We start from the raw sequence: 55,696 nt of genomic DNA, 5'->3' as shown, positions 1-55,696 counted from the left end.
GCTGGGCAAGAACATGCGGTTCGGCTCCGTGCACATGGAGTGCGACACCGACAAGACCCTGCGCGAGGGCGGGTATCACGAGTTCCCGTGCATGGTGCCGCGCTGGTCGCGCCTGCCGAACTCGGCCTATGCCCTGGGTCCGATGTCTGATGCATTGCCGGACGTGCGCACCCTGAACGAGGTGACGAAGTGGACTCTGATGGGTGCAGAGACCACCCTGGCCCCGCCCATGCTGGCCATCGACGACGGTGTGCTCAACCCGCGCAACATCAAGATGGGGCCGCGCAAGATCATCGTGGCCAACTCCGCCGACAGCCTCACGCCCCTGATCACCGGCGCGAAAGTCGAGTTCGGGATGATGACGCGCGAGAACCTGCAGGCAGGTATCCGCAAGATCCTGATGGCCGACCAGTTGCCCCCTGTGGAGGGGCAGGCTAAGACCGCCTACGAGTGGAGCGTGCGCGTGGCGATGCTGCGCCAGATGCTCGGCCCCATGTTCGGCCGCTTCCAGGCCGAGTTCCTGCAGCCCCTGGTCGAGCGCACCTTTGGCATTGCCTGGCGCGCCAACATCGCCAGCAACTTCGACCTGCTCGGCAAGCCGCCCGAGTCCCTGCTGGACCGCAATTTCACGGTGCGCTACCTCTCGCCCCTGGCCCGTGCACAGCGCGAGGAAGAGGTGGCGAGCATGGATCGCTTCGAAATGGACCTGGGCATGACCGTGCAGAACACCGGCAAGCCCGACCTCATGGACCTGTACGACTGGGAAGAGGGCAAGCGCATGAAGTCCCGCATGCTGGGCGTGCCGCAGAAGCTCATCCGCGATGCCAAGCAGTTGCAGGCCATCCGCGATCAGAAGGCCGAGGCGCAGAAAGCCGCCACCCAGCAGGCCCTTGCGGTTGAAGGTCAGGCTGAAATGCAGGGCGCCATGGCTCAGCGCATGGCGAAAGCAGCGTGAGAACTCCCGACGAACTGGCGGCGATCGCCGAGCAGCGGCGTGTCGATGCGCTGTTCCGCGACATCTTCGAGACCGACAAGCGCGGCGCGGAGATCTTCGAAATCCTGTACCGACGATTCGCAGCCAAGGCCAAGGTGCACACGGCCGGCGGTATCGACGCGGTGCTCAAAACCTACCAAGACGCCGCGCACCGTGAGGTGATCGAGTTCATCGTGGCAGCGTGCAACCGTGCCAACGGCGTCGACGATTCCCCCAACCCACCAGGAGAGAACGATGACGACTGACACCGCGACCGCCCCCGCCGCTGCACCTGCCGAGGCACCAGCACCAGCACCATCCCCCGCTGCTCCCGCGCCTGCACCGGCCGCAGAAGCGCCAGCCCCCGCGCCAGCTGCAGCCAAGGAAACGCTGTTCAGCAAGCCCACCGACCCGCCAGCCCCAGCGGCTGAGAAGACCGAGGGCGCCGCACCCGAGTGGTTGCCCGAGAAATTCCGCGTGCTCACCGATGGCAAGTTCGATGCCGATGCATCGTCGAAAAAGCTGGCCGAGTCCTACGCCAACCTGGAGAAGCACAAGGGTCAGCCCGCACCTGCCAAGGTCGAGGACTACACCGACAGCCCGGTACCCGAAGAGTTCAAGGACGTACCACTCGATCCCGTCCTGACGCGCTCTTTTCGTGAAGGCGCACACAAGGCCGGCCTCTCTCAGCCCCAACTCGATTTCGTCATGGGCGAGTACTTCAAGCTGGTGCCCTCGCTGCTCAACGCTCAGGCCGCCGCAACTGCCGACGAAGCACGCGCAGAACTGTCCAAAGTGTGGAGCACACCGGCCGAGCTGCAAAGCAACATGACCGCCGCCGAGCGCGCCGTAGCTGCAGTGCCCGCCGAACTGCAGGAACAGATCCGCACGGAGTTCGGCACGAACGCGCTGTTCTGGCAGTTCGCCGCCCAGTTCGGCAAGGAAGTCGGCGAGGACCGCCCAGCAGCCCCTGCTGGCGGATCGCAAGGCGTCACCGATGTGGAAGCCCTGATGCGCTCGGAGGCCTACCGCAACGCAAAGCACCCCGACCACGCGAAGGTCAGCGCCCAGGTGTCGCAGGCGTTCAGCAAGCGCGTGGGCGATGCCGAGGTGATGGGCTGACATCACTCCGTCGGGAAACCGAACACTTTGCGGAATGACACTGCGGCCCATCCCAGGGGCCTGCAGTGGCATGCAGATAACCCAAGCGCCCGCACAGCAGACATAGCCGGTCACCGCTGACGTACTTGCAGGCCCGAGCAGTCGGACAACCTGAACCAAAGGCTGAACCCATCTTCAACCTCGGAGTTCAGAAATGCCGAAGATCACTCAAGCATTCGTCACCGCCTGGGACACGGCCATTCGTGTCGAAGCGGCACAGCGCGAATCCCGCCTCGCCTCCGCTGTTCACGACCGTGGCAGCATCACCGGCGAGTCCTTCACCATCAACTTCCTTGGCGACGACGGTTCGCTGCTGGATGCCAACACCGTGCGCCACGGTGACACCGAATGGTCCCTCGCGGATCACTCGACGCCCATCGTGAACATGGCCGACTTCTACAAGGCCTTCCCGCTGGACCGCAACGACATCCCCAAGATGATCGTGAACCCGGTGACCGGCGGCGACTACATGGGCCTGCTGATGGCGGCCAAGAATCGCCGCATCGACGACATCATCTACAAGGCTGCGCGCGGCTCGCAACTCAAGAAGGACGGCACGTCCGAAGCGCTGCCCAGCGGCCAGAAGATCGCCCACGGCTCGACTGGCTTCACCAAGGCCAAGATCATCGAGGCCAAGAAGATCTTCCGCAGCAACGAAGCCGACGAGTTCGCCGGTGAAGAGCTGTACATCACCTACGACAGCCTGATGCTGGAAGACGTGCTGACCGACACCACGCTGACCAGCGCCGATTTCATGGCCGTGAAGATGCTCCAGAACGGGGACATCAGCGGCAAGTGGATGGGCTTCAAGTGGATTCCCTACAACGGCATCGAGCGTGCCGGTGGCGTGAGCTACCCCATCGCCTGGGCCAAGTCCGGCATCCACTTCGGCAAGGGCTACGAAGAAGGCAACGTGGGCCAGCGGCGCGACAAGAAAGACGCCTGGCAGGTGTCCATGGGTGCCAGCTACGGAGCCGGCCGCCAGGACAAAAAGAAGGTCGTTGAGATCGCCTTCCAGTAACCCACCAGGAGCACACACATGCCTGAAATCAACTCCCGCCAAAAGACGGCCATCGCGGCCGGTCAGAAGGTGCTCAACAGCGTGAACGGCACTCCCAAGTGCCTTGTGTTCACGTCCCCCGCGGCTGCTGCCTGGGCTCAGAACGACACGCTCGCTGCGGGTCAGAAGATCCCGGCCGGCTCGCGCATCTTGAGCAACTGCGCGGTTTCGTGCGGCGCTCTGGGTGCGTCGGTCACCTTCGACCTGGGCCTGCGCCACTTCGTGACCGGTGCCGAGGTGGACCTGGACGGCATCGCCTCCAACGTCGCCTCCGCCACCGCTGGCACCTACGCGGCCAACAACGGCGTGCTGGTGGCTGGCGGTGTGGACAGCGTGACCACCGTGGACACCGAGCCCGTGCTGACGCTGGAAGCAGCGAACCCGACCGACGACATCCAGATCCGGGTGGAAATCTGGTATCTGCCGCCGGGCTGATCCAGGCCCGCCCTGGGTGCAACCGAACCGGGGGGCCATCGTGCCCCCCGTTTTTCTTGAGAGGAACGCATGGCAACCGATGTCGAGATCTGCAGCAGTGCGCTGCTCCTGCTGGGTGACAAGCCCATCGCGTCCTTTGCCGACGGCACGCCACGGGCGAGCATCTGCGCCAACACCTACTCGCTGGCCAAGGCCGACATCCTTCGCAAGCACAACTGGAACTGCGCCACGAAGCGCGTGATCCTGTCGCCTGAGTCCACGCCGCCCGCCTTCGACTGGAAGTACCAGTTTGCCCGCCCCAATGGCTGGCTGCGCACCATCCAGGTGGGCTACCAAGGTCAGATGCTGGACTACGCCATCGAGGGCATCCGCATCATGGCCAACACCAACGTGCTGCCGCTGGTCTACGTGGCCAACGTGCCCGAAGGTGAGTGGGATTCGCTGCTCACCATGGTCATGGTCAAACGCATGGAGATGGACCTGGCGTACCCCATCACGAAGAGCACCAGCCTGCGCGACTCGCTCAAGCAGGAGTTCTACGCCAACGGCGTCGGCGTGCTGGCCCAGGCCAAGACCATCGACGGCCAGGAGAACCCGCCCGAGGACTGGGGCGACTCGCCTTTCCTGCAGGTGAGAGGCTGAGATGCCCAAGGTCCAGACGATCACCACGAACTTCTCCGCCGGGGAGCAGTCGCCCCGCCTGCGCGGCCGGGTGGACATCGAGAAGTACAACGCCAGCGCCAAAGAGCTGCGCAACTGCGTGGTGTTCAAGCAGGGTGGCGCCACCATCCGCCCGCCAACCCGGTTCATCGGTGAGGTGAAGACCTCCACCGAAGAGGCCCGAATCGTCCCCTTCGTGTTCTCGCGCACCGATGCCTACCTGCTGGAGCTGGGCAATCAGTACATGCGCGTCTGGAAGAACGGGCTGGCTGTGGAGTCGTCGCCCGGCACGCCCTACGAAATCTCCACGCCATGGGCGTTCAATGAGCTGGTGGACCTGGACTACAGCCAGGGCGCTGACACCATGCTGGCATGCCACGGTGACCACGCGGTGCAGTCCATCCGCCGCTTCGGGGACGCGCGGTGGGTGCTGGCAGACGCTGCATTCCTGCCCGGCGCCGTGGCGGAGGTAGGCGACCGAGGCACCATGACCATGACCATCAGCAACGTGGCCGTGGGTGCAGGTCGCACGCTCACCGCCGGGGCGAGCTTCTTCCTGGCCGCAGATGTAGGCCGGCGCATCACCTGGGGCGGAGGGGTCGCGCTGATCACCGCCGTGGGCTCTGGCACCAGTGCCACCGCCACGGTAGAAACGGCATTCGGCCAGACTGTGGCGAACGGCTCGACTATTCCCGCCAGTGCTGCACCGGTGTGGGTGCTCGAAGGATCGCCGCAGGCCACAAACACCCCCAGTGCTGCCAGTCCGCTGGGTGCAACCATCACCCTTACCCTGGGCGCGGCCGGGTGGAGGACGGATGTCGTCAATTCGGTGGTGGACATCAATGGCGGGCTGGTTCGGGTCACCAGCTACTCGAGCAACACGGTGATCAGCGGCGTGATCGTCAAGGTGCTGAGCGGCACCACCGGTGCACCTGCAGATGCGTGGGCACTGCGCAAACCCGCGTGGAACCCGCACGACGGCTACCCCAAGGCCGTGACCTTCTACCAGCAACGCACCTGGCTGGCGAATACGCGGCGTTACCCGCAGACGCAATGGGGCTCCATGTCGGGCCTGTTCTTCGACTTCACCCCGGGTGTGGAAGACGACTCTGCGGTCTACAAGACCCTGGACTCCGACGAGGTGAACCCGATCGAGTTCATGAGCAGCGGCAACAACCTCGTGTCGCTGACGCTGGGCGGTGAGTGGGAAACCCGGGGCGGGATCGAGAAGCCTGTGACCCAGACCAACGCCAACATCAAAGAGCGCACCGGCTGGGGTTGTGACCGTGTGCGGCCCGAGAAGATCGGCTCCGAGCTCATGTTCGTGGAAGAGGGCGGCAACGTGATGCGCGCCATTTCCCCCAGCGAGGTGGACGGCTTCACCTCCCGCGACGTGTCGGTTTTCTCCGAACACCTGTTCCGCCTGGGCGTGAAGTCCATGGCATTCGAGCAGGCGCCTGAATCTGTGCTGTGGATCGCCACCATGGACGGCAAGCTCATTGCGATGACCTACAACGCCGAGCAGAACCAGGTGTCGCCGTGCTCTGGTGACGTGGGCGGGAAGGTTGAGTGGGTGGCCAACCTCCCCGGCGGCACCTACCTGCTGGTCAAGCGCACCATCGACGGGCAGACGAAGCGCTACATCGAGCTGCTGGACTGGGGCGCCTGGCGTTCCACGCAGGAGGTGCGCAACGCCCACGATTGCCGCAAGGAAGTCACCGGGCCAGCATCTGACACCTGGGCCGGCTTCGATCACCTCGAAGGCGAGACGGTCAGCGTCCTGGCCGACGACATCTACATGGGCACGCAGGTGGTGACGGGCGGAGAGATCACGCTACCGCGCACCGCCACCAAGGTCTCGGCCGGCCTGCCTTACCTCGGCCGCATCGTGCAGGAATCGCCCGAGGTGGGCACAGGAACCGGCACATCGCAGGGCCAGGCCATTTCCGTGCACAACACCAAGGTGCGATTCCACAAGACCATCGGCGCGCGGCTCAACGGGACCGAAATCCAGTTCCGCCAGTTCGACACGCCCATGACGCTGGACCAGCCGCTGGAAGCCTTCACCGGGCTCAAGGACATGTCAGACCTTGGGTGGGAGCAGGGCGAGAGCGAGATGGTGCTGGAGCAGCCGTATCCCTACCCGTGGACGGTGCTGGCCATCATCCGCAACATCACGGTGAACGTCGGATGATCCGCCCGGCGAACGCCCTTGATCTGCCGGTCCTGCTGGACCTGGGCGAGCGCATGCACGCAGAGAGCCCGCGCTTCTCGCGCCTGACCTTCTCACGTGCCAGGCTGCACGACACGCTGCGCGGCCTGCTCGACAGCCCTGCCGGCTTCCTGTGGGTGGCGGAGCACGCGCAGGTGATCGGTGGCATGGCCGGGATCATCGGCCCGCACTGGGCCAGCGATGACCTCGTGGCCACCGACCTTGCCCTGTTCATCGACGAGCGCCAGCGCGGTGGCATGTCCACGGTGCGGCTGGTCGCCCAGTACCGGCAGTGGGCACGCGAGCGCGGCGCGCGCATCGTGCAGGTGGGTGTGACCACCGGCGTACAGACCGAACAAACCGCCCGGCTCTATGAGCGCCTGGGCCTTGCCCGCTGTGGGCTGATCCTGGAGGCTTGAATGTGCACTGGCGCTGAAATGTTGATGATGGGCGGCACCGCCATGGGTGGCTTCGCCAGCAGTGAGCAGGGCAAGACGCAGAACGCCCTTGCGCAGGTCGATGCGGCCTACGAGCGGGACGCTGCCACCCAGCAGGCCGATCGCATCCTGCGGGCAGCACGCACCCAGAAGGGCGCGGCACGCGCAGCGACGGCGGCCAGCGGCGCCCGGCTGGACGAGTTCTCCCTGGGTGCTGAGCACGAGATCGACACGCTGGCCAACCAGGATGCGGCCATGACGATCCTGACCGGTGGGCGACGTGCCGGCACCATGGAGCGCTCGGGCCGCATGGCAAAGAAGGCCGGGGACAACAAGCTCAACGCCTCCCTGTTCCGCACCGGCGCGCAGGGCTACAGCAATTGGAAGGGCGCAAAAAAGGCCGCCACCACGCAGCCCTTCTACGACGGCACCACGGGTGACTTTTCCGGATGGGAGGGCTGACCCATGGCGAAGATCCCACGCGGTGAGGGTTTCGGCGAAGTCACGGCCCGCTCGGGCAATCTGACCATGAGCGGCGCCGCCGGGTCGGAGGCGGCCTATGGTGGTGCGCTCGCGCAGTCTGTTGAGGGGGTGGGTGCCCAGATGGTCGATCAGGAGCGGCGCGAGGCTGCAATCCTTGAGCGCCAGGCCAAGGCCACCCGAGAAGCTGCGAACCGCACGAAGGCGGCGGTGGAACTCCAGAACATGGAGACCGACCTGGACATCATTGGCGACGAGGTGGCCGCCGGCATCCAGGATGGCACGATCGACAAGACCGCAGCCAACGACGAATTCAAGCGCCGCACGCAGGAGCGCATCGCGGCGGGCATGCCCAACATCCCCCCCGAGCACGCCACGCTGGCGCAATCCTCTGCCACCAACCGCGCCGCGCGCCTGGGCCGCAGTGTCGGCAAGGCGGTGCTGCAGCGCGATCAGCAGGACGTGCGCTCCGGCCTCCAGTCCCAGCTCGAATACGCCCAGCGCCTGTACGTGAAAGACCCGGCTGCGGCCGACCAGATGGTGAGCGAGACCATCGAGGCCCTGGGCCCGTTCAGCGGTCTCAATGCCGCCGAGCTGCAGAAGGCTCACCAGGGCTGGCGCGAGAGCACCCGCCTGAACAAGGCGCAGACGCTGGTGAACGAGGCCAAGCGCGACAACAAGGCGCTCGACAAGGTAGCCGCGTCCCTGAATTCGGATGAGTTCGCCGACATCGACCCGCAGCGCAAGACCACCCTGCTCGGGCAGATCGAGGGCTTCCAGGTGTCCAACATCCAGCGTGCGGAAGCCGAAGCGCGCCGCCGTCAGGCTGAGCAGGAGCGCTACCTACGCAAGGCCGAAGCCGAGTTCAACGCTGCACAGTCGCTGGTGACGCAGGGCAAAGTTCTGTCCCCCGAGTACATCGACCGCGTGACCAAGGCGGTGCAGGGCACGCCCTACGCGGCGGCGCTCAAGGAATCCATGCGTCAGGGCCCGGAGAACACCGCGTTCGGCGTGCAGCCGCTCAATGTGCAGCAGGCCACCCTGGACGCCGCGCGGGCCGATCTGCTGCGGACTGGCACGAATCCCAAGGCCGAGGAAAAGCTGGGCGCCCTGCAGAAGGTGCATGACGCCGCGGTGCGCGACTACAAGGAAGAGCCGCTGCGCGCGGCGCTGGAGCGCGGGGTGATTCAGCAGATCGAGCCCGTGGACACCAGCAGCGTGCAGAACCTCGTGGCGACCATGGCCCGCCGGGTGGATCAGGCGTCCATGACCCGCCAGCAGGTGGGCACGCCGGTCTCGCCCCTCCTGAACCAAGAGGCCGAGAAGGTCGGGCAGATGATCAACAACCTGCCGGTGGAGCAGCGCGCCACGGCGATTGCCCAATTGGCGCAGGTGGCAGGGCCTGAACAGGCCGGCGCGCTTGCACGGCAGATCGCGCCGAAGGACAAGGCGCTGGGCATCGCCCTGGGCATGGCCGGCTCCATGACCACGCAGGGGCGACATACCTCGGAGATAGTTTTGCGCGGGGCACAGGCCATGAAGGACAAGGCCGTGAAGGCCGACAACGCGGCCGTGACCGGCATCCGCGCACGTGTCGCGCAGGTGATCGGTGACGCCTACCCGTCCGAAGAGGTGCGTGAAGCCATGATCGATGCGGCGGTGTTCGCTGAATACGGCCTGCAGTCCGAAGGCTCGGGCGACCTGTCGCGCGCGGTGCGCCTGGTCACCGGTGGCGGGATCGTGGAGCGTGGTGGGCGAAAGGTTCCGCTGCCGCAGGGCATGACCTCCAGCCAGTTCGACGAGCGCCTGCGCACCCTGACGCCGAAGGATCTGCGCAGCGATACCGTGGTGGTGGGCGGTCAGACCATCCCCGCCAAGGACTTCATCAGCAAGATTCCCGACGCACCCCTGATCGTGCGCGGCAATGGTCGGTACGCGGTGCAAGCAGGCAACGGGCTGGTGATGCGTCCCGACGGGAAGCCCCTGATCGTGGAGGTGCGCTGATGCTGCTCGACGCATTCGACGCTGCCCTGGAACAGTCGGTCAACGACATTGCCAAGCGCCCCCGGGCTCCGAAGCCGCAGGAGCCGTCATTCAGCATGTGGGGCGCGGTGCGCGGTGGTGGGCGCGGAACGCTGGCGGGCGTGGCTGAAGGCATGGCCTCCACCGCCGAGGTGCTGGGAGCCTTCGGTCAGGTGAGTGCAGCCACGGGCGCTCGCTCAGGCGGCATGTTCTCCATGCAGACCGAGGCCGAGAAAGCCGAGACCGAGAAGCAGGCCAGGGCCATTCAGGAGCAGGGCGTTGACTACCGGTCGGGCGCTGGCATCAGTTTCCGCAACGTGGCCGAGGGCTACATGCCCGATCCGGTGACCGCGCATGGTGCCGAGCAGGCGGTGGCGGAGTTCGGGCGGTTGGGCGCCAAGGCGATCCTGGCCGGGGTGACCATGGGCCCGCTGGCCGGCGCTGCGGTGGCTGGTGCCGAGGAAGGCTTCACCGAGGCCGAGAAGCTGGCCCGCCAGGGCGTGGACGCGGAGACCCGGACCAAGGCCGGCGCGGTCACTGGTGCGATCACTGCGCTGGGCTTCGGACTGCCCGTGGCGGGAAAGACCGTTGCGGGCACCGTGGGCCTGGCCGTGGCCGGTGGGCCTGCCTCATTCATGGGACAGCAGGCCGCCACGCGCGCGATTCTGGAGAACGCCGGCTACGACAAGCTGGCCGACCAGTACGACCCCTTCGACCCCGCAGGTTTGGCCCTGTCCACCCTGGTGCCGCTGGGCTTCGGTGCACTTGCTATGCGCTCCGCTGCTCGAGCAAAGGGCCATGCCCCCAGCGAGCGCACGCCGGTGGCCCAGGCCGTGGACGAGGCGACCGTGGACGCTGCCCGCGTTGAGTTGCTGCGAGAGCACGTAGAGGCCAACCGTGCCACGCCACCCGATGACCTGGTGGCGAGCGCCGCGCACGACAAGGCCATGTCCCGGGCCATTGATCAGATGGCAGGAGGTGAGCGTGTAGAGGTGGCCGATGTGCTGCCCGAAGCCGCAGCCGCCCGGATCGTGGATGAGATGGAGACCCGAACCGCCGGGCTGCGCGAGGAAATGGACGCGGCGCAGGCGCGGGGTGAATTGCCAGAGGTGGCGCGCGCGGAGCCGCAGCGCTACGACATCGCACGCCTGGCCGACGAAGCGCGCGGGCTGCTGGACGACGGTCGGCCAGTCGGTGAGGTGGTGGGCCGCATGAAGGCCTCGGGCATGGATGTGTCCCCGGAACTGCAAAACATGCTGATCGGGGTGTCCGAGTTCGCCGGGCGCATGCCTGAGCTGATGGACTCGTTCCGTGCACTGGAGACGCGCAAGGCTGGCGCGCCGGTGCAAGACCTGATCGCTGATGCGGTGGATGGCATGCGCCAGGGCGGGGAAGCCAAGGCCAAGCCCAACCCCCTGCAGGAGCGGATCGACGCCCTGATCGTCGGGAAACCGAACGCGCTCGAAGAGAAGATGCCCATCACTTTCGACGAGCAGGGCCGCGCCACCGAACAGGTGAGCATGCGCGAGTACCTGGAATCCGTCACTCGTGAGTCTCAGCAGGAAGCCGCCGAAGCTGAACTCATCCAGGTTGCGGCGAACTGCTTTCTTGGGGGCCTCTGATGCAATACGCCGTATCCATTCGTGACGCGCAGAACAACGCGGTCGAAACCGACATTGGCACCTCGCCCATCTTTCGCGTGTACAACGGCACAGCCCCTGCGAACGTGGCCGCCGCCCTCTCGGGCAACACGCTGTTGGCAGAAGGCACCCTCCCCAGCGACTTCATGGGCGCGTCGAGCGCTGGCGTCAAGGCCAAGGCGGGCACCTGGACCTTGACCGGCCAATCTGGTGCAGGGTCTGGCACGGCAGGCACGTTCTTCCGCATCTACGCGTCCGACGGCACCACCGCAAAGGTTCAGGGCACCTTCGGTGTGGGTCAGGAAGCCGTGCCCGACAACAACAACATCGCCAACGGGCAGTCCGTCAACGTCGCCACGTTCAGCATCACGCGCGGCAACGGCTGATGCAGGCTTGACGGCCTGAGAGGACCGCCATGCCCATCATCGACGAAGGCGCCAGTACAGGCGCCGTATTCAGCGATGTCGGCGGGGACAGGCTCGCCAGTTGGCTGACGCCTGGCACCTATTTACTGGTCGTCACGACCGGCGGGACTGGTAGGTACACGCTTGTCGCGGCTGGCGGTTCTGGTGGTCGAGGTGACTATCAGGGTGCTACGGGTGGCGATGGCGGCCAGGTCCTGACCGGGACATTCACACTCGCCCCCGGGACCTACACGGTCGTCGTTGGCGCTGGGGGTATCGCACTCATTGCTCCAGCCAACACGACGGGCAATGCAGGCGGAAATTCCAGTATCGCTGGCACCAACGCGCCGGGGGCAGCCGTTGGCGGTCTAGGCGGAATTGTTGGCCCCGGAGATGATGGTGATGGTGGAGACGGTGCTGGCGGCGCTGGCACGGCGGCCAACGGCACCAAGGCGGGCGACGGTGGTCCTGGCGTCACCGATGACATTACCGGCGCTTCGCTGGGATACGGCGGCGGCGGCGGCGGTGCTCCCGCTTTCTGGTCAGGTGCCACGCGGGGCTTTGGCACGGATGGTGGCGGTGAAGGTGGTGACAATGGACCCGCGCCTCCGAATCCGGCCCAAAGCGGCAAGCCTGGCGTGCGTGGTGGCGGCGGTGGTGCCGCGCTCGGTGAAGCGGCGGCCAACGGGCAAACGAGCGGCGCGGGTGGTGATGGCGAAGCTCACCTACGCTGGACACCAGAGAGTTCCGGTGTCACCGTAGACCTGAGCGTCACCGACGCGGCCGACACCCTGGCAGGCACTGCAGGCGTGCTGGTGGCGGTGGCTCTGGCAGCGACCGATGCAGCCGACTCCCTGAGTGCCACCGCCACACTGCCAGTCGCGGTGAATCTCTCCGCCACCGATGCCAGCGACACCCTGTCAGCTACGTCCACGGTTCAGGTGGTTGTAAACCTCTCGGTCACGGATGAAGCCGACACGCTTGAATCCACTGTCACGGTGGGCGAGGCTGGCATCGAGGTGAACCTGGGGGTGACGGACACAGCCGACACATTGAGTGCATCGGCGACCCTGACCGTGGGCGTGGCCCTGTCGGTCACGGATGCATCGGACTCCCTGGCAGCAACCAGCACGATGCCGGTTACCGTGAACGCTGGCGTGACCGATACGGCGGACACCTTGACCGCGACGTTGGGGGCGGTGGTGGCGGTTGCCCTATCAGTGACCGACGAGGCGGACACGCTGGAGGCCACCGCCATCGTTCAGCAGGAGGGCGTCATCTCCGTCACGCTGGACGTGGTGGATGAGCATGACACCCTTGACGCCACCGCGATCCTCGGCCCCGCTCCCCAGCCTAGCGGCAGCGGTGGCAGGAACTGGCTTATCGACGTGCCGGTGGATCGCCGCGATGTGGTGCTGCGCGTCACCGACGAGGACGACACCCTGCAGGCCACCGCGACGGTGAAGTGGAGCACGGCCAAGGTGCGCAAGCTGATGGCCAAGCACGCCAAGCAACTGGCTCCGCGCGGGCGCTCGGTTCAGGTGGAGATCGTGGATGAGGACGACACGCTGGCGTGCATGGCTACGGTGCGCTGGTCGCCCGTGAAGCTCGTTCGCTCGGTGCCGCTCACCAGGGCATGGACGCGATGAGCGCGACCACCACCACGGGCACGACGAGCCACCCCATGGCAATGAGGAACTGCTTGAGCGCGTGCAAGCCGTGCGAGAAGCGGCCAGACCCCGCCCACACCGCCAGCGGGATGATGGCGACCATGCAGGCGATGACGGCGGCGGCTTTCAGGAAGGTGATCACATGGCTATGAAACCCGAATGCCGGCAGGCTGTCAACCAGGCAGCAGGCCGCCCCCTCTCGGATGCTGAAATCCGGGGCATCGAGGACCGCATCAGCGGCGGCATGCGCCGGCTGGCCCAGGCCGACCCCCAGGCGTGGATCGCCAAACCCATGGCCGACCGGGTGAAGGAAGCCGCCACGGTAGCCATGCAGGACATGCAGGCCGAAGCAGCTCGCAAGGTGGAGAACGCCCAGCGGCAGGTGCTGGCGACCGTAGCCACGGGGCAGCGGATTGCAGACCTCAAGCAGAACCTGGATTCGGGCCAGAGCCGGGCGCTGGTCGAGGACATCAACAACACCCAGCTCTACGTCGAGGGCGTCAAGCGCGACAGCTTGAAGGGCCTGATGGATCTGATCGAGGCGGCCACGAGTTCCCAGGGTGCCGGCGCAGGGCGGCGCGCGCTGATGTTCCTGTTCGACGCCTCCAACCCGCAGATGACCATGGACCTCGTGAACGAGGTGTTCGCCATGGGCAAGGGCGGCACCGGCAACAAGCTGGCGCAGCAAGGGGCGAAGGCGTGGCTGGAGACCATCGAGGGCATGCGCCAGCGCTTCAACACCGCAGGTGGCGACGTGGGCCGCCTGGAGTACGGCTACCTGCCACAGCCACACGACGACGCACGCGTGCGCGCCGCTGGCGCGGAGAAGTGGGCCACGCAGCTTCTGCCGAAACTCGACCGCGCGCGCTACGTGCGGGAGGACGGTTCCCGCATGGGCGATGCGGAGGTGCTGGACTTCCTGCGCGCGGCTTACGACACCATCGCCACGGACGGCCTGAACAAGCGCACGCCCGGCCAGATCACCGGCAGCGGCGCCCGATCGAACCGTGGCAGCGAGAGCCGGCAGATCCATTTCAAAGACGGCGAGAGCTACACGGCCTACCTGTCCGAATATGGCCGTGGCTCGATGTACGACGCCATGGTGGGCCACGTGGGCGGCATGGCCAGGGACATCGGGGTGGTGGAGCGGTACGGCCCGAACCCGGAAGCCCAGTTCCGACTCCAGCAGGATCTTGCTGAGCGTGCAGACCAGGGCATCAAACGGGTGTTCGGCAACAAGCCAGAGGCCTACTGGGACATCCTCACCGGCACCAGCGGCGCACCGGAGAGCGCGCGCCTGGCCCAGATCGGGCAGGACATCCGCAACATCCAGACCTTCGGCAAGCTGGCCGGGGCCCTGCTGTCCAGCATCACCGACGTGGGCACGCTGATGGTGACCACGGGCTACAACAGGCTGGGCTACTGGAACACCTTGAAGAACGTGGGCAAGCAGGCCAGCCCGGAGGTGCGAGAGTTCCTGACCACCCACGGCCTGATCGCCGATTCCATGATCAACGACCTGAACCGCTGGCAGGGCGAGAACATCAAAAACAACTGGTCGGGCCGACTCGCGAACAGCACCATGAAGCTTTCGCTCATGAACGCCTGGACGGACAGCCTTCGTCGGGGCTTCAGCATGACGATGATGCAGGGCCTGGCCAAGCTCTCGCAGACGAAGTGGGCGGACCTCACGGAGTGGGACCGCTCGCACCTGGCGCGCAAGGGCATCACCGAAGCCGATTGGGATGTGGTGACGCAAGCCCAGCTCACCGACTTTCAGGGCACAAAGTTCCTGACGCCTGAGTCCATCGCGGCCAGTGGCGCCCCACGCTCGAGTGAGGTGGTGGCCAAGATCCTGGGCTTCATCACCGACGAGAGCGAATACGCGGTGATCAACCCCGACATGGCGACCCGCGCGCTGCAGACCTGGGGTGGAAAGCAGTCCGGCACCTTCGATGGCGAACTGGCGCGGCTCACCATGCAGTTCAAGAGCTTCCCCATTGCCATGATCTCGCGCCACTGGCGGCGCATGCTCGAAGGCGATCGAGGACTGGACGGTGCCCCCATGCTGGCGAACAAGGCCGCGTACACCGCTGCGCTGTTCCTGACCACCACCGCGCTGGGTGCAATCGCTTTCCAGACGAAGCAGATGGTGCAGGGCAAGGACCCGGTGGACATGACCAGCCCGAAGTTTTGGGCACGTGCTGCTGCTCAAGGCGGTGGTGCTGGGTTCTTGGGTGACATCGTGCTGGGCGACACCACCGATGACCGCAGCCCGCTGGACTCGCTGGGGCGCATGCTGCTGGGCCCGTCGTTCGGCAGCGCAGCGGAAATCTGGGAGCTGACCAAGGGCAACATCGACGAGCTGCGCGCCGGCAAGGACACGCACGCGGGCGCGGAGGCGGTGCGCTTCGGACGCTCACACCTGCCGTACATCAACCTCTGGTACGGCAAGGCCGCCCTGGACCACATGCTGCTGCACGGCCTGCAGGAGAACATGAGCCCGGGCTACCTGCAGCGCCAGCGCGCGCGGCATCAGAAGGAATGGGGCGGCTCTTACTGGTGGGAGCCGGGGGCGTACTTTGACGAAATGCGCGCGCCGGACATGGGCGCGGCGGTGGGGAATTGACATGAGGCAGGATCAGTTTGAAAGCCTGCAGAAGCGCGCCGAGCAACTGGTGGACCTGTTCATCCACGAGAGCGACCCCGACAAGTGGCCAGGCGCTGGCATCGAGCCGGCCAACATGGAGAAGGGCACCCGGGGTGATCGGTACTGGTGCAAGAAAGACGCGGTTGCCACGCTGGCGTGCGCGCAGCGGATTGTGTCTCTGGTGGACGCGGTGCGCGCCAAGACATCAGGTGGCGAAGTGACACCGGGAGCGGTGGTCGATGATGACGGCGATCTGGAAGCTGACGTCCAGGCAGCAGAAAAAGAAGCCGCGCGCATGATCGAAACGGCCAAAAAGAAAGCCGTACCGCATGGCAAGCCGTGAAATTTCCTTTGCGGCCTTCTACCTGCTGTGGGCCAAACACCTTGGATGGAAGGTACCGCCGGTGCACGTGCGTGCCTGCCACTGGCTGCAGCACCGAGGCGTGCTGGCCGTGCTCCGTGCCCATCGCGGATTCAGCAAGTCCACTCTGCTGGCCGTGTACAACGCATGGCGCTACTACATTGAACCAACGTTCCGCATCCTGCACCAGGGTGAGGCCGACAAGACCGCCTACAAGACCAGCCGGGACACGCAGCACGTCCTGCGCAATCATCCGCTCACGCGAGGCATGTTCCGTGCCGGCGGTGTTGAATCGTGGTGGGTGGAGGGTGCTACCGACCCGCGCAATCCCAGCATGTACGCCCGTGGCATTCTGTCCAACGTCACCAGCGCGCGCGCCGACGAGTGCCAGAACGACGACGTGGAGGTGCCGCGCAACATCCAGACCCCCGAGGCGCGCGAGAAGCTGCGCTACCGCCTGGGCGAGCAGGTGCACATCCTGGTGCCCGGTGGGCGTCGGCTGTACGTGGGGACCCCTCACACCCACGACAGCCTCTACGACGAGCAGGAAGCCATGGGCGCAGACTGCCTGACCATCCGCATGTTCGCGGAAGAGCACCGCATCGAGGACGCCAAGCGCGCGGCCTACGAACTGCCCTTCGTGCCCGAGTTCGTCTTCACCGGCATCGGCAAGCTTTCCCGGCTGATGGTGGAGGGCGTGGACTACCGGCTGCATGGCAAGCGCATGGTGTTCGCCTCGGCGCCCGGCGGGCTGATCGACTGCTACGCCGGTGTGGCCTGGCCCGAGCGCTTCGACCGCAAGGAACTCGAGAAGCGCCGCCGCGAGACGCGCACGATCAACGAATGGGACAGCCAGTACCAGCTCCACAGCAAGCCGGTGCACGAGATCCGGCTGGACCCGGCCCGGATCATCGCCTACGACGCAGAGCCTCGATTCATCACCAGCAACAAAGTGCTCACCTGCTGGCTGGGCGCGGTCCAGATCGTGGGCATGTCCCTGCGTTGGGACCCGTCCAGTGGGAAGGCGGGGAGCGACGTGTCCGCGGCGGTGCTGGATATGCAGGACGCCCAGGGCCGGCACTACTGGCACCGCGCGGCCGCGCTCACCGGGGACGTGGCGGAAACCGACGCCAACGGCGTGCCCAACGGCGGGCAGGTATGGCAACTTTGCGACCTGATCGAGAAATTCCGCGTGCCGCGCGTGACGGTGGAAACGAACGGGATAGGGCACTTCGCCCCGGCCTTCCTCAAGGCGGCGCTCAAGCGGCGAAAGCTGCGGTGCGGGGTGAAGGAAGTTGATGCCATGGCCAACAAGAACAAGCGGATCCTGGAGGCTCTGGAACCCCTGATTCAGTCCGGGCACCTGTGGGCACACGTGGACGTGCTCAACGGCGACCTGTGGGACCAGATGAAAGACTGGAACCCGGCCATCCCAGAGCAGCCCGACGACCTCATGGACGCAGGGGCGGGAGCGGTCACGGATCAGCCCGCGCGCATCGGTCAGTTCGTCGGGAATCCGAACGAGGGTCCGGCGGACGATTGGCGCCCAGCAGCCCAAGAGCACACCTACGCGCTCGACGAATAGACCTTGTGTGGGCGCACTCCGAAAGAGGCCCCCATGACGGTTGTCGTCCAGACCCCCTACAACGCACACATCGCCAACGGCGTCACGACGCTGTTCGGCTTCACCTTTCAGTTGCTCCAGGAGGGTGACCTGCAGGTGTCCCTTGATGGCGTGGTGCAGATGAGCGGATACACCGTGGCCGGTGTGGGCGTTCAGGCCGGCGGCTCCATCACATTCTCCGTGGCGCCCGGCAACAACGTGCTGGTCGAGATCCAGCGCGACATCCCGCTGGCGCGAAGCACCGACTACCAGGAGAATGGCGACCTGCCATCGAAGACGCTGGACGAAGACATCGACCGCGTGTGGCAGGCCATGCAGGACGCGGCCTACTTCGCAGCGCTCAGCGTCAGCCTTCCACCTGGCGACACGGCCGCCCCGATGGTTTTGCCATCGGTCGGGGGGCGATCGGGAAAGTTTCTCGCCTTCGATGGATCGGGCAACGCCATCGCCGCCGACACGCTGGGCGCTGGTGTTGTGGTCACTCCATTCATGGAGACGCTGCTTGACGACACGAACGCCGCCGGAGCGCGTTCAACGCTTGGCGCGCAGGCGGCGGGCAGCTATGCGAATTCTGGCTCGGTAGCCGCCAGCGGCTTGACCATGAGCACGGCCCGCATGCTGGCTCGCACCACCGCATCCACGGGACCGATTGAGGAACTGACCAGCGCGCAAGGTCGTGCCTTCGTTGCCGCTGTTGGCCTCGCCGGCAACGAAACCGTTGCGGGGGTGAAGACACTGAGTTCGGCACCTGTGCTGCAAGCCGGCGCGGCGTTCGGCAGTGCCACCATGGCGAACCTTGCCACCGCTGCGCCAATCTTCGGTGCCCGGGCTTTTGGAATTTTCGACGGCCGCACCACCGGCACCTTCGCACCGAACAACGCGGGCAACGTCACCAGCATTACCCGCACCACCACCGGCACCTATACGGTGAATCTGGCTGCTGCGCTTGGCTCCACTGACTACGTGGTCGTTTGCGACTGTCGCAACACCTCATTGGCCACCTACGCCATCGTGAACAACGAGAGCAACACCACATCCTCATTCGTCATCACGACAAAGCAAGAGGGCGGTTCGCTGGTTGACTGCGCCTACGTCTCTTTCGTGGTGTACCGGACATGAAGCAAGAAATCAAAGACCTCGTCGTCCAGGCGATCGTCTCCACGCCCACCACGAGCTATGCCATCGCCACGCGCCTGTCGGTGGCGGAGTGGATCGCCATCGCCATGTTCATCCTGCAAGCCCTGTACCTGCTGCGCAAGTGGTGGCGGGAGGAAACCGAGTGGGGCATGCGCCTCAAGCGGTGGGCCAAAGGCGATTTCACCAAACCCGGAGATCTGCAATGAGTGGCTACAAGCTCGGAAAACGCTCCATAGAGCGACTGGCTGGCGTGCACGGCGATCTTGTGCGGGTGGTCCAGCGGGCCATTGAACTGTCGGACGTGGACTTCACAGTTTTGGAGGGGGTGCGTACCAAGGCCCGGCAGTCCGAGTTGTACAAGGCAGGCGCCAGCACAACGATGAACAGTCGGCACCTGACGGGCCACGCTGTCGACCTGGGCGCATGGGTGGCTGGTGAGGTGCGGTGGGACTGGCCCCTCTACTACAAGATCGCCGAGGCGATGAAGAGCGCGGCCGGCGAACTGAACGTCCCGATCGTGTGGGGGGGTGACTGGATCACGTTCAAGGACGGCCCGCACTTCGAACTTAACCGCAAAACCTACCCGGGGGGTTAACCATGGACTGGCTCAAGACCATCGCGCCGATGATCGGCACCGCACTGGGTGGCCCTCTCGGCGGTGCTGCTGCTGCGTTCCTGGCCGACAAGCTCGGCATCGAGGACAAGACCGTGGAGGCGGTTTCCGAGGTGCTGAATTCGGGGCGTATGACACCCGACCAGATCGCCAACGTGAAGCTGGCCGAGATCGACTTCCAGAAATTCCTCAAGGAAAACGAGATCAAGATCGAGGAAGTGCACGCGCTCGACCGCGACAGCGCCCGCAAGATGCAAACCCAGACACAGAGTCCTGTGCCTGCTCTCCTGTCGATCGGCGTCACCGTGGGCTATTTCGGCGTGCTGTTGGGCATGATGACCGACACCCTCACGGTCAGCGAATCGCCGGCCTTGCTCATCATGCTGGGCTCACTCGGCACCGCCTGGGGCATGGTGATGAGTTTCTGGTTCGGCACCACGAAGTCGAGCAGCCAGAAGGACCAGATCATCGCGCAGGCCCAGAAATGACCGAGATGGTGGTCAGCCTCGGGGTGATCTGGGGCCTGGCCATCGCGGTGCTGATCTGGGCGCGGTACTTCTGATCAGCGATTCCTGAACGGCCGCCGGCCATCACCGTGCACGGCAAGGCCAGGGGTAGGCCCAGGGTCTGGAGGCTCCACCCAGCCCGGCGGCTGCGGCGTCCAGTCGCAACACCCGTGGTAGGACAGGGAATTGCAGTACAGGTTCTTGAGGCACCAGGCCGCCCCGTGCACACTCTCAGGCCAGCCACCGAAGTGTGCGCAGTGCTCGCAAGCTCGGGCGGTGCGTGAGGTGTCGGGTCCGCAGATGGGCATGGAGCCATTGTGCAGCCTGTGTAATTCCGGTGTAATTTGCTGGCGATCTGGCCTCGGAATGGCTTGTCAGCAGGTTTCGCCATAGAGGGAGAGGGGGCTACGCGCTGGCCATCCCTTGGCTTCACACGGCAGGGGTCGCAGGTTCGAACCCTGCACCGCCCACCAGACCCAGAAAGCCTGCAGATTCCTGAACTTGCAGGCTTTTCTGCTTCTTATCGGCGCTTATCCGGGGCTGGAAGGCGCTTAGATTGTCGGGATGTACAAGCCCTTGCCCCTGGAAGTGATCGCACTGCACCAGCCGGTCCCCGTCAATGTGTGGGACCCGAAGGGCGTTTTGTTGCTGCGCAAGGGTGAGCCCATCACCTCCGAGCAGCACCGGGGCCATCTCATGCTGCATGCGCCCATGGTGCGCGAGAGCGACTGGCAGGCCTGGTCTTACAGCTACACGGCCGAGCTCGACCGCATGGTGCGCAGCAACGAATCGCTCAGCCGCATTGCCGGGCTGACCCGCATGGTGGAGGTGCGTGCGGCGCAGGCGTGGGACGAGCGCAGCGCGCATCAGGTCTGGCCCGACCTGCACGCCTCATTGGCCACTTTGCTCCACCAGGGCGAGGGTGCCGGGCAGTTTCTGGAGCGCATTGAACGCGTTGCGCAGCGAGCAGAAGGGTGCTGGCTTGAGAGCCCGGACGAAAGTCTGCTGGTGCTGGTTCAGATGTTGTTCGACGTGCGTGTGGGTTACAGCACCACGCATGCGCTCCTGTCGGCAGGCCTTTGTGCCTTGTTGTCTCCCGCCGCCGGTCTGTCGCCCAAGGAGCAGGCCTCCCTCTTTCGCGCGGCCTTGTGCATGAACATCGGCATGACGCGCACGCACGATGCTTTGGCTCGCCAGGATTTGCTGTCCGAGGTGCAGCGCCAGGCGGTGCGAGAGCATCCCGCGCAGGGCGCGGCCGCGTTGAGGCGGCTGGGCGTCGCAGATGAATTGTGGTTGCAACTGGTGGAAGACCACCATGAGCGGCCCGATGGCAGTGGCTACCCCACAGGAAAGCAGGTCACGGGGACGGCGCATCGGCTGCTGCAGATGGCGGATGCCTATGTGGCCATGCTCAGCCCGCGCCAGGGCCGGGGGGGCCTGCTGGCGCAACAGGTGGCGCGCGAGCTTTATCTGGGAGCGGATCAACAGCCCGATCCGCTCGGCGCGCTGCTCATCAAGCACGTGGGCCTCTACCCGCCGGGGAGCTATGTGCGCCTGGCCAGTGGTGAACTGGCCGTGGTGGTGAAGCGCGGCGCCAGGGCCCACGCGCCGCTGGTGTTTGCCATCGTCGGGCGCCAGGGTCTTCCCTTGGGCGAGCCTGCCCTGCGCGACACGCAAGACCCCACCTACGAAGTGCGGGAGAGTCTGCCGCCGGGCGAGGTTCGGGTGGTGGTCAACGTGCCACGCTTGCTCGCCCGTCTCTAGACCACGGCCTCAATCGGTTTTCGGCGTGGTGGCTGCCGCCGCCGCGCGGAGCTTGTCCTTCTTGCTGGGCCGCAGCCCCTTGATGCCGCCATGGCCTGTCGATGGCGGTGGCGCTGCCTCGGTCGGTTCAAAGCCGGGCAGCGCTTCCAGGGGAAGGCTCATCCCCTGGCGCTTTTCGATCAGGCGCCAGTGCGCCAGCGTGCCCGGGCTGACGAAACTCACCGCGACACCGCCGGCACCAGCGCGGCCGGTGCGTCCGATGCGGTGAATGTGGTCGACAGCTGATCGCGGCAGGTCGAAGTTCACCACCACGGGCAGCGATTCGATGTCGATGCCGCGTGCGGCCAGGTCGGTGGTGACCACCACGTCCCAGCGCTTTTCCTTGAATTCGGCCAATGCCTGCTGGCGTGCACCCTGGCTCAAGCCACCATGGAACGAGGTGGCGTACAGGTCGCCCCGGTGCAGCTTGGCTGCCAGGCGCTCGGCCGCGTGTTGGGTGGCCACGAACACCAGCACGCGTTGCCATGCGTGTTCCTGGATGAGATGGCGCAGCAACGTGGCGCGCCGCGTGCTGTCGACCAGAATGGCCCTTTGCAGAACCACGGCGTCCGCAGTCGCCGTGGTGGCGGGCAGGTCGATGCGCCGGGGTTTGACCAGCAATCCATCGGCCAGGGCCTGCACCGTGGCTGGAAAGGTGGCCGAGAAAAACAGGTTCTGACGCCGGGCCGGCAGCAGTGCGAGCACCTTCGCCAGTTCATCGGCAAAGCCCAGGTCCAGCAGGCGGTCGGCTTCATCGAGCACCAGCATGTCTACCTGGTGCAGCTTCAGCGCGTTGTGCTCCACCAGGTCGAGCAGGCGCCCGGGCGTGGCCACCACCAGGTCGGCTCCGCCGCGCAACGCCATCATCTGGGGGTTGATGGAAACACCACCGAACGCCACGGCCACCTTGGGCCGCACAGGCAGGTGCTGCGCCAGGCTGCGCGCCACTTCGCCGGCCTGTGCCGCGAGTTCTCGCGTGGGAACCAGCACCAGCGCCCGCACAGGTCGGGGGCCCTTGGGTGGCGAGCGGTCGGCGAGCCGCTGCAGCAGCGGAAGAATGTAGGCGGCGGTCTTGCCGGAACCGGTCTGTGCCGTTGCCAGCAGGTCGGTACCTGCCAGTATGGCCGGGATCGCTTCAACTTGAATGGCGGTGGGCGTGGAGAAGCCGAGTTCAGCGGCGGCGCGGGCGAGGGCGGGCGCAAGGCCCAGGGCGATGAATGGCATGGATCGGGGCAGTGTAGCGCCCGGTACCATCCACGGCCATGAAGAACAAGCTCTCAGCCGGTGGGCTGGTGTATTCCACAGAAGCCGGTCGCATGTGTCCGGCCTGCCGCCAGCCGGTGGCGCAATGCCGTTGCAAGCAAGCCGCCCCGGCGCCTGCGGGCGACGGCGTGGTGCGTGTATCCCGTGAAACGAAGGGTCGGGGCGGCAAGGCCGTCACCCTGGTCAAGGGCCTGGCGCTTGACGCCGCAGCGTTGACCGCGCTGGGCAAACAGCTCAAAGCTGCTTGCGGTTCAGGTGGCACCGTGAAGGAAGGCGTGATCGAAGTTCAGGGCGATCACGTGGAGCGCGTTGTGACGGCACTGCAGGCCGCCGGGTACCGCGTCAAGCGCGCAGGCGGTTGAACCGCTCCCGCGCGCCCGTGCTCGGCCAAAGGAGTTATTTCTTGGGCTCGACCTGATTGCCGATGATGCCGCCTACCGCGGCACCGCCCAGCGTGCCGAGGGTGCTGCCACCCGTGAGCACCGAACCACCCACGGCGCCGACGCCTGCGCCAATGGCGGTGTTCTGTTGCTGGCGTGTCATGCCGCCGCAGGCGGCAAGAGAGGTGGCCACCGTGAGCGTAGCGGCCAGGGCGATCCATCGGTAAGAAGTGCGAGAGGTGGTGTTCATGGAGGTCTCCTTGTTGAAGGTGAACCCACTTTCCGCCTCAAGCAGACATCGGTCTGTGCGGCGTCACACAGAAAATGGAGGCGGTCAGCGCAGGATTTCCAGCAGCCGATTGAGCCCGCCCTCGTGAATCGCCACCATGGCCTGGGCGCGCACCGCAGGCTTGGCGTGGTAGGCCACCGAGAGCCCGGCCACCGCCATCATGGGGAGGTCGTTGGCGCCGTCGCCCATGGCGATGCATTCCGATGCTTCAATGCCCAGGAGGGAGGCCACTTCCAGCAGCGTGCGCCGCTTTTCCGCGCCATCGCAGATGTCGCCCCATGGCTGATCGACCATGCGCCCGGTGAGCTGGCCACAGTTGGGGCCGCTCTCAACCTCCAGCACGTTTGCTCGGGTGAAGTCGATGCCCAGTGTCTGCCGCACGCGCTCGCTGAAAAATGTGAAACCACCTGAAACCAGCAGCACTTTCAGGCCAGCGGCCTTGCAGGCGCTGATGAGTTCGGCGGCGCCAGGGTTGATGCGCAGGCGTTCGGTATAGACGCGTTCCATGTCGGCGATGGTGACGCCGCGCAGCAGCTTCACGCGCTGGCGCAGGCTGTCCTTGTAGTCGGTGATCTCGCCGCGCATGGCGGCTTCGGTGATCGCGGCGACCTCGGCCTTCTTGCCCACCGCATCGGCAATCTCGTCCACACACTCGATGCTGATGAGCGTGGAGTCCATGTCGAAGGCGATGAGCTTGTAGTCGCTCAGTTTGAGGGGCGGCGTGAAGCCACGAACGGTGAGGCCGGGCGCGAATTCGGTGGTGGTGGTCATGCGGGTTCTGATTGCTTCAAGGGTTGACCGAGCGAGCGCAGCACGTCTCGCACCATCTGCACCCGATCTTTCACCTCGGGCAGGGCTCGTTCGATGCGCAGCTTTTCATTGCCGGCCAGTTTGATGTGGCGGTTCTTCTGAATGAGTTCGATGATGCGCATCGAGTCGAACGGCGGGTTGGAGCGGAAGGTGATCTGGATCACGCCGGGCGCAGCGTCGACCTTGACCACACCATAGGGCGCACTGATGCAGCGCAGGCGGTGCACGTCGATCAGCGTCTGGGCCTGGGGAGGCAGTTTGCCGAAACGGTCCACGATCTCTTCGAGCAGGGCATCCACCTGGTCGGTGTTCTTCGCGGTGGCGAGCTTCTTGTAGAACGACAGGCGAAGGTGCACGTCGCCGCAATAGTCGCTCGGCAGCAGGGCGGGCGCGTGCAGGTTGATGTCGGTGGTGACGGAGAGCGGCGAGAGCAGGTCGGGCTCGCGGCCGGCCTTGAGCGATCGCACGGCTTCGCTCAGCATCTCGTTGTACAGCTGGAAGCCCACCTCCAGCATGTTGCCGCTCTGGTTCTCGCCCAGCACCTCGCCCGCGCCGCGAATCTCCAGGTCGTGCATGGCCAGGTAGAAGCCGCTGCCGAGCTCTTCCATCTGCTGGATGGCATCCAGCCGCTGCGAGGCCTGCTTGGTCAGGCCCTCGGTGTCGGGCACCATGAGGTAGGCATAGGCCTGGTGGTGGCTGCGGCCCACGCGCCCACGCAACTGGTGCAACTGCGCCAGCCCGAACTTGTCGGCGCGGCTCATCACGATGGTGTTGGCGGTGGGCACGTCAATGCCGGTTTCAATGATGGTGGAGCACAGCAGCAGGTTGTAGCGCTGCGCCACGAAATCGCGCATCACGCGCTCCAGCTCGCGTTCCGGCATCTGGCCATGCGCGATGGCGATGCGCGCCTCGGGCAGGATTTCTACCAGCTTCTGCCGGCGGTTCTCGATCGTCTCCACCTCGTTGTGCAGAAAGTAGACCTGGCCGCCGCGCTTGAGCTCGCGCAGCACGGCTTCACGGATCACGCCGTTGCCTTCATTGCGCACAAAGGTCTTGATGGCCAGGCGGCGCTGCGGCGCGGTGGCGATCACCGACAGATCGCGCAGGCCTTCGAGCGCCATGCCCAGCGTGCGAGGGATCGGCGTTGCGGTCAGGGTGAGCACGTCCACCTCGGCGCGCAGGGCTTTCATCTGCTCCTTGTGACGCACACCGAAGCGGTGCTCCTCGTCGATGATGAGCAACCCCAGGTCCTTGAACTTCACGCTCTCGCTGAGCAGCTTGTGCGTGCCGACCACGATGTCGACCGAGCCATCGGCCAGGCCCTTGGCGGCGGCGTTGATTTCCTTGGTGGATCGGAAGCGGCTCATCTCGGCCACCTTCACGGGCCACTTCGAGAAGCGGTCGGAGAGGGTCTGGAAATGCTGCTCGGCGAGCAGTGTGGTGGGCGCGAGAAAAGCCACTTGCCGCCCGCCCGTCACGGCGACGAAGGCCGCGCGCAGCGCGACCTCGGTCTTGCCGAAGCCGACATCGCCGCAGACCAGCCGGTCCATCGGGCGTGGGCTGATCATGTCCTGGATCACGGCGTGGATGGCCGCGCGCTGGTCGGCGGTTTCTTCGAAGCCGAAGTCGTTCGCGAACACCTCGTAGTCTTGCGCCGAGTAGCGGAATGCGTGGCCCTGGCGTGCGGCGCGGCGGGCGTAGATGTTGAGCAGTTCGGCGGCTGCATCGCGCACCTGCTCGGCGGCCTTTCGTTTGGCCTTTTCCCATTGGCCGCTGCCCAAGCGGTGGAGTGGGGCCTCGTCGGCGCTCACGCCGGTGTAACGGCCGATCAGTTGCAACTGGCTCACCGGCACGTAGAGCACCGCCTTGTCGGCGTACTCGAGGTGCAGGAATTCCATCAAGGCGGGCGAACCGTCGGGGTTCTTCTCGCCCATGTCCATGTGGACCAGGCCGCGATAGCGTCCAATGCCATGCGCGTTGTGCACCACCGGGTCGCCCACATTGAGTTCGGAGAGGTCCTTGATCAGCGCATCGACGTCGCTGACCTGTTCCTGCTTCTTGCGCCGGCGCGTGGTGGGGCCGGCGGCGAAGAGTTCCGTTTCGGTGACGAAATCGATGCCTTCATCGAGCCACGAGAAGCCCACCGTGAGCGCGGCGGTGGCCATGCCGGTCTTCTCGTCGCTGGCCTGGAATTCCACCAGAGAGTCGACCACCGGTGGGTTGAGGCCGCTGGCTCGCAGGAAATCGAGCAGGCTCTCACGCCGGCCGTCGCTCTCGGCGAGCAGCAGAACGCGGTGCGTGGTGTTGCGAAGGTGGGCTTGCAGCCGCGCCAGAGGGTCGTCGGCGCCGCGCAGCACCGACAAGTCGCCCAACGGCTGAACGTGGGCACCGTGTTCCATGCCCTGCTGCACCGGTCGCAGCACGAGTTGCGCATGCTGGTTCGCACGGATGTGGAACTGCTCGGCATCGAGGAACAGCGCTTCCGGCGGCAGCACCGGCCGTTCCGGGTCACCCCGCAGCAGGCGGTGCCGGTCCTTCGTGTCCTGCCAGAAGCGCTGGAAGGCGGGTTCGAGCTCGCCGTGCAGCACCACGGTGGCGTCGGCGCCCAGGTAGTCGAACACGGTGGCGGTGTCGTCGAAGAACAGCGGCAGGTAGTACTCGATGCCGGCGGTGGCCACGCCGTTGCCGATGTCCTTGTAGATGCGGCTCTTGGTCGGATCGCCCTCGAGCAGTTCGCGCCAGCGGCTGCGAAAACGCGCCCGCGCCGCGTCGTCCATGGGGAACTCGCGCCCGGGCAGCAACCGGACTTCGGTCACCGGGTACAGGCTGCGCTGGCTGTCCGGGTCGAAGGTGCGGATGCTGTCGATCTCGTCGTCGAAGAGGTCCACGCGGTAGGGCACCAGGCTGCCCATGGGAAAGAGGTCGATCAGGCCGCCACGCACCGCGTACTCGCCCGGGCTCACCACCTGCGTCACATGCTGGTAGCCCGCCAGCGTGAGCTGGCCCTTGAGCTTGGCTTCATCGAGCTTCTGCTTGACCTTGAAATGAAAGGTGTAGCCGGCCAGGAAGGCCGGTGGCGCGAGCCGGTACAGCGCGGTGGTGGCGGGCACGAGCACCACGTCTGCGCCGGTGTCCTTGTCGCGTTGCGAAATGCGCCAGAGCGTGGCCAGTCGTTCGCTGATCAGATCCTGATGCGGCGAAAACGTGTCGTAGGGCAGGGTTTCCCAATCAGGAAACAGCGCACAGCGCAACTCGGGCGCGAAGAACGCCATTTCGTCGATCAGGCGCTGTGCATCGTTGGCGTCTGCCGTGACGATGGCGGTGAGCCGGCCAGCGGCCTTCTCGCGCGCGGCCAGCCGGGCGAGCAGCAGGGCATCGGCCGAGCCGCCGGGCAGGGGCAAGGTGTGGCGTTTGCCGGGAGAGAGTTTGGGCAAGTCCATGGGGGACGAAGTGACAGGCAGGTTGGACTTGAGCTTGCAGGAGGCCAATGCGGCCATGACGAACACCCCCGGCGGGTTGGGCCGGGGGTGCGATGGCTGATTCTAGAATGCAGGCACACCATGCCCGATGCGCCGACCGAATTGACCTCCCACCCCACTCCCCGTTGCCATGCCCTGCTGCCCTGTGCGGGCACGGGTTCCCGGGCTGGCACCGAACTTCCCAAGCAATACCAGCCCATCGCCGGCCAGCCCATGGTGATGCACACGCTGGCTGCGCTGCGTGGCGTGGCGCGGATCGAACTTTGCGTGGTCGTCATTGCGCCGGAAGATGCCTGGTGGGCATCACAGCCCGTCGGGGCTGTTCTCGCGCGATGTGGTGGAGCGACCCGCGCAGAGAGTGTCTTCAACGGCTTGCAGGCCCTGATGGAACAGGGCGCGCATGCGGACGACTGGGTGCTGGTGCACGATGCGGCACGCTGCCTTGTCACCCCGGCGCAGGTGGACGCGCTGATCGACGCCTGCTGGAACGATGCCGTGGGTGGTCTGCTGGCATTGCCCTTGCCGGACACACTCAAGGCCGAGACAAAAGGTCGAGTGGCTACCACCGTCGAACGTGCCCACAAATGGCTGGCGCAGACGCCGCAGATGTTCCGCCTGGGTGCGCTGCGCGCTGCACTGGCCGCGACCGAAGGCAGTGGCTTCGCCGGGATCACCGATGAGGCCAGTGCCATGGAACTGGCGGGGCATCATCCCTTGCTGGTGCGCGGCAGCGCACAGAACTTCAAGATCACCTACCCCGAAGATTTCGCGCTCGCCGAAGCCGTGATCAGGAGCCGCCCATGACGATCAGCCTGCCCACCTTTCGAATCGGTGAGGGCTGGGACGTGCACGCACTCGTGCCGGACCGGCCCCTGATCATCGGTGGCGTGAAGGTTCCGCACACCCATGGTCTGCTCGGACACTCCGATGCCGACGTGCTGCTGCATGCCATCACCGACGCCTTGCTCGGTGCGGCCGCGCTGGGTGACATCGGCCGCCACTTTCCGGACACCGATGCTCGTTTCAAGGGCGCCGATTCCAGTGTGTTGCTGGCCGAGGCGGCGCGTCGCGTGCGCGAAGCGGGTTTCGAGATCGGGAATGTGGACAGCACCGTGATCGCGCAGGCCCCAAAGCTGGCGCCGCACATCGACGCCATGTGCGGGCGCATCGCCAGTGCCCTTGGCTTGGCGCGGGATCAGGTCAACGTGAAGGCCAAGACCGCCGAGAAGATTGGTCCGGTAGGGCAAGGCCTCAGCATGGAGGCTCGTGCCATCGTGCTGTTGATCAGGAAGACGCCCTGACCAGTTTCATGTGAGCCGCCAGGCCACCGGTGCTGCTGTTGGCCAGCGCGAAGCGCCCACCCATGCGTGCAATGGCTCGGTCCACGATGGCCAGGCCCAGACCAGTACCGGTGGCCGCGGTGCGTGACACGTCGCCCCGAAAGAACGGCTGGGTGAGTTGCTCGATCTGATCGGGATTGACGCCCTGGCCGTAGTCGCGCAGCTTGATCAGCACGAAGTCGTCCTTGGCCTTGGCCGCGATCTCCACCCGCGTCACACCGGTGTCAGGGTCCTTGCCATAGCGCATGGCGTTCTCCAGCAGGTTGGCGAAAACGCGCTGGAGTTCCACCGCATCGCCCATCACGATGGTGTGCAGCGGAATGTTGGTGCTGACGACGGTGTTCGGATCCTGGCCCACGGAGTAGATGGCCGCGTCCACCACCTGGTTGAGGTTCACGCGCTCGGGCTTGATGTGGTCGGGCCGTGCGTAGTCCAGGAATTTGTCGATGATGGCGTTGACCTGTTCGATGTCGGCCGACATGTGCTCGCGCGCCTGCGGGTCGTCCACGCTCATTTCGGTTTCCAGGCGCAGGCGCGCCAGCGGCGTGCGCAGGTCGTGCGAGATGCCGGCGAGCATGAGTGCGCGGTCCTGCTCGATCTTGGAGAGGCGCTGCGCCATTCGGTTGAAGCCGATGTTGACCTCCCGGATCTCGCTGGTGGCCACGGATTCGTTGAGCTGGCTGGCGTTGAAATCGCCTTCGCGCACGCGGCTGGCGGCAAACGACAGCTTCTTGAGCGGGCGGTTGATCAGTCGCGCGATCAGCGCCGCGCCGGTGAGCGAGAGCAGGGCGGCCGTGCCCAGCCAGATCAGCCAGGTGGTGCCGGCCACCGGCCCGATGCGGGACGGGTCGGTCAGCAGCCAGTACGGGTCGTCATCGATGGTGAAGCCGATCCACAGGCCCGGTGTGCCATTCACCTCGCGCGCCACCAGCGTGTCGGGCCCGAGGCGGCCACTGAGCCGTTCGGCCACGTTGCGGCTCAACGCATCGGTGTTGTAGAGGCGAAAGGTGTCGGTGGGTTCACGCGGCGCGATGCGCAGGCCTTCCTCGCTGGCGAGGGTCTTGATCAGCGAAACGCGGGCAATGGCGTCCGAGTGGATCAGCGCCGCCCGGCTGAGGTTGACCAGCGAGGCGAGCTGGTTGGCGCTCTGGAGTGCGCGCGGTTCGTACTCAAGCGCCCGGAAGGTCTGCAGCCAGGCGACGATGCAGCCCACAAGCAGCAGCGCCAGGAACAGAAACGTGCGCCAGAACAGGCTCACGCCCCGGTTGGGACGCATTTCCAACGGCGCAGGCGCTGTTTCCAGCGAGGCCGGCTGGGTCTCGAACGGAACGCGTGACTCGTCGGACATCAGGCATTGCCGTCCGGCACGAAGACGTAGCCCACGCCCCAGACCGTCTGCAGGTAGCGGGGTGAGGCGGCGTCCTCTTCAATGAGCTTGCGAAGGCGCGAGACCTGAACGTCCAGGCTGCGGTCGAAGGGTTCGAACTCGCGGCCGCGCGCCAGCTGGGCCAGCTTCTCGCGCGAGAGCGGCTGGCGCGGATGGCGAACCAGGGCCTTGAGCATGGCGAACTCACCGGTGGTCAGCGGCAGGTCCACGCCGTCCTTGCGCAGGGTGCGCAAGCTGAGGTCGAACTCGAACGGGCCGAACTTCACAACCTCCTGATCTTGCGACGGGGCGCCAGGTACCTCGGTGGGGGGGCGGCGGCGCAGCACGGCATGGATTCGAGCCAGCAGTTCGCGCGGATTGAAAGGCTTGCCAAGGTAGTCGTCGGCACCGACCTCCAGGCCGACGATGCGATCCACGTCTTCGCTTTTCGCGGTGAGCATGATGATGGGTGTGCGGTCGCCATTGGCGCGCAAGCGGCGGCAGATGGAGAGCCCATCCTCGCCGGGCATCATCAGATCGAGCACGATAAGGTCGACCGAATCCCGCTGCAGCACGCGGTTGAGGGCCTTGCCGTCCTCGGCCAGCATGACCTCGAAGCCTTCCTGCATCAGATAGCGGCGCAGCAGGTCGCGGATGCGCACGTCGTCGTCGACGACAAGAACCTTGTTGGGGCGGACACTGTTTTGTGGCATGGGAGCAACTTCCGAAATATGTAACAAACTCGATTGTGGCAGCGCCAAGTGGTTGTCAGCACTCAATTTTTATTTTCCTGACACGCTGTTACAGATGTTGCCCGCGCTGGCAGCGACTTCACGGAGGCCACATCACACAATCGGCCAGATGTTCATACTTGAGCGCACCATGAAATCCTTTCTGACAAGCGCGTTCCTGTTGTCCGTCATCAGTCCACTGGTGGCGGCTCAAGACGTTCAGCGCGTGCATCCGGTACCTTCGGATGTGCCGCCGACGGTCTTGCCCATCTCGATGGGCGACACCAGCGAGGTGCGCGGGCCGATGCGCCTGCGCGATGCGCTTCGCCAGCCTTTCGACGACATGGACGACACCAGCAAGCCCTACCGCCTATCGGTGGAAGAGCGCCAGCGCTTGCGCGAGCAGCTGCGTGAACAGCCTCCTTATGAATCCCGCTTCAAGCCATGACCCTTCCTTCGATCCGACCGCTCAAGCTCTCTTCCAAGCCCTCTTTTTCCTTCCCACGCGTCCTCCTTCCGGCCGTCATGGCCCTGGGATTTCTGGCCGTCGCTCCCGCTCACGCGCAGGGCGTCGCGCCCGTACCGGCCAACGTGGTGAACATCTCCGCAAGTGGTTTCATGGAAGTGCCGCAGGACTGGTTGAGCATGAGTCTGAACACCACCCGTGAAGGGCCCGACGCTGTCACCGTGCAGAACCAGCTCAAGCAGGCGCTCGACGCGGCGCTGACCGTCGCACGTGCCAGCGCGAAGCCGCAGCAGCTGGAAGTGCGGACTGGGCAGTTCAGCCTGCATCCCCGCTATGGCAGCAACGGCAAGATCAATGGCTGGATGGGCAGCACCGAACTGGTGCTCGAAGGCCGTGATTTCGCGCTCATCAGCGCCACGGCCGGCAAGATTCAGACGCTCACCATGGGCAACATGGGCTTCTCGCTGTCGCGCGAAGCGCGTCAGAAGCTCGAAGCCGATGTGCAGGCGCTGGCCATCGAGCGCTTCAAGCAGCGCGCGAACGACGTCGCCAAGGGCTTCGGCTTTGCCGGCTACAGCCTGCGCGAAGTGGCCGTGAGCTCGGCCGACCAGGAGGGCCGCCCCATCCAGCCGCGCATGATGGCCATGGAGGCCAAGGCCGCGATGTCGGATGCGGCGGTGCCGGTGGAAGCCGGCAAGTCCACCGTCAACGTGACGGTGTCCGGCTCGGTGCAACTGCGCTGACGCTCACTGCGCGGCCCAGCCGCCGTCCATGTTCCAGGCGACGCCACGCACATTGTTGGCGGCGGGTGAGCAGAAAAATACCGCGAGTTCACCCAGCTCTTCAGGCGTGGTGAACTGCATTGAGGGTTCCTTCTCGCCCAGCAATTGCTTCTTGGCATCTTCGTTGGACAGACCCTGTGCTGCGGCCTTGGCGTCCACCTGCTTCTGCACCAGCGGCGTGAGCACCCAACCGGGGCAGATGGCGTTGCACGTCACGCCCGAAGTGGCGTTCTCCAGTGCCGTGACCTTGGTCAGACCCAGGATGCCATGTTTGGCTGCCACGTAGGCCGACTTCTCGGCCGAGCCCACCAGGCCGTGCACCGAAGCCACGTTGATGATGCGGCCCCAGTCGGCCTTCTGCATGGCGGGCAGTGCGAGTCGGCTGGCCAGAAAGGCGCTTGTCAGGTTGATCGCGATGATCGCGTCCCAGCGCTCGACGGGGAAGTTTTCCACGCGCGCCACGTGCTGGATGCCGGCGTTGTTGACCAGGATGTCGACCTGGCCGAAGGTGGCCGCGGCGAACGCCATCATGGCTTCGATCTCGGCAGGTTTGCTCATGTCCGCGCCGTGGTAGGCCACCTTCGCTCCCAGCGCGCCAATCTCGGCCTTGGGGCCTTCGGCATCACCAAATCCGTTCAAAACGATGTTGGCGCCCTGGCGCGCCAGGGCCTTGGCGATGCCCAGCCCGATGCCGCTGGTGGAGCCGGTGACGAGGGCGGTCTTGTTGGCAAGCATGGGGGTACTCCAGTTCCATTACGATTGGTTGAAAAGCGCTTGAAAGCATTATCACGGAGGCCTTCGGCCCCCTTTCCCCCATGCAAGAACCATCCCTGCAATATCTAGATGTCGGCGCCCCCGCCGGCCAGAAAGGCGCACCGCGCCGTCTGGCTTACTGGGACTGGCCGTGCACGTCCGGCGACACCGGGCACGTGGTGGTCTGTGTGCATGGCCTGGCGCGCCAGGGCCGTGATTTCGACACCCTGGCCCGAGCGCTCACGGAACGTGCCCGGGTGATCGCGGTGGATGTCGCCGGGCGCGGGCAGAGCGACTGGTTGGCCGATCCCATGGCCTACCAGGTGCCCACGTATGCGGCCGATCTGGCGGCGCTTTTGATGACGCTGCGCGCGGGCCGGCCAGACTTCGTCGTCGACTGGGTCGGCACCAGCATGGGAGGGCTGATCGGCATGGCCGTGGCTGCTCAGCCGGCGTTGGCCATTCGCCGATTGGTGCTCAACGATGTGGGACCGGTGGTGCAGTGGGAAGCCTTGCAGCGCATCGGCACCTATCTGGGGCGGAACCCGTCCTTCGACAGTGAACAGGCCGCCATCGACTACCTGGTCTCGATCTCCGCCACATTTGGCCCGCACAGCGCCGAGCAATGGCGTGCGCTGTCGCTTCCCCTGTTGCGGGAGCGCGAAGGCCGTTGGTGGCTGCACTACGACCCGGCGCTGGCCTTGCCCGTGAAAGCCCTGATCGACATGCCCGATCAGGTGCAGGCGCATCAGATCGTGCGCGATGGCGAGGCCACACTCTGGGCCCTGTACGACGCCATCACGGCGCGCACCTTGCTGTTGCGTGGCCAGCAATCCGATCTGCTGACTGAGGCCACGGCCCATGAGATGGCGCAGCGTGGCCCAAAGGCCCGGTGCGTCGCATTCGACGGGGTGGGGCATGCGCCCACGCTGGTGGCCTCCGACCAGGTGGAAACCGTCCGGTCGTTCCTGTGGGCCGAATGAAAGTGGCGCAGGGAAAGTCATGAAGCGATCCGCGGGTTCCACCTTGGGCGAAGTGCAGGAGACACACGCGGCGCCGGTCGTACCGTCGGCCATCGTGGCGGCGACATCCGACAGCCTGCCCAGACAGGCGCAGGCACTGACACGTGCGCGCGCCTTTGCCGAACCCTTGATCGCCAGCGAGCATCTCGATACGGGCGAGAACATCCTGGCGCACGCCGACGCGGTGGCTGGCGTTCTGAGCGACATCGGAGGCTCCGAGGCGATGCAGGCCGCAGCCTACCTTGTATATGCCTGCCAGCACCTGAACCGACCGCAGGAGGTGATCTCCAAGGCGTTTGGCGAGAACTTCGCGGCGTTGGCGGTGGAGACCACCAAGTTGGTGCAGTTGCAGCGCCAGGCTCGACTCAAGCACGCCGAGGTACAGGCCAAAAAGGAAGTGGAACGTCTGGCAGCCCAGGAGCAGGACTTGCCCGTCACCGCCGCTGGCAAGACATTCGTCTCCGAGCTGGCGGCAAGCCAGACGGAGAACGTTCGCAAGATGCTCCTGGCGTTCTCGCGCGATCTGCGCGTGGTCATGCTGCGGCTCGCTTCGCGCTTGCAGACCCTGCGCTATTTCGCCGCCTGCAAGACCGAGCCGGGCGATGCCCTGGCCAGCGAGTCGCTGCACGTGTTCGCCCCGCTGGCCAATCGCCTGGGCATCTGGCAGATCAAATGGGAGATGGAGGATCTGGCGTTCCGCTTCCTGGAACCTCAGACTTACAAGGACGTCGCGCGCCTGCTCGACGAAAAGCGCGCCGAGCGCGAGGCCCATGTGGAGCAGGTGCGGCAGCAACTGGAAGAGGAGCTGCACCTGCAAGGGGTGCATGCCTCTGTGCAGGGTCGACCCAAGCATATCTACAGCATCGTCAAGAAGATGCGCGGGAAGTCGCTGGACTTCGAGCAAGTGTTCGATATCCGGGCCCTGCGTGTGGTGGTGCCTGAGGTGGCCGACTGTTATGCCGCGCTTGCCCACGTGCACGCCAGGTTCTCACCGTTACCCGATGAGTTCGACGACTACATCGCCAAACCCAAGGCCAATGGCTACCAGTCGTTGCACACGGTGGTGCGTGACGCGCAGGGAAGGGCGTTCGAGATCCAGATCCGCACCCGGGCCATGCACGACCATGCCGAGCACGGTGTGGCGGCGCACTGGGCTTACAAGGAGGCGGGGACCAAGGGCTATGCGGGTGTTTCGGCCAGCTCCGAGTACGACGCCAAGATCGCGGTTCTGCGTCAGCTGCTGGCATGGGAGCGCGACCTGAGCGGTGCCGCTCAAGGGTTGTTCGAAGACCGCATCTACGTGCTCACCCCTGACGCCGCCATTGTGGAATTGCCCCAGGGCGCAACCGCAGTGGACTTCGCCTACACCGTGCATACCGATCTGGGCCACCGCTGCCGCGGCGCGCGCGTCGATGGCGCCATGGTCACGCTCAACACGCCGCTGCAGAACGGTCAGACGGTGGAGATCACCGCGGCGAAGGAGGGCGGACCCTCGCGCGACTGGCTCAACGCCGAGCTGGGCTACCTCGTGAGTCACCGCGCCAAGAGCAAGGTGCGCGCCTGGTTCAACGCCCAGGCCATGGAAGAAACGGTGGCGCGAGGGCGCGAGGCGGTGGAAAAACTGCTTCAGCGAGAGGGGAAGACGGCCCTGAAATTCGACGATCTGGCCGTGGCGCTTGGCCTGGCCTCAGCGCAAGAGCTGTTCGAGCAGGTTGGCAAGGACGAACTCTCGCTGCGTGCCATCGAGACCCACCTGCGCCCACCCGAGCCGGAGGTGCCGTCTGAAGTGCCGGTCTGGCTGAGGAAGCCGCGCAAGTCGTCTGGGCAGACCGGCGGCGGCGTGCTGGTGGTGGGCGTCGAATCGCTCATGACGCAGCTTGCCAGGTGCTGCAAACCGGCGCCGCCGGACGAGATCGGCGGCTTTGTCACGCGCGGAAAGGGTGTGAGCATCCATCGCAGCGATTGCAGCGATTTTGCCCACCTGCAGCGCAAGAATCCCGACCGCGTGATCGAGGTGCAGTGGGGTGGCCAGCCCACAGGTGGACGGGACGCGCAGCCTTCGGTCTACCCGGTCGACGTGGCCATCGAGGCACTGGACCGGCAGGGCCTGCTGCGTGACATTTCCGATGTGTTCGCGCGCGAGAAGATGAACGTGATCGGCGTTCAGACCCAGTCGGTCAAAGGTATTGCCTGGATGACCTTCACCATCGAAGTCCCCGACGCAAGGCAGGTTGCGCGCGCCATGTCGGCGGTGGGCGACGTGGCCGGGGTGCGCGTGGTTCGCCGCAAGTAGCCGTCGCGGGATGCTATACTGCGAGGCTTCGAATCGTTTGTAGGCGCGTAGCTCAGCTGGTTAGAGCACCACCTTGACATGGTGGGGGTCGTTGGTTCGAGTCCAATCGCGCCTACCAATCCGATTCTTCCCTCTCGACGAGGCAAGTCCTCCAAAAATGCCTGGCAGCCATGCCGGGCTTTTTTTTGCCCATTCTCTGTCTGATGCACAGGGAAAACCCATGTTGGTCCGCAGCAATCGGGTTTTTAGAATGTGCCGTATCCTCCGAGCAGACGGTGGGCGACCCTGCCCGCTCTTTCCAGAAAGTCCTCAGTGCAAAAAACCAAGGCCGACAGCGGCGGTGAGCGCGCTCCCGCCGTGCGCGTGATCAAGAAGTACCCGAACCGGCGTCTTTACGACACCGACACTTCGTCGTACATCACGCTGGCTGAAGTGAAGGCGCTGGTCATGGACAACGAGCCTTTCGTTGTGCGCGATGCCAAGACCAACGACGACCTGACCCGCAGCATCCTGCTGCAGATCATTCTGGAAGAAGAGACCGCGGGCGTGCCGATCTTCACCGAGCAGGTGCTGGCCAACATCATCCGTTTCTATGGCCATGCCATGCAGGATTTCATGGGGTCTTACCTGGAGAAGAACGTCCAGATCTTCATGGACCTGCAGCACAAGATGACCGAGCAGTCCACCGGCGTCAATCCCGAGGCCTGGAAGCAGTTCATGAATGTGCAATCGCCCATGATGCAGGGCATGATGGGCACCTATCTGGAACAGTCGCGCAACGCCTTCACGCAGATGCAGGAGCAGATGCAGAAGAACAGCGAGCAGATGCTGGCGGCGCTGGGGTTGAAGCGCTAGTCCCCTGGCATCCGCGGCTTTTGGGCGGGTCTGAGACAATCGGGCCATGTCTGAAACGCTTGCTTCGCCGCCTGTTGCGGTCCCCAAAGTCGGTTTCGTCAGCCTGGGCTGTCCCAAAGCGCTGACCGATTCCGAACTCATCCTCACGCAACTCAGCGCGGAGGGTTACCAAACTTCCAAGACCTTTGCCGGTGCCGATCTGGTGATCGTCAACACCTGCGGCTTCATCGACGATGCGGTTCGCGAGAGCCTGGACACCATCGGTGAGGCGCTGGCCGAGAATGGCAAGGTCATCGTCACCGGTTGCCTCGGTGCGCGAGAAGGCGAGGGCGGTGGCAATCTGGTGCGGCAGATGCACCCCAGCGTGCTGGCGGTGACGGGCCCTCATGCCACGCATGAGGTGATGAGTGCGGTGCACGAGCACCTGCCCAAGCCGCACGATCCCTTTGTGGACCTCGTGCCTCCTCAGGGCATCAAGCTCACGCCGCGCCATTACGCGTACCTCAAGATCAGCGAAGGCTGCAACCACCGCTGCACTTTCTGCATCATCCCTTCGATGCGTGGCGATCTGGTGAGCCGGCCGATCGGGGACGTGCTGACAGAAGCACGCAAGCTGTTCGAAGCGGGGGTGAAGGAATTGCTGGTGGTCAGCCAGGACACATCGGCTTATGGTGTCGATGTGAAGTACCGCACCGGCTTCTGGGATGGCAAACCAGTGAAGACGCGCATGTTGGATCTGGTGCGTTCACTGGGCGAAATCGCAAAGGGTTACGGCGCCTGGGTGCGCCTGCACTACGTCTATCCATACCCTCACGTGGACGACATCATTCCGCTCATGGCCGAAGGCCTTTGCCTGCCGTACCTGGATGTGCCTTTGCAGCACAGTCACCCCGATGTGTTGCGCCGCATGAAGCGACCCGCCAGTGGTGAAAAGAACCTGGAGCGCATCGCTCGATGGCGCGAGCTGTGTCCCGAGATCGTGGTGCGCAGCACATTCATTGCTGGATTTCCTGGCGAAACAGAAGCCGAGTTCGACCACTTGCTGGACTTCCTGCGCGAAGCTCGCATCGATCGTGCGGGATGTTTTGCGTACTCACCCGTGCCCGGTGCGACGGCGAATGAATTGCCGGATGCCGTGCCCGATGCGCTGCGTGAAGAGCGTCGTGCACGCTTCATGTCGGTGGCCGAAGCTGTCTCTGCCGCTAAGCTCCAGCAGCGCGTGGGCGCGACCATGCAGGTGCTGGTGGATTCGGCGCCCGGCATGGGCAAGAAGGGCGGTGTCGGCCGCAGTTATGCAGATGCGCCGGAGATCGATGGCGTTGTGCGCCTGCTGCCGCCGGAGAAGATCAGCAAGACCTTGAAGGTCGGTGAATTCACCAAGGCACGTGTCGTGGCCGCGCAAGGCCATGACCTGTTGGCAGTGCCGATTTGACGGCACGTCACAAAAGGAAAAGGCCAGCAAACTTGCGTTTGCTGGCCCTTATGATTGGTGCCCAAGAGAGGACTCGAACCTCCACGCCTCTCGGCGCTAGTACCTGAAACTAGTGCGTCTACCAATTCCGCCACCTGGGCATCTCAGGAAAACCGAAATTATAGCAGAGTAAAAGTGAACGAAAAAAGCAGCCTGTTGGCCGAATACGAAGGTGTTGTCTCCGGTCATCGCGATGGACATGGTTTTGTGATCCGCGACGATGGCCAGGCCGATATCTATCTCCCGTCCAACGAAATGCGGGCGGTTTTGCACAAGGATCGCGTCAAGGCGCGCATCGTGCGACTGGACCGGAAAGGTCGACCCGAAGGCCGTGTGACAGAGATCGTTGAACGCTCTGATTCACCCATCATCGGGCGTCTGCTCCAGGAGAGCGGCGTCTGGCTGGTCGCACCCGAAGACAAGCGCTATGGCCAGGACGTGTTGATCCCCAAAGGGGCCACGGGGTCGGCCAAGCCTGGCCAGGTGGTGGTGGTCGAACTCACCGAGCCGCCAGCGCTGTACGGCCAGCCGGTTGGGCGCGTGAAAGAGGTGCTGGGTGAGATCGACGACCCCGGCATGGAGATCGAGATTGCTGTGCGCAAGTACGGCGTGCCGCATGAGTTCTCGGAGGCTGCTCTGGCGCAGGCCCGTGCGCTGCCGGACCACGTGCGTGCAGCCGACCACAAGCACCGCGTGGACCTGCGCGACGTGCCTCTGGTGACCATCGACGGAGAAGACGCACGCGACTTCGACGATGCGGTGTATTGCGAGCCCGCCAAGGTGGGCAAGGGCAAAGGCTGGCGCCTGCTGGTGGCGATCGCCGACGTGAGCCACTACGTGGAGACCGGATCGCCCATCGACGTGGACGCGTACGACCGCGCGACCTCCGTGTATTTCCCCCGGCGCGTCATCCCCATGCTGCCGGAGAAGCTGTCCAACGGCCTGTGCTCGCTGAACCCCGGTGTGGAGCGGCTCTGCATGGTGTGCGACATGCTGATCAACGCCAAGGGCGAGGTGCACGCCTATCAGTTCTACCCGGCGGTGATGTTCAGCCATGCACGCTTCACCTACACCGAGGTGGCCGCCATCTTGCAGAACACCCGCGGCCCCGAGGCAGCGCAGCGCAAGGCCCTGGTGCCCTACCTGCTCAACCTGCACGACGTCTATCGCGCCTTGCTGGCGGCACGTGGTGAGCGCGGTGCCGTGGACTTCGAGACCACCGAGACCCAGATCGTGTGCGACGAGTCTGGCCGCATCGAGAAGATCATTCCTCGCACCCGCAACGATGCGCACAAGGTGATTGAAGAAGCGATGCTCGCGGCCAATGTGTGTTCGGCCGATTTCATCAGCGAGGGCAAGCACACCGGTCTGTACCGCGTGCACGAGGGCCCCACGCCTGAGAAGCAGGAGATCCTGCGCAACTACCTCAAGGCCATGGGCGTGTCGCAGACCATTGGCGACAACCCCAAGCCAGCCGATTTCCAGCAGATCGCCAACGCGACCAAGGATCGGCCGGAGGCGCAGCAGATCCACACCATGCTGCTGCGCTCCATGCAGCAGGCGATCTACACGCCGATCAACAGCGGCCACTTCGGACTGGCTTTCGAGGCTTACACGCACTTCACCAGCCCGATCCGCCGCTACCCTGATCTGCTGGTGCACCGCGTGATCAAAGCCATTCTGGCGCGCAAGCGCTACGAGTTGCCAGCCTTGCCCACTCCAGGCGAGGCCCACGCCAAACTCAGCAAACGCCTGGCCAGCCGCGCCAAACCGCTTGCGGCGGGCGAGGTGTCGAAGAAGCCTTCGCTGGACACGTTGGCCTGGCAGGCCGCTGGCCTGCACTGCAGCGCCAACGAGCGCCGTGCCGATGAAGCCAGTCGCGACGTGGAAGCCTGGCTCAAGTGCAAGTACATGCGCGAGCACCTCGGTGAGGAGTTCAGCGGCGTGGTGAGTTCGGTCACCAGCTTCGGTCTGTTCGTCACGCTGGATGCGATGTACGTCGAGGGACTGGTCCACATCACAGAGCTGGGTGGCGAGTACTTCCGGTTCGATGAAGCGCGCCAGGAACTGCGTGGCGAGCGAACCGGCATTCGCTACGCACTGGGAACCCGTGTTCAGGTGCAGGTGAGCCGCGTGGACCTGGATGGCAGGCGCATCGATTTTCGGCTGGTCAGCGGCGATGACGAACTGCTGTTGCGAGCCATGCGCGACAAGACTGGCCAGACGGGTCCAGGGGATGGCGCTGCGCCTTCGGGTCGCTCCGACAAGTCGCGCAGGGGCCGGGACGCCGGGTCTGGCAGCCGCAAGGGGGCCGCTCCTTCTGCGCCGGTGCTGGAGGTGAAGTCTGCGGTGCGCAAAGCCGCGGGCAAGAAAACGGATCGAGGTGCTGCGCGCAGTACCGCCAGCAAATCGCGCAAGAGCCGTCGCTGAAAGCCAAGGTCGCCCGAATGCCCGATCGCGCAACCACCTCTACCCGCCGCAAACCGCACGTCGTACCCACCGAACGCCCACTGCGCATCGGCGTGTCTGCCCGCTTGCTGCACTCGGTACCTCCTGAGCTGGGCTTTCGCAACAAGATCCTGCAGTACATCGAACAGTCGCTGGCGCACTGGATCATGGAGCATGGGGCTGTGGCGTTCATGGTGCCGGCCGTGGCCCACGACAGCAAGCACGCGGCGCGGCATCTCAAGGTCGAGCATGTGGTTCAGGAGTTGGATGCGTTGGTGCTGCAAGGGGGCGCCGATGTGGCGCCCCAGACCTATGGCCAGATGCCGATCGATCCCCGTTGGCAGGGTGACGTGGTTCGTGATCGGTATGAGCTTGCCTTGCTGCGCACTTTTGTCGCGCAGAAAAAGCCGGTGCTGGGCGTTTGCCGGGGTGCGCAGTTGCTCAACGTCGCCTTTGGGGGCACGCTCTACCAGGACATAGCGACCCAGTGTCCGGCAGCGCATGCCCATGTGGAAACCGATCTGTACGACCAGCATGAACACGACGTCACGTTTCTGCAGGGCACGGCGCTCACGCGCTTGTACCCGAATGCTTCGCAGTTGCGCGTGACCAGCATCCACCACCAGGCTGTGGCCGAGATCGGAAAGGGCATGGTGGTTGAGGCGGTCTCCACGCTGGACGGCATGGTGGAGGCCATCCGCTGGACAGGCGACTCGTATGCGCGTGGTGTGCAGTGGCACCCGGAGTTCCACCATGGCCGCGACGCCCTGGCCGACAGTTCGCCCATCATGCTCGATTTCCTCGAAGCATCCAGGGCGGCCGCGCTGCAGCGCCTGGCGGACGGACTTGAGCCGGACCCCCGGTTGCCGCTGGCGCCGTTGCGCCTGTCGGGTGACTAAGTCGCCGCCGCCGGCCTAAACTCCGCTTCTGTCTGGTCGAATCAGGTCAACGCATGCGCATCGTCTTCTTCCTGCTCGAAACCCTGTTTTTCTTTCTGGTGGCAGCTGCCTTGCTGCGCGCCTGGATGAACCAGTTGCGCATTCACATGTCGGCACAGCCCGGTCGCTTTGTGATCGCGCTGACCGACTGGCTGGTCATCCCGGTTCGACGCATCCTTCCGCGTTCCCTGGCGCAAAGCCGAGTCGACTGGGGCAGCCTCATCGCGGCGCTGCTGCTGGCGCTGCTCTACGGGGTTGTCTGGCTGTTGCTGGCGACCGGGGTGTCGGACCGCTCGTTTTCAGTGGAGGCCTCGCTGTTAACGGTGCTGCAAATGGCGTTTCGCCTGCTGGTGCGCACCTTGCTGCAAGGCCTCATGGTGCTTCTGCTGGTTTACGCCATCCTGTCCTGGGTACAGCCGCACGCGCCAGTGATGGGTACGCTGGAGCGCCTCTGCGGCCCCATTCTTCGACCCGTGCGGCGTGTGGTGCCCTTGATCGGTGGCGTGGACCTTTCGGTGCTGGTCCTCATCATCCTGCTGCAGGTCGGGCTGATGCTTCTGGGCTGAACAGTGACGTCAGGCCAGGCGTTGCACCCTAGCTGCGAGGGCACTGGCACTCAGGCTTGAGTCGCCAGACCAGCGATCGGCCAGCCAGCCATGCTGGAAAACCGCTGCGGCCACTTGTCGAAGGCCCCTTGATCCGTCGGCGCTCCCGGGGCGAGCGAGTGTGCTGCCCACCATGCCGGCCAGCACATCGCCGGTACCCGCCGTGGCCAGAGCCGCATTGCCTGTGGGATTGATCCAGGGCACCTCGTCCGGAGCAGCCAGCACCGTGCCCGAGCCCTTGAGAACGCACACCGCGCCGAAACGGTCGGCCAGTGTCCGTGCAGCTTTTAGCCGGTCGGCCATCACAGTTGCGGTGTCGCTGCCGAGCAGGCGGGCCGCCTCCAGTGGGTGTGGGGTGAGCACGGTCGTCCAGCCGCGTCCCTGGCGGTGGCGCAGCAGGGCCTGCAGGCTGGTATCGGCAGCGATCGCGTTGAGCGCGTCGGCGTCGAGCACGAGGCGTGTGGCCACTGAAAGTACCTGTGGCAGCACGGCCGCCACGCTGCCGCCGCCACCACATCCACAGACGACACTGCCCTGCCGCAGGATGGAACGCTCCAGCAGCCGCTCTGGCCGGCGGAACATCAATTCGGGACTGACCGGATCCCAGGTCAGTTCGCCCGCGCCCTGCGAATGCAGAAGCCCCACGAAGACCCTTCCCGCCCCGGCATGCAGAGCGGCGCGCGCGGCAAGCAAGGCGGCGCCCGTCATGCCCGCACCGTCCACGCAGATGCCCTGTCCACCCAGCACCAGCACGTCACCGAAGCTGCCTTTGTGGCTGGCGTGTGCCCTGACGGCCTTTTCAAGTACCGGATCTGCCTGACCTGCGAGCCAGGCCGCAACGGATGTTTTGGCCGCAGGCGCCACGCCCAGGTCGTCCAGCCAGACCCGACCGGCCGCATCCCGGCCTTGGGCGGTGAAAAGGCCGGGCTTGAGGGTGAGTAGGGAGAGTGTGTGCCTTGGTGCGCCCGGCGGGGGTAACGGTGTGTCGGCAGAGGTCGCCAACGCACCGGTGTCGGCGTCCAGTCCGCTGGGCAAATCCACGCACAGCACGGTATTCGACGTCGAACGAAGGATGGAAAGCCATTCGCCCAGCCGCCCTTGCGCAGGCCGTGTGGCACCGATGCCAAGCAGGGCGTCGATGGCCAGGTCGAAGCTTTCCGGTGCCTGTTCGGCGAACGCCACGCCGGCCTGGCGCGCGGCCTCCAACGCGAGGCGGGCGTCGGCAGGCAAGCGGCTGCCATTGGCAGTATCACCGGTCCAGTGCGTTACCACGACCTTTGCCGAGCCGCCGCGTGCCTGTGCCCATTGGTGCAGGTGCGTGGCGGCCACCAGGCCGTCACCCCCGTTGTTGCCGGGCCCGCATGCCACCCAGATGACGCGGGCGTGCGGTTTCAGCGCACGTGCAAGTCTCGCCACGGAAAGTCCTGCTCGCGACATCAGGGTATGGTCGGGCAATTGCGCCAAGGCATCGCGCTCGAAGCCGCGCGTGGACTCGACGCTGTAGAGCGCCTCGCGCCGCGCCGTACCGATCGGCCGTGGGCCGCCAGGTCCGGAGATGGGTTCCTGTGAGGGCGAATGGGTTGTCACGAGATGCCTGGATGAAGCTGCGGACATTTCATCACGTTTGCTCCAGGCACCTGCGCCTCAAAGCCCGAAGCGCTGGGGGGAAAAACCGACCAGATCCACATCCGGCTCACGGCGTAGCAGACGATCCGCCAGGGCGCGGGCGCTGCCACAGGCTGTAGACCAGCCGCTGGCACCATGCCCCAGGTTGAGCCACAGGCCGGGCACTCGGGTCGGCCCGATCAGGGCGAGGCCATCTGGCAGGCTGGCCTGAACGCCCTGCCATTCCTGGATGCTGCCGCGGGGGCCGCCCAGTCGCACTGAGCCCGGAAACCAGTCGGCCAGAACCTGGTAGAGGCGGGCTAATGAGGCTTTGGACGGTTCGCCTGCTGTAGCACCGAACTCTTGTCCGCCTGCCACTCGCACGCGCTGCCCGAGGCGCGCAATTGAGATCCCGCTGCGGGCGTCGAGCACGGCCGACAGTGGCGCGTCCAGTGGCTCGCGAACCGCTGCGCTCAGGGAGTGGCCGTGCACCATTCTCAGGGGCAGGCGAAGCCCAAGGGGGTTCAGCAGATCTGTGCTGTAGGCGCCGGCGCACACGATCACTCCATCGAACCTCTCGGAACGGGAGGCTTCTTCTCTTCCAGCCAGAAACGATCGAACGGAGACATCCACCTGGCCTTCGGGGCGCGGGGCGAGCGCGTCCACCCGAGTGTCGAATTCGAATCGGCAACCCATGGACTGGGCTTCGGCTCGCAGCAGGAGCGCGAATTCGCGGCAGTTGGCAACGCCTTCTCCACCAAGTTCGACCGCGCCGTGCAAAGGCGTTTCCCCACTCAGGGCGGGTTCGAGCGCTCGGGCCTGCTCGACACCCAGCACCTTGAATGCGACGCCACTTTCGCGCATCAGCGCCAGCGCCGACTGTGCAGCTTCCGCATCGCGCTCGTTGCGCAACAGCACGAGCATGCCCTGACTGCGATCGTGATGGAGCTCGCGTTCGTTGGTGATCGATGATTGCCTTTGCTGGCTGTAACGCAGCAACTGATGGAGGTGTCGATGGCGTTGCGCCGGCCGACCACTCTTGCCAGCCTGGGACCATTGCCAGAGCCAGGACCATTCACCCCATGCCGGCAGTCGCGCCAGCCTCAACCCATCGACTCCCCGGGCGGACCAGGGCATGCGCACTTGCCGCTGGGAACCGGTCCAGTCGGATGTCCAGCCCGGAGCGACGAGCGCACCGGTGGCGAAGCTGGCTTCTTCGGCGATGGTGCTCCGGCGTTCGAACACCGTCACCTCGTGTCCATCGAGCGCAAGTTCGTAGGCGGTGGTGGTGCCCGCCACACCCGCGCCCACCACGGCGAGCCTCAAGGCTGGCCTCGTGCGGCAACCGGCGTCGAAAATTCGGATGAAACGGGAAGGGGGTCGGGCGCGGGTTCTGCGCTGAGGTGGGAATCGGTGCGGTGCGGGACGATGGGCATGGTGCGGGGCGCAAAGGAGCGTGAAGTCCGGGTAGGCTGCTATAATCGACAGGCTTTGCCAAAGGCGGCATGAACATGGTGTTCATGGCACTTTGGATGAAGCGTAATCGCAAACCAGCCCAACCGGGTGTTGCTCGCCGCGCATGAACCGTCAAAGGTTCAACGATGCTGGCAATCGGGGCTGGATTTTAGACTCAACCTCTGGAAAGTTATCCCATGTCCATCTCCATGCGCGAAATGCTGGAAGCCGGTGTCCATTTTGGTCACCAGACCCGCTTCTGGAACCCCAAGATGGCGCCGTACATCTTCGGCCATCGCAACAAGATCCACATCGTCAACCTCGAAAAGACGCTGCCCCTGTTTGAAGAGGCCGCCAAGTTCGTGCGCCAGCTCTCTGCCAACCGCGGCACCATCCTGATGGTGGGCACCAAGCGCCAGTCGCGCGACATCGTGGCCCAGGAAGCCCGTCGCGCCGGCGTGCCTTTCGTCGACCAGCGCTGGCTCGGCGGCATGCTGACCAACTTCAAGACGGTCAAGACCTCCATCAAGCGCCTCAAGGACATGCAGGCCCAGAAGGAAGCTGGCCTGGAAAGCATGACCAAGAAGGAGCAACTGATGTTTGCCCGCGAGATGGAGAAGCTCGAGAAGGACATCGGCGGCATCCAAGACATGAACGCGTTGCCCGATGCCATCTTCATCATCGACGTGGGCTTCCACAAGATCGCTGTGCTCGAAGCCCAGAAACTGGGCATTCCTCTGGTGGGCGTGGTCGACACCAACCACTCGCCCGTGGGCATTGACTACGTCATCCCCGGCAACGACGACTCGGCCCGTGCCGTCGCACTCTACGCCCGTGGCATCGCCGACGCGATCCTCGAAGGCCGCAGCAACGCGGTGAACGACGTTGTCAAGGCTGTCGCCGCTGAAGGTTCCGACGAGTTCGTGGAAGTCAAGGAAGACGCTTCCGCCTGAGCTTGCCTCCCCCATGAAAGAGGGGCTCGAGTAGCCCCTTTTTCACAAGACAATTGAATCATTGACCCGTCCGCGCCCCTTCGGGATGCGCGGCGCAAGGAGAAACAAGAATGGCAATTACCGCAAGCATGGTCGCCGAACTGCGCGCCAAGACCGACGCGCCCATGATGGAATGCAAGAAGGCGCTGACCGAGGCCGATGGCGACATGGCCAAGGCCGAAGAGCTGCTGCGCGTCAAGCTGGGCACCAAGGCCGGCAAGGCCGCCAGCCGCGTCACCGCCGAAGGCGTGGTGGCCAGCTTCATCGAGGGCGCCACCGGCGCACTGATCGAAGTCAATTGCGAAACCGACTTCGTCACGAAGAACGACAGCTTCCTGTCGCTGGCCAACGCGGCTGCCAAGCTGGTGGCCCAGAACAACCCAGCCAATGTGGAAGCCCTGGGCGCGCTGGCGTACAGCCAGGACGGGTTCGGTCCCACCCTGGAAGACGTGCGCAAGGGCCTGATCGGCAAGATCGGCGAGAACATGAGCTTCCGCCGTTTCAAGCGCTACAGCGGTGGTGGCAACGTGACCGGCTACCTGCACGGCACGCGCATCGGCGTGCTGGTGGAGTTCGATGGCCAGGAAACCCCGGCCAAGGACACGGCCATGCACATCGCTGCCATGAAGCCGGTTGCGCTGACGAGCGCCGACGTTCCCGCCGATCTGATCGAGAAAGAGCGCTCGGTGGCCACGGCCAAGGCCGCCGAGTCCGGCAAGCCGGCTGACATCGCTGCCAAGATGATCGAAGGTTCGGTGCAGAAGTACCTCAAGGAGGTTTCGCTGTTCAACCAGCCCTTCGTGAAGAACGACAAGCAGACCGTCGAGCAGATGCTCAAGGCCACCGGTACCACCGTCAAGGCGTTCACGCTGTACGTGGTGGGCGAAGGCATCGAGAAGAAGGTCGACGACTTTGCCGCCGAGGTGGCGGCCCAGGTGGCGGCCGCCAAGGGCGCCTGATTCGATCGGAGCAATTCTGACAACGGGCCGCAAGGCCCGTTGTGCCGTATGGGTCTTTTTTATACCCTGAGGCAGCGGGAGGAGCCAGGGTCCTCGCTACACTTGCCGGTTGAGTCTTTGTCTATCGATTTCTGAAAGTTGCCGCATGCCAGCCTACAAACGGATTCTGCTGAAACTGTCGGGAGAGGCCCTGATGGGCGACGACGCTTTCGGCATCAACCGGGCCACCATCGTTCGCATGGTGGAGGAAATTGCCGATGTCACCCGCCTGGGTGTGCAGGTGGCCATCGTCATCGGCGGCGGCAACATTTTTCGCGGTGTGGCGGGTGGCTCGGTGGGCATGGATCGGGCGACAGCCGATTACATGGGCATGCTGGCCACGGTGATGAATTCGCTGGCCCTGGCCGACACCATGGACAAGGCGGGGCTGGTGGCGCGCGTAATGTCGGCCATCGCGATCGAGCAGGTGGTCGAACCCTACGTGCGGCCCAAGGCGTTGCAGTACCTGGAAGAGGGCAAGGTGGTGGTGTTTGCTGCCGGCACCGGCAATCCGTTCTTCACCACGGATACCGCCGCCGCTCTGCGCGGTGCCGAGATCGGTGCCGAGATCGTTCTCAAGGCCACCAAGGTGGATGGCGTCTACTCTGCCGACCCCAACAAGGACCCGAGCGCCACGCGCTACACCACCATTTCGTTTGATGAAGCCATGAGCAAGAACCTGCAGGTCATGGATGCGACAGCGTTCGCGCTGTGCCGCGACCAGAAACTGCCCGTCAAGGTGTTCTCGATCTTCAAGCCCGGCGCGCTGCGCAAAGTGGTGCTGGGCGGTGACGAGGGGACACTGGTTCACGTCTGATGACCTTTTCTCTCTTTCTTTTTCGCTGCATCGAGGAGTATTCATGAGCACCGACGAGATCCGCAAGACCGCTGAGCACAAGATGCTCCAGTCGGTGGAAGCGCTGAAGAACGGCCTGTCGAAAGTGCGCACCGGCCGTCCCAATCCGGCATTGCTCGATACGGTCCATGTCGAGTACTACGGTTCCATGCTGCCGCTGTCGCAGGTCGCCAATCTGACGCTCCTGGATGCACGCACCATCGGTGTGGCGCCCTGGGAAAAGGGCATGGGCGCCAAGATCGAAAAGGCCATCCGTGAATCGGACCTGGGGCTGAATCCCTCCAGTCAGGGTGATCTGATCCGTGTGCCGATGCCGCCCATGACCGAAGAACGCCGCAAGGAACTCACCAAGGTGGTGCGGGGGGATGGCGAGGCCGCCAAGATCGCGATCCGCAATCTGCGTCGCGATGCCAACGAGGCCGTGAAGCGTCTCGTGAAAGACAAGCTGGCCTCCGAGGACGACGATCGCCGTTCCCAGGAAGACATTCAGAAGCTCACCGACCGCATGATTGCGGAGGTCGATCGCCTCGTCGCTTCCAAGGAACAGGACATCATGGCGGTCTGAAGCTTCGCCTCGTTACCGACCTCCATGCGCCCGATGTCCAACACCTCCGCCTCCCAGACCCGTACACCTGCGGCGCTGCCCGGGCACATCGCCATCGTGATGGATGGCAATGGCCGCTGGGCTCAGAAGCGATGGCTGCCGCGTGTGGCCGGCCACAAGCAGGGCGTCGAGGCGCTTCGGCGGGTGGTCGAAGCCTGTATCGAGCGCGGAGTGCCGGTACTCTCGGTGTTTGCGTTCTCGTCCGAGAACTGGAATCGCCCGGTGGAAGAGGTGTCCGGCCTCATGGATCTGCTCGTCATGGCGCTCTCGCGCGAAGTGCCGCGCTTGAGCGAGAACGGCGTGCGGCTGCATTTCCCAGGCGATCGTTCAGCCCTCTCGTCGCGCGTGGTTCAAGGCCTGGAGGCAGCAGAGCGCGATACCGCTCACAACCGCACGCTGGTGCTCAATGTGTGCTTCAACTACGGTGGCCGCTGGGACGTGACCCAGGCCGCACAACGTCTGGTGCAGCAGGGACGAGAGATCACGGAAGACAATCTGTCCAGCGCCATGGCGCTGGCGCACGTGGGTGATCCGGATTTGCTGATCCGCACCGGTGGCGAGTTGCGCATCAGCAATTTCCTGCTGTGGCAGTCGGCTTACACCGAACTGGTGTTCACCGAGTGCCTGTGGCCCGATTTCGACGCGGCCGAACTGGACCGTGCGATGGCCGAATTTGCCAACCGCGAGCGCCGTTTCGGGCAAACCGCTGAGCAGCGGGCCGAGGTCGAGCCCATGGCAGTGGCTGCGGGCCAGCAACATGCTTAAGCAGCGTGTCATCACGGCGCTCCTGCTGCTGGCCGTTCTTCTCCCTGCCTTGTTTTACCCCTCGATCGAACCGTTTGCGGCGCTGACCTTGCTGCTGATCGGTGCGGCCAGTTGGGAGTGGGCCCGTCTGAACGGATGCGGCCCAAGATTGGCCCTCGCGGTCGGTCTGGGGATGGGTTTCTTGATGGCGTTGGTCTGGTTTGCTGGTGGGCTCACGACGGCCCTGCGTCCCCTCTGGCTCGCCGTGGGTGCCCTCTGGGTGCTGCTGGCGGTGGCCATGCTGGGTCGTGGGGTCGCTGGCTGGAGCACCTGGCCTGCCAGCCTGCGCCTTTGGGGTGGGCTGGTCCTGATTGCCTGCGCATGGTTGGCTCTGGTGCAGGCGCGCGTGGTGGGCCTGGGCTTTCTGCTGTCGGTGCTGTTGCTGGTCTGGATGGCCGATATCGCAGCCTACTTTGGCGGCAAGGCGCTCGGGCGGCGCAAGCTGGCACCGACCATCAGCCCAGGCAAGAGCTGGGAGGGCGCGATCAGTGGACTGGTGGGTGTGCTGCTGCTCGCCGCAGCATGGCTTTGGGCCGACGGGCAGGGCGACAGTCTCTACGCCAGGCTCTGGGCACTGGGCCCGGCGCTGGCGGTGCTTTCGCTGGTGTTCCTGTGTGCCATGAGCGTGGTGGGGGACCTGGTGGAGTCGTTGGTCAAGCGCAGTGCCGGCGTCAAGGACTCCAGTGCCTTGCTGCCTGGGCACGGCGGGGTGCTAGACCGGGTCGACGCACTTTTGCCCGTGTTGCCGCTGACCATGATGCTCATCACAATCTGACGCCATGACACGTCCGCAAGCCGTCACCATCCTGGGCTCGACGGGCTCCATCGGCACCAGCACGCTCGACGTGATGGCACGGCACCCCGAACGCTATTCGGTATTCGCGCTCACGGCGGCCACGCAGGTCGATGCCCTGCTGGCGCAATGCAGGCGCTTTGCTCCGCGCTACGCCGTGATGGCAAGCCCTGTGCACGCGCAACAGCTTGCAAACCGGGTGCGCGAGGAGGGCCTGCCGGTGCAGGTGCTTTCCGGCTCTCAGTCGCTGTGCGACGTCTCCACCGACCCTGCGGTGGATGCCGTGATGGCCGCCATCGTCGGCGCTGCCGGGCTGGCGCCCAGTCTGGCCGCCGCCCGGGCGGGCAAGAAGGTGCTGCTGGCCAACAAGGAAGCCCTGGTGGTGGGTGGCGATCTCTTCATGCAGGCGGTGAGGGAGGGCGGGGCGACGCTGTTGCCGATCGACAGCGAGCATTCCGCCGTTTTCCAGTCGTTGCCCGAGGACCCGGGCACCTGGTCACGCCGCGTGGAAAAGATCGTGCTCACCGCGTCCGGCGGCCCGTTCCGCACCCGCGATCCACAGACCCTCGTCGATGTAACGCCGCAAGAGGCCTGCGCCCACCCGAACTGGGTGATGGGCCGCAAGATCTCCGTCGACTCGGCCACCATGATGAACAAGGCCCTGGAAGTGATTGAGGCCAGTTATCTGTTCGGGTTGCCGGGCTCGAGGATCGAGGTGGTGATTCATCCACAAAGCGTGATCCATTCGATGGTGCAGTACCACGACCGGTCGGTGGTGGCGCAACTGGGCACGCCTGATATGCGCGGTCCCATCGCCTATGGCCTGTCCTGGCCCGAACGCATCGAGTCCGGTGCCGCCGCGCTGGATTTCGCCTCGCTGGGCGCACTCAGTTTTGAAAAGCCCGACGACCAGCGGTTTCCTGGATTGCGCCTGGCCTGGCAGGCGCTGGATGGTCCCACCGGTACCACCGCCGTGCTCAACGCTGCCAACGAGGTGGCCGTGGGCGCGTTTCTCGAGCAACGCCTGCGCTTTGATCAGATTCACGTCGTCAACGATGCAACTTTGCAGGGACTGGTGCCCTCCAAGCCGCAGCAACTGGCGGACTTGCTGGCCATCGACGCCGAAGCGCGCAGCGTGGCTCAGGCCCAGGTCGAACGGCTGGCCGCCTGACCGCCTGCGGCTGACAGCAGCCCATATACCTTCAACCACACTCCCTCCATGCTCACAATTGTTGCTTTCGTTGTGGCACTGGGTCTCTTGATCGCGGTGCATGAATACGGTCACTACCGCGTGGCCGTGGCCTGTGGCGTCAAGGTGCTGCGTTTCTCGATCGGCTTCGGCAAGCCTTTGCTGAGCTGGCGCAAGAAGGACAGTGCCACCGAGTTTGTGGTCTGCGCGCTGCCTCTGGGCGGGTATGTGCGCATGCTCGACGAACGAGAGGCGCCTGTGGAGGCGTCTGAGCGGCATCTGGCTTTCAACACTCAGCCACTGCGCTCGCGTGTCGCCATTGTCGCGGCTGGCCCGGCCGCGAACCTGTTGCTGGCGGTCCTTCTGTACGCGTTGGTCAACTGGACGGGGGTGGAAGAACCCAAGCCGATGCTGTCTGCCCCGGTGGCCGGTTCGCTGGCCGAACGTGCGGGTATCAAGGGTGGCGACTGGGTGGTGCAGATCGCTGCCACAGACGACCAGCCCACCGAGGTCGGCTCCTTCGAAGATCTCCGCTGGCGCCTCACCCAGGCCGCACTGTCCAGTGAAGACGTGACGCTGTGGGTGAGTCCGCGAGAAGGTGCTGGCGCCCGCCCGGTGGTTTTGCCCTTGAGCGAACTGGACGTCAGCGAGGCAGATGCCTCGCTGTTCCAGCGCATCGGCATCACCGCGCCCTGGAGTGCGCCCGTGGTGGGCGAGGTGATGGAAGGCGGCGCGGCCGCAGCAGCAGGTCTGCTGACGGGTGATGTGGTGCGCCGGGTCGACGATTCGCCGGTTCCCGATGGCCAGAGTCTGCGCGCGATGATCCGTGCCGGCGTGGGTCCCGAGGGGCAACCGAAGGAGCAGCGTTGGGCGGTGGAGCGGGGTGGACAGGCGCTGAATCTGCTGGTCAAGCCCGTGCCTGAGCAGCAGGACGGTGCCTGGATCGGTCGTGTGGGAGCCTACATCGGGGCGCCACCCGAGATGGTGACGGTGAGCCACGGTCTCGTGGACAGCCTGATTCAGGGGGTGGTGAAAACCTGGGAGGTTTCCTGGCTCACGCTGAAGATGATGGGGCGAATGATCATCGGTGAGGCTTCGGTGAAGAACCTCAGCGGGCCGCTCACCATTGCGGACTACGCGGGCAAATCTGCCAGCCTGGGTGTCACCTCTTACCTTCTGTTTCTTGCGCTGATCAGTGTGAGCCTGGGCGTGCTGAATCTGCTGCCGCTACCGGTCTTGGATGGGGGGCACCTGATGTATTATCTTTGGGAGGGTGTGACCGGTCGCAGCGTCTCCGAAGTGTGGATGGAACGCCTGCAGCGCGGGGGGGTCGTGGTTCTCATGGCCCTCATGTCCGTCGCCTTGTTCAATGATGTGGTCCGCCTGGCGGGCTGAACGCTTCCTTTCCATGAAAACAAAACTCTCAGGTCTTCGCGGCCTGACGCTCTCAGCGCTCGCGGCATCCCTGCTTTCGGCCCTGCCTGCCTGGGCCGTCGATCCCTTCACCTTGCGCGACATTCGTGTCGAAGGCCTGCAACGTGTGGAGCCGGGCACCGTGTTTGCCTCGCTGCCATTTCGCATTGGCGACCTGTACAACGACGACAAGGGCTCCACCGCCATCCGCGCGCTGTTCGGGCTGGGCCTGTTCAGCGACGTTCGCCTGCAAGTGAATGGTGACGTGCTGGTGGTCATTGTGGAAGAGCGGCCCACCGTGGCCGATGTGGGCTTTTCCGGCATCAAGGAGTTCGATGCCGAGGTATTGAAGAAAGCACTGCGCGACATCGGTCTGGCCGAAGGCCGTCCGTTCGACAAGGCGCTGGCCGATCGAGCGGAGCAGGAGCTCAAGCGCCAGTACATCAACCGGAGCATGTACGCGGCCCAGGTGGTCACTACCGTGACGCCTGGCGAGCGCAACCGGGTCAACCTGAACTTCAGCGTGGTGGAGGGCGAGGTCGCCAAGATCCGCGAGATCCGCATCGTTGGCAACAAGGCGTTCTCGGAGTCGACGCTGCGTGGACTTTTCGACCTGGATACGGGCAGTTGGCTGAGCTGGTACACCAAGTCCGATCGCTATTCGCGCGCCAAGCTCAACGCCGATATCGAGACCCTGCGTTCGTACTACCTCACGCGCGGCTACCTGGAATTCCGCATCGAGTCGACCCAGGTCGCGATCTCACCGGACAAGCAGGACATGTCCATCACCCTCAACATCACCGAAGGTGATCGTTACGTGGTGAAGTCGGTGGCGCTCGAAGGCGAGTACCTGGGAAAGCAGGAAGAGTTCAAGTCCCTGGTGACGTTGCGTGCGGGTGAAGCCTACAACGCCGAGGATGTGTCGGCGACGGTCAAGGCCTTCACCGATTATTTTGGTACCTTCGGCTACGCCTTCGCCCAGGTCGAGGCCACCCCCGACATCGACCGCGTGAACAAGCAGGTGGCATTCGTGCTGCGCGCCCAGCCTGCACGGCGTGTGTATGTGCGCCGCATCAACGTCGAAGGCAACAACCGCACGCGCGACGAAGTCGTGCGGCGCGAGTTCAGGCAGTTCGAATCTGCGTGGTACGACAGCGACCGAATCCGCATCTCCCGCGATCGGGTGGATCGCCTTGGCTTTTTCACGGAGGTCGGCATCGACACCCAGCCTGTGCCGGGTACGCCCGACCAGGTGGACCTGACCATCACCGTGGCTGAGAAACCCACCGGCAACATCTCGCTGGGCGCGGGTTACTCACAAGCCGAGCAGATCTCGTTGATCGCAGGCATCCGGCAGGAAAACGTTTTTGGCTCTGGCAACTACCTGGGTATTGATGTCAACACCAGCCGTTTCAATCGCCAGATCGTGGTCAGCACGGTAGACCCTTACTTCACGACGGACGGTATATCCCGAGCCTTTGACGCTTACTACAAGACCACGACGCCGTACACGCAGCAGGGCGGTGACTACCGTCTGGTCACTCCCGGCGTGAGTGTGAAGTTCGGCGTCCCGTTCAGTGAACAGGACACGGTGTTTTTCGGCATCGGCGTGGAGCAGACGCGCATCGAACCCGGCACTGGCTTGCCTCAGGCTTACCAGACCTACTCGAACACTTTTGGCGACAGCAGCACATCACTTCCTCTCACGATCGGCTGGTCGCGAGATGGGCGTGACAGCGCGCTGGTGCCCACCGAAGGCCGTCTGCAGAAGGTCAACACCGAGTTGGGCGTGGCCGGTGACACTCGGTATGTGAAGGCAAATTACCAAGTGCAGCAGTACTTTGCCCT

General features: G+C 64.9%; 52 protein-coding genes and 2 tRNA genes (2 of these 54 only partly in view). 43 read left to right on the top strand and 11 right to left on the bottom strand.

Translation table 11 applies throughout. The annotated features are described in order from the left end of the window. The 13 genes from ACTIF6_RS08355 to ACTIF6_RS08295 all read left to right on the top strand — a co-directional run. Window positions 1-955: the 3' portion of a portal protein gene (locus ACTIF6_RS08355; RefSeq protein WP_439587500.1), read on the top strand. Its footprint begins 671 nt before the window's first position; 955 of the gene's 1,626 nt are visible here — the last part of the coding sequence; its start codon lies beyond the left edge, outside the window; it ends in the stop codon at window positions 953-955. Next, window positions 952-1,239 carry a hypothetical protein gene (locus tag ACTIF6_RS08350; protein ID WP_439587499.1) on the top strand — a complete coding sequence of 96 codons (288 nt, stop codon included), beginning with the start codon at window positions 952-954 and terminating at the stop codon, window positions 1,237-1,239. The genes ACTIF6_RS08355 and ACTIF6_RS08350 overlap by 4 nt, the downstream gene beginning before the upstream one ends. Further along, on the top strand, window positions 1,229-2,095 hold the full coding sequence (locus ACTIF6_RS08345; RefSeq protein WP_439587498.1) for a hypothetical protein: 867 nt from the start codon (window positions 1,229-1,231) through the stop codon (window positions 2,093-2,095). The genes ACTIF6_RS08350 and ACTIF6_RS08345 overlap by 11 nt, the downstream gene beginning before the upstream one ends. A 193-nt stretch (window positions 2,096-2,288) precedes the next feature. After that, complete coding sequence (locus ACTIF6_RS08340) at window positions 2,289-3,155, top strand: phage capsid protein (RefSeq protein ID WP_439587497.1); 867 nt, start codon at window positions 2,289-2,291, stop codon at window positions 3,153-3,155. An 18-nt stretch (window positions 3,156-3,173) separates the two neighbouring features. Then, window positions 3,174-3,629 (top strand): hypothetical protein, encoded by a 456-nt coding sequence (locus ACTIF6_RS08335; protein WP_439587496.1) that lies wholly within the window; start codon window positions 3,174-3,176, stop codon window positions 3,627-3,629. Window positions 3,630-3,698: 69 nt separating this feature from the next. Continuing rightward, window positions 3,699-4,271, top strand: a complete 573-nt coding sequence (locus ACTIF6_RS08330; RefSeq protein ID WP_439587495.1) for a hypothetical protein — start codon at window positions 3,699-3,701, stop codon at window positions 4,269-4,271. A gap of 1 nt (window position 4,272) precedes the next feature. Then, window positions 4,273-6,483, top strand: a complete 2,211-nt coding sequence (locus ACTIF6_RS08325; RefSeq protein WP_439587494.1) for a hypothetical protein — start codon at window positions 4,273-4,275, stop codon at window positions 6,481-6,483. Then, window positions 6,480-6,920, top strand: coding sequence for a GNAT family N-acetyltransferase (locus ACTIF6_RS08320; RefSeq protein WP_439587493.1), 441 nt, complete (start codon window positions 6,480-6,482; stop codon window positions 6,918-6,920). Before ACTIF6_RS08325 ends, ACTIF6_RS08320 begins: the two co-directional genes overlap by 4 nt. Continuing rightward, window positions 6,921-7,400, top strand: coding sequence for a hypothetical protein (locus ACTIF6_RS08315; RefSeq protein WP_439587492.1), 480 nt, complete (start codon window positions 6,921-6,923; stop codon window positions 7,398-7,400). A gap of 3 nt (window positions 7,401-7,403) precedes the next feature. After that, the gene (locus ACTIF6_RS08310) at window positions 7,404-9,422 is read left to right on the top strand and encodes a hypothetical protein (protein ID WP_439587491.1); all 2,019 of its coding nucleotides are present in this window, start codon (window positions 7,404-7,406) and stop codon (window positions 9,420-9,422) included. After that, a complete protein-coding gene (locus tag ACTIF6_RS08305) occupies window positions 9,422-11,062 on the top strand; it encodes a hypothetical protein (RefSeq protein ID WP_439587490.1) in 1,641 nt (546 codons plus the stop codon). The genes ACTIF6_RS08310 and ACTIF6_RS08305 overlap by 1 nt, the downstream gene beginning before the upstream one ends. Beyond that, window positions 11,062-11,466: a hypothetical protein gene (locus tag ACTIF6_RS08300; protein ID WP_439587489.1), complete on the top strand. Its 405-nt coding sequence runs from the start codon at window positions 11,062-11,064 to the stop codon at window positions 11,464-11,466. Before ACTIF6_RS08305 ends, ACTIF6_RS08300 begins: the two co-directional genes overlap by 1 nt. Before the next feature lie 29 nt (window positions 11,467-11,495). After that, window positions 11,496-13,133, top strand: a complete 1,638-nt coding sequence (locus ACTIF6_RS08295; RefSeq protein WP_439587488.1) for a hypothetical protein — start codon at window positions 11,496-11,498, stop codon at window positions 13,131-13,133. On the opposite strand, the gene ACTIF6_RS08290 is transcribed toward ACTIF6_RS08295, so the two are convergent. Next, complete coding sequence (locus tag ACTIF6_RS08290) at window positions 13,111-13,296, bottom strand: hypothetical protein (RefSeq protein WP_439587487.1); 186 nt, start codon at window positions 13,294-13,296, stop codon at window positions 13,111-13,113. The genes ACTIF6_RS08295 and ACTIF6_RS08290 overlap by 23 nt on opposite strands. Here ACTIF6_RS08290 and ACTIF6_RS08285 point away from each other — a divergent pair, their 5' ends adjacent. From ACTIF6_RS08285 to ACTIF6_RS08250, 8 genes are all read left to right on the top strand, one after another. Beyond that, window positions 13,297-15,783, top strand: coding sequence for a hypothetical protein (locus ACTIF6_RS08285; protein ID WP_439587486.1), 2,487 nt, complete (start codon window positions 13,297-13,299; stop codon window positions 15,781-15,783). It begins immediately after the preceding gene. A 1-nt stretch (window position 15,784) separates the two neighbouring features. Continuing rightward, entirely contained in the window at window positions 15,785-16,147 is a 363-nt protein-coding gene (locus tag ACTIF6_RS08280; RefSeq protein ID WP_439587485.1) for a hypothetical protein, read from the top strand. Beyond that, window positions 16,134-17,750: a phage terminase large subunit gene (terL, locus tag ACTIF6_RS08275; protein ID WP_439587484.1), complete on the top strand. Its 1,617-nt coding sequence runs from the start codon at window positions 16,134-16,136 to the stop codon at window positions 17,748-17,750. Before ACTIF6_RS08280 ends, terL begins: the two co-directional genes overlap by 14 nt. 33 nt (window positions 17,751-17,783) lie before the next feature. Further along, a complete protein-coding gene (locus tag ACTIF6_RS08270; RefSeq protein WP_439587483.1) occupies window positions 17,784-18,908 on the top strand; it encodes a hypothetical protein in 1,125 nt (374 codons plus the stop codon). Then, a complete protein-coding gene (locus ACTIF6_RS08265; protein ID WP_439587482.1) occupies window positions 18,905-19,132 on the top strand; it encodes a hypothetical protein in 228 nt (75 codons plus the stop codon). Before ACTIF6_RS08270 ends, ACTIF6_RS08265 begins: the two co-directional genes overlap by 4 nt. After that, window positions 19,129-19,521: a M15 family metallopeptidase gene (locus ACTIF6_RS08260; RefSeq protein ID WP_439587481.1), complete on the top strand. Its 393-nt coding sequence runs from the start codon at window positions 19,129-19,131 to the stop codon at window positions 19,519-19,521. The genes ACTIF6_RS08265 and ACTIF6_RS08260 overlap by 4 nt, the downstream gene beginning before the upstream one ends. Window positions 19,522-19,523: 2 nt before the next feature. Continuing rightward, entirely contained in the window at window positions 19,524-20,027 is a 504-nt protein-coding gene (locus tag ACTIF6_RS08255) for a hypothetical protein (protein ID WP_439587480.1), read from the top strand. A gap of 582 nt (window positions 20,028-20,609) precedes the next feature. Beyond that, the gene (locus tag ACTIF6_RS08250) at window positions 20,610-21,809 is read left to right on the top strand and encodes an HD-GYP domain-containing protein (protein ID WP_439587479.1); all 1,200 of its coding nucleotides are present in this window, start codon (window positions 20,610-20,612) and stop codon (window positions 21,807-21,809) included. A gap of 9 nt (window positions 21,810-21,818) precedes the next feature. On the opposite strand, the gene ACTIF6_RS08245 is transcribed toward ACTIF6_RS08250, so the two are convergent. Continuing rightward, window positions 21,819-23,072, bottom strand: coding sequence for a DEAD/DEAH box helicase (locus ACTIF6_RS08245; protein ID WP_439587478.1), 1,254 nt, complete (start codon window positions 23,070-23,072; stop codon window positions 21,819-21,821). 38 nt (window positions 23,073-23,110) lie between these two features. Here ACTIF6_RS08245 and ACTIF6_RS08240 point away from each other — a divergent pair, with 38 nt between their 5' ends. After that, entirely contained in the window at window positions 23,111-23,473 is a 363-nt protein-coding gene (locus ACTIF6_RS08240) for a translation initiation factor Sui1 (RefSeq protein ID WP_439587477.1), read from the top strand. Window positions 23,474-23,507: 34 nt separating this feature from the next. Here the strand turns inward: ACTIF6_RS08240 and ACTIF6_RS08235 are convergent, their stop codons facing one another. The 3 genes from ACTIF6_RS08235 to mfd form a co-directional block, all read right to left on the bottom strand. Beyond that, complete coding sequence (locus ACTIF6_RS08235; protein WP_439587476.1) at window positions 23,508-23,741, bottom strand: glycine zipper 2TM domain-containing protein; 234 nt, start codon at window positions 23,739-23,741, stop codon at window positions 23,508-23,510. 84 nt (window positions 23,742-23,825) lie between these two features. Further along, window positions 23,826-24,551, bottom strand: a complete 726-nt coding sequence (gene serB, locus ACTIF6_RS08230) for a phosphoserine phosphatase SerB (protein WP_439587475.1) — start codon at window positions 24,549-24,551, stop codon at window positions 23,826-23,828. Beyond that, window positions 24,548-28,087: a transcription-repair coupling factor gene (gene mfd, locus ACTIF6_RS08225; RefSeq protein WP_439587474.1), complete on the bottom strand. Its 3,540-nt coding sequence runs from the start codon at window positions 28,085-28,087 to the stop codon at window positions 24,548-24,550. Before mfd ends, serB begins: the two co-directional genes overlap by 4 nt. A 63-nt stretch (window positions 28,088-28,150) precedes the next feature. Between mfd and ispD the strand changes: the two genes are divergently transcribed. Together ispD and ispF are read left to right on the top strand one after the other, a co-directional pair. Beyond that, window positions 28,151-28,873 (top strand): 2-C-methyl-D-erythritol 4-phosphate cytidylyltransferase, encoded by a 723-nt coding sequence (gene ispD, locus ACTIF6_RS08220; protein WP_439587473.1) that lies wholly within the window; start codon window positions 28,151-28,153, stop codon window positions 28,871-28,873. Further along, a complete protein-coding gene (gene ispF, locus ACTIF6_RS08215; protein WP_439587472.1) occupies window positions 28,870-29,370 on the top strand; it encodes a 2-C-methyl-D-erythritol 2,4-cyclodiphosphate synthase in 501 nt (166 codons plus the stop codon). Before ispD ends, ispF begins: the two co-directional genes overlap by 4 nt. Here the strand turns inward: ispF and ACTIF6_RS08210 are convergent. Both ACTIF6_RS08210 and ompR read right to left on the bottom strand, forming a co-directional pair. Next, a complete protein-coding gene (locus ACTIF6_RS08210) occupies window positions 29,354-30,757 on the bottom strand; it encodes an ATP-binding protein (protein WP_439587471.1) in 1,404 nt (467 codons plus the stop codon). The two genes, ispF and ACTIF6_RS08210, sit on opposite strands and share 17 nt — an antisense overlap. Beyond that, window positions 30,757-31,488: an osmolarity response regulator transcription factor OmpR gene (ompR, locus tag ACTIF6_RS08205; protein ID WP_428290801.1), complete on the bottom strand. Its 732-nt coding sequence runs from the start codon at window positions 31,486-31,488 to the stop codon at window positions 30,757-30,759. The genes ACTIF6_RS08210 and ompR overlap by 1 nt, the downstream gene beginning before the upstream one ends. A gap of 169 nt (window positions 31,489-31,657) precedes the next feature. On the opposite strand from ompR, the gene ACTIF6_RS08200 reads away from it, so the two are divergent. After that, window positions 31,658-31,954: a hypothetical protein gene (locus ACTIF6_RS08200; protein ID WP_439587470.1), complete on the top strand. Its 297-nt coding sequence runs from the start codon at window positions 31,658-31,660 to the stop codon at window positions 31,952-31,954. A 77-nt stretch (window positions 31,955-32,031) separates the two neighbouring features. Next, window positions 32,032-32,715, top strand: a complete 684-nt coding sequence (locus tag ACTIF6_RS08195; RefSeq protein WP_439587527.1) for an SIMPL domain-containing protein — start codon at window positions 32,032-32,034, stop codon at window positions 32,713-32,715. Window positions 32,716-32,718: 3 nt separating this feature from the next. Here ACTIF6_RS08195 and ACTIF6_RS08190 read toward each other — a convergent pair whose 3' ends face one another. Then, window positions 32,719-33,489 (bottom strand): 3-hydroxybutyrate dehydrogenase, encoded by a 771-nt coding sequence (locus ACTIF6_RS08190; RefSeq protein WP_439587469.1) that lies wholly within the window; start codon window positions 33,487-33,489, stop codon window positions 32,719-32,721. An 80-nt stretch (window positions 33,490-33,569) separates the two neighbouring features. On the opposite strand from ACTIF6_RS08190, the gene ACTIF6_RS08185 reads away from it, so the two are divergent. From ACTIF6_RS08185 to rimO, 5 genes are all read left to right on the top strand, one after another. Continuing rightward, entirely contained in the window at window positions 33,570-34,490 is a 921-nt protein-coding gene (locus tag ACTIF6_RS08185; RefSeq protein WP_439587468.1) for an alpha/beta fold hydrolase, read from the top strand. A 19-nt stretch (window positions 34,491-34,509) separates the two neighbouring features. After that, on the top strand, window positions 34,510-36,822 hold the full coding sequence (locus ACTIF6_RS08180) for a RelA/SpoT family protein (protein ID WP_439587467.1): 2,313 nt from the start codon (window positions 34,510-34,512) through the stop codon (window positions 36,820-36,822). 41 nt (window positions 36,823-36,863) lie between these two features. Continuing rightward, a tRNA-Val gene (locus ACTIF6_RS08175) sits at window positions 36,864-36,940 on the top strand. Between the two features lie 194 nt (window positions 36,941-37,134). Further along, a complete protein-coding gene (phaR, locus tag ACTIF6_RS08170; RefSeq protein ID WP_439587466.1) occupies window positions 37,135-37,677 on the top strand; it encodes a polyhydroxyalkanoate synthesis repressor PhaR in 543 nt (180 codons plus the stop codon). A 46-nt stretch (window positions 37,678-37,723) separates the two neighbouring features. Continuing rightward, window positions 37,724-39,109 (top strand): 30S ribosomal protein S12 methylthiotransferase RimO, encoded by a 1,386-nt coding sequence (rimO, locus tag ACTIF6_RS08165; protein WP_439587465.1) that lies wholly within the window; start codon window positions 37,724-37,726, stop codon window positions 39,107-39,109. A gap of 55 nt (window positions 39,110-39,164) precedes the next feature. Here the strand turns inward: rimO and ACTIF6_RS08160 are convergent. Continuing rightward, window positions 39,165-39,249: transfer RNA gene (locus ACTIF6_RS08160), tRNA-Leu, on the bottom strand. A gap of 34 nt (window positions 39,250-39,283) precedes the next feature. Between ACTIF6_RS08160 and rnr the strand changes: the two genes are divergently transcribed. From rnr to ACTIF6_RS08145, 3 genes are read left to right on the top strand one after another with little or no spacing between them, the layout of a single operon-like run. Beyond that, window positions 39,284-41,578, top strand: a complete 2,295-nt coding sequence (gene rnr, locus ACTIF6_RS08155; RefSeq protein WP_439587464.1) for a ribonuclease R — start codon at window positions 39,284-39,286, stop codon at window positions 41,576-41,578. A gap of 17 nt (window positions 41,579-41,595) precedes the next feature. Beyond that, window positions 41,596-42,495, top strand: coding sequence for a gamma-glutamyl-gamma-aminobutyrate hydrolase family protein (locus tag ACTIF6_RS08150; protein WP_439587463.1), 900 nt, complete (start codon window positions 41,596-41,598; stop codon window positions 42,493-42,495). Window positions 42,496-42,548: 53 nt separating this feature from the next. Further along, on the top strand, window positions 42,549-43,100 hold the full coding sequence (locus ACTIF6_RS08145) for a YggT family protein (protein ID WP_439587462.1): 552 nt from the start codon (window positions 42,549-42,551) through the stop codon (window positions 43,098-43,100). A gap of 9 nt (window positions 43,101-43,109) precedes the next feature. Here the strand turns inward: ACTIF6_RS08145 and ACTIF6_RS08140 are convergent, their stop codons facing one another. Next, window positions 43,110-44,753, bottom strand: coding sequence for an NAD(P)H-hydrate dehydratase (locus ACTIF6_RS08140; protein WP_439587461.1), 1,644 nt, complete (start codon window positions 44,751-44,753; stop codon window positions 43,110-43,112). 30 nt (window positions 44,754-44,783) lie between these two features. Next, a complete protein-coding gene (locus ACTIF6_RS08135) occupies window positions 44,784-46,070 on the bottom strand; it encodes an FAD-dependent oxidoreductase (protein WP_439587460.1) in 1,287 nt (428 codons plus the stop codon). Window positions 46,071-46,396: 326 nt separating this feature from the next. Here ACTIF6_RS08135 and rpsB point away from each other — a divergent pair, with 326 nt between their 5' ends. The 9 genes from rpsB to bamA all read left to right on the top strand — a co-directional run. Continuing rightward, window positions 46,397-47,152 (top strand): 30S ribosomal protein S2, encoded by a 756-nt coding sequence (rpsB, locus tag ACTIF6_RS08130; protein ID WP_439587459.1) that lies wholly within the window; start codon window positions 46,397-46,399, stop codon window positions 47,150-47,152. A gap of 110 nt (window positions 47,153-47,262) precedes the next feature. Further along, window positions 47,263-48,150 carry a translation elongation factor Ts gene (gene tsf / locus ACTIF6_RS08125; RefSeq protein ID WP_439587458.1) on the top strand — a complete coding sequence of 296 codons (888 nt, stop codon included), beginning with the start codon at window positions 47,263-47,265 and terminating at the stop codon, window positions 48,148-48,150. 145 nt (window positions 48,151-48,295) lie between these two features. Further along, on the top strand, window positions 48,296-49,006 hold the full coding sequence (gene pyrH, locus ACTIF6_RS08120) for a UMP kinase (protein ID WP_439587457.1): 711 nt from the start codon (window positions 48,296-48,298) through the stop codon (window positions 49,004-49,006). 43 nt (window positions 49,007-49,049) lie between these two features. Then, entirely contained in the window at window positions 49,050-49,610 is a 561-nt protein-coding gene (frr, locus tag ACTIF6_RS08115) for a ribosome recycling factor (RefSeq protein ID WP_439587456.1), read from the top strand. 33 nt (window positions 49,611-49,643) lie between these two features. Then, window positions 49,644-50,414, top strand: coding sequence for a polyprenyl diphosphate synthase (uppS, locus tag ACTIF6_RS08110; protein WP_439587455.1), 771 nt, complete (start codon window positions 49,644-49,646; stop codon window positions 50,412-50,414). Beyond that, window positions 50,407-51,228 carry a phosphatidate cytidylyltransferase gene (locus ACTIF6_RS08105; protein ID WP_439587454.1) on the top strand — a complete coding sequence of 274 codons (822 nt, stop codon included), beginning with the start codon at window positions 50,407-50,409 and terminating at the stop codon, window positions 51,226-51,228. Before uppS ends, ACTIF6_RS08105 begins: the two co-directional genes overlap by 8 nt. A 4-nt stretch (window positions 51,229-51,232) precedes the next feature. Further along, entirely contained in the window at window positions 51,233-52,417 is a 1,185-nt protein-coding gene (gene ispC, locus ACTIF6_RS08100) for a 1-deoxy-D-xylulose-5-phosphate reductoisomerase (protein ID WP_439587453.1), read from the top strand. Between the two features lie 48 nt (window positions 52,418-52,465). After that, a complete protein-coding gene (rseP, locus tag ACTIF6_RS08095) occupies window positions 52,466-53,830 on the top strand; it encodes an RIP metalloprotease RseP (RefSeq protein ID WP_439587452.1) in 1,365 nt (454 codons plus the stop codon). A gap of 13 nt (window positions 53,831-53,843) precedes the next feature. Next, window positions 53,844-55,696, top strand: partial view of an outer membrane protein assembly factor BamA gene (gene bamA / locus ACTIF6_RS08090; protein WP_439587451.1) — the 5' portion only. It continues 472 nt past the right edge of the window; only the first 1,853 of its 2,325 coding nucleotides appear in the window; it begins with the start codon at window positions 53,844-53,846; its stop codon lies beyond the right edge, outside the window.

It is taken from the genome of Hydrogenophaga sp., from assembly GCF_051860785.1.
GTDB lineage: Bacteria > Pseudomonadota > Gammaproteobacteria > Burkholderiales > Burkholderiaceae_C > Hydrogenophaga.
The sequence above is the reverse complement of the archived record's forward strand: the minus strand, read 5'-3'. Positions and strand labels throughout refer to the sequence as shown.

Bases quoted from the DNA above. Each gene is read 5' to 3' on its own strand.
- ACTIF6_RS08345 (WP_439587498.1), top strand. From the start codon at position 1,229: ATGACGACTGACACCGCGACCGCCCCCGCCGCTGCACCTGCCGAGGCA.
- ACTIF6_RS08340 (WP_439587497.1), top strand. From the start codon at position 2,289: ATGCCGAAGATCACTCAAGCATTCGTCACCGCCTGGGACACGGCCATT.
- ACTIF6_RS08335 (WP_439587496.1), top strand. From the start codon at position 3,174: ATGCCTGAAATCAACTCCCGCCAAAAGACGGCCATCGCGGCCGGTCAG.
- ACTIF6_RS08330 (WP_439587495.1), top strand. From the start codon at position 3,699: ATGGCAACCGATGTCGAGATCTGCAGCAGTGCGCTGCTCCTGCTGGGT.
- ACTIF6_RS08325 (WP_439587494.1), top strand. From the start codon at position 4,273: ATGCCCAAGGTCCAGACGATCACCACGAACTTCTCCGCCGGGGAGCAG.
- ACTIF6_RS08320 (WP_439587493.1), top strand. From the start codon at position 6,480: ATGATCCGCCCGGCGAACGCCCTTGATCTGCCGGTCCTGCTGGACCTG.
- ACTIF6_RS08315 (WP_439587492.1), top strand. From the start codon at position 6,921: ATGTGCACTGGCGCTGAAATGTTGATGATGGGCGGCACCGCCATGGGT.
- ACTIF6_RS08310 (WP_439587491.1), top strand. From the start codon at position 7,404: ATGGCGAAGATCCCACGCGGTGAGGGTTTCGGCGAAGTCACGGCCCGC.
- ACTIF6_RS08305 (WP_439587490.1), top strand. From the start codon at position 9,422: ATGCTGCTCGACGCATTCGACGCTGCCCTGGAACAGTCGGTCAACGAC.
- ACTIF6_RS08300 (WP_439587489.1), top strand. From the start codon at position 11,062: ATGCAATACGCCGTATCCATTCGTGACGCGCAGAACAACGCGGTCGAA.
- ACTIF6_RS08295 (WP_439587488.1), top strand. From the start codon at position 11,496: ATGCCCATCATCGACGAAGGCGCCAGTACAGGCGCCGTATTCAGCGAT.
- ACTIF6_RS08285 (WP_439587486.1), top strand. From the start codon at position 13,297: ATGGCTATGAAACCCGAATGCCGGCAGGCTGTCAACCAGGCAGCAGGC.
- ACTIF6_RS08280 (WP_439587485.1), top strand. From the start codon at position 15,785: ATGAGGCAGGATCAGTTTGAAAGCCTGCAGAAGCGCGCCGAGCAACTG.
- terL (WP_439587484.1), top strand. From the start codon at position 16,134: ATGGCAAGCCGTGAAATTTCCTTTGCGGCCTTCTACCTGCTGTGGGCC.
- ACTIF6_RS08270 (WP_439587483.1), top strand. From the start codon at position 17,784: ATGACGGTTGTCGTCCAGACCCCCTACAACGCACACATCGCCAACGGC.
- ACTIF6_RS08265 (WP_439587482.1), top strand. From the start codon at position 18,905: ATGAAGCAAGAAATCAAAGACCTCGTCGTCCAGGCGATCGTCTCCACG.
- ACTIF6_RS08260 (WP_439587481.1), top strand. From the start codon at position 19,129: ATGAGTGGCTACAAGCTCGGAAAACGCTCCATAGAGCGACTGGCTGGC.
- ACTIF6_RS08255 (WP_439587480.1), top strand. From the start codon at position 19,524: ATGGACTGGCTCAAGACCATCGCGCCGATGATCGGCACCGCACTGGGT.
- ACTIF6_RS08250 (WP_439587479.1), top strand. From the start codon at position 20,610: ATGTACAAGCCCTTGCCCCTGGAAGTGATCGCACTGCACCAGCCGGTC.
- ACTIF6_RS08245 (WP_439587478.1), bottom strand. From the start codon at position 23,072: ATGCCATTCATCGCCCTGGGCCTTGCGCCCGCCCTCGCCCGCGCCGCC.
- ACTIF6_RS08240 (WP_439587477.1), top strand. From the start codon at position 23,111: ATGAAGAACAAGCTCTCAGCCGGTGGGCTGGTGTATTCCACAGAAGCC.
- ACTIF6_RS08235 (WP_439587476.1), bottom strand. From the start codon at position 23,741: ATGAACACCACCTCTCGCACTTCTTACCGATGGATCGCCCTGGCCGCT.
- serB (WP_439587475.1), bottom strand. From the start codon at position 24,551: ATGACCACCACCACCGAATTCGCGCCCGGCCTCACCGTTCGTGGCTTC.
- mfd (WP_439587474.1), bottom strand. From the start codon at position 28,087: ATGGCCGCATTGGCCTCCTGCAAGCTCAAGTCCAACCTGCCTGTCACT.
- ispD (WP_439587473.1), top strand. From the start codon at position 28,151: ATGCCCGATGCGCCGACCGAATTGACCTCCCACCCCACTCCCCGTTGC.
- ispF (WP_439587472.1), top strand. From the start codon at position 28,870: ATGACGATCAGCCTGCCCACCTTTCGAATCGGTGAGGGCTGGGACGTG.
- ACTIF6_RS08210 (WP_439587471.1), bottom strand. From the start codon at position 30,757: ATGTCCGACGAGTCACGCGTTCCGTTCGAGACCCAGCCGGCCTCGCTG.
- ompR (WP_428290801.1), bottom strand. From the start codon at position 31,488: ATGCCACAAAACAGTGTCCGCCCCAACAAGGTTCTTGTCGTCGACGAC.
- ACTIF6_RS08200 (WP_439587470.1), top strand. From the start codon at position 31,658: ATGAAATCCTTTCTGACAAGCGCGTTCCTGTTGTCCGTCATCAGTCCA.
- ACTIF6_RS08195 (WP_439587527.1), top strand. From the start codon at position 32,032: ATGGCCCTGGGATTTCTGGCCGTCGCTCCCGCTCACGCGCAGGGCGTC.
- ACTIF6_RS08190 (WP_439587469.1), bottom strand. From the start codon at position 33,489: ATGCTTGCCAACAAGACCGCCCTCGTCACCGGCTCCACCAGCGGCATC.
- ACTIF6_RS08185 (WP_439587468.1), top strand. From the start codon at position 33,570: ATGCAAGAACCATCCCTGCAATATCTAGATGTCGGCGCCCCCGCCGGC.
- ACTIF6_RS08180 (WP_439587467.1), top strand. From the start codon at position 34,510: ATGAAGCGATCCGCGGGTTCCACCTTGGGCGAAGTGCAGGAGACACAC.
- rimO (WP_439587465.1), top strand. From the start codon at position 37,724: ATGTCTGAAACGCTTGCTTCGCCGCCTGTTGCGGTCCCCAAAGTCGGT.
- ACTIF6_RS08150 (WP_439587463.1), top strand. From the start codon at position 41,596: ATGCCCGATCGCGCAACCACCTCTACCCGCCGCAAACCGCACGTCGTA.
- ACTIF6_RS08145 (WP_439587462.1), top strand. From the start codon at position 42,549: ATGCGCATCGTCTTCTTCCTGCTCGAAACCCTGTTTTTCTTTCTGGTG.
- ACTIF6_RS08140 (WP_439587461.1), bottom strand. From the start codon at position 44,753: ATGTCCGCAGCTTCATCCAGGCATCTCGTGACAACCCATTCGCCCTCA.
- rpsB (WP_439587459.1), top strand. From the start codon at position 46,397: ATGTCCATCTCCATGCGCGAAATGCTGGAAGCCGGTGTCCATTTTGGT.
- tsf (WP_439587458.1), top strand. From the start codon at position 47,263: ATGGCAATTACCGCAAGCATGGTCGCCGAACTGCGCGCCAAGACCGAC.
- pyrH (WP_439587457.1), top strand. From the start codon at position 48,296: ATGCCAGCCTACAAACGGATTCTGCTGAAACTGTCGGGAGAGGCCCTG.
- frr (WP_439587456.1), top strand. From the start codon at position 49,050: ATGAGCACCGACGAGATCCGCAAGACCGCTGAGCACAAGATGCTCCAG.
- uppS (WP_439587455.1), top strand. From the start codon at position 49,644: ATGTCCAACACCTCCGCCTCCCAGACCCGTACACCTGCGGCGCTGCCC.
- ACTIF6_RS08105 (WP_439587454.1), top strand. From the start codon at position 50,407: ATGCTTAAGCAGCGTGTCATCACGGCGCTCCTGCTGCTGGCCGTTCTT.
- ispC (WP_439587453.1), top strand. From the start codon at position 51,233: ATGACACGTCCGCAAGCCGTCACCATCCTGGGCTCGACGGGCTCCATC.
- rseP (WP_439587452.1), top strand. From the start codon at position 52,466: ATGCTCACAATTGTTGCTTTCGTTGTGGCACTGGGTCTCTTGATCGCG.